We start from the raw sequence: 57671 nt of genomic DNA, 5'->3' as shown, positions 1-57671 counted from the left end.
GATGGCGTCCCACGCCGCCTTGTAAGACAAGGGCACCGCCTTGGCCGCCTGCGAAATCGAGCCATGCTTGGCAATGGCTTCCAGCAGGCGGATGCGGGTGTCGCCCAAAAACGTGCCCAGCTCGGTGTCCACTTCCAGCTTGCCGCGCAAGCGTGGTAAAGAAGGATGCATAACGCTCTCCGGTAAAATAAGCCCAAACCCATTTTGCCAGCTCAGACGGCCCGGAAACACCGGCCAGGCTGGCATGCTGCATGCTTGAAGGCTGTATAGTCAGTTAGTCAACCCTGCTGACAAGCAAAACCAGCGCCATGTCATCGCGCCAGCCCGACCTTGTGCGGTTTTGTGCGCGTTACTCAGCCCCGCGCCGCGCATTCAGATTCAGCTTTGCCAACCAGTCAACGTCAACCCAGGAGCCTCATCATGCAAGTCAGCGCCCGCAATGTCTTTGCCGGAACCCTCACCGCCGTGGTTTGCGGCGCCGTCAACGCCGAAGTTGAACTCACCACCGCGGGTGGCGATGTGCTGGTGGCCGTGGTCACCGCCAACAGCGTTCAGGCGCTGGGGCTGGCGGTGGGCGTCAGCGCCGTGGCCTATGTCAAAGCGCCGCTGGTGATGCTGCTGACTGGCGGCGAAGGCATGCGCTTTTCTGCGCGCAACCAGCTCGCGGGCGTGGTCAGCGCGCTGACGCGCGGCGCGGTGAATAGCGAAGTGGCGCTCACCCTGCCCGGCGGCACGGTGGTGTATGCCGTGGTCACCAACGACGCCATCAAAGAGTTGGACCTGCGCGAAGGCGCGCCGGCCACCGCGCTGATCAAGGCCAGCCATGTGGTACTGGGCGTGCCGGCCTGACCGCGACGCACCCACCGCCGCATCCCGCGCAAGCGGAAATCCAGAAGCTATCCACCGCGTGGGACAGTGGTGATTTCACCAACGCCCGCCCTAACGCGGCATTTCCGGGCTGAACACATAAAATCCGCGCGGCAGGGTGGCGCCGCCGGCGCCGATCAAACGAAACACCAGCCAGCGCTCGTCACGCAGCCGCCAGGCGGCCAGCATTTCTGAATACGCCACCGCCGCGCCCGCGCTGGCATCCTGCGCCGGCAGCGCGTAATGGTGGGCGGTGTAGCACGGCTGCTCGTCGGCGTCGTAGCCCACCCAGCGCTGGGCGTCCAGTTGGTATTCCTGGAACTCTTCTACCCACAATGGCGCTTCCACCCGATCGGCCCAGGCGTCGGGCAAATAGCCGCGCCAGTTGTGCGCGCCCTCCACGGCTGCCGCGCTCGCGCGTATGGTGTCTGCCCAGCTTTGTTGTCCTTGCTGCCTGTCCAGTCTCATCGCGCGCCTCCTGCTTGCTGTTTTTGCCATCCGCCTGGCCGGTGGCCTGTCTTTCATGCCCAGCAGATGCCATGCCAGTTTATTTATTCATTTAAATCAGCCAATTACACCAACACCACCACGAGCAGCTGTTCGATGTATAACAAAATATACAACGATTGTCGCACACATGCCATACGCCATCCGGCAGACAAGACAACGCCCCGCACCGGCAAACCGGGCGGGGCGTGTCAACCAGGGAGAACCACTCACAGCACTCAGCGAAGCGGCCCTGGCCAGGCGTGTGACCGCAAACCGTACACGCCGTATGGCAAGGCCGCGAACAACCTCAAGGGGGTTTTCAGCGGCGCTTAGCCGACCAGCAATCAGCCTTGCAGGCGGGCGCGATGGCGGGCGATTTGCGCGCGCACTTGTGCCGGGGCAGTGCCGCCGATGTGGTTGCGCTGGGCCAGCGAGCCTTCCGGGGTCAGCACGGCGTACACGTCGTCGTCAATCAGCGCGCTGAACTGGCGCAGCACGTCCAGCGACAAGTCGGCGATGTCCACGCCCTGCACTTCGGCGTGGCGCACGGCGCGGGCCACCACTTCGTGGCTGTCGCGGAAGGGCACGCCCTTTTTCACCAGGTAGTCGGCCAGGTCGGTGGCGGTGGCAAAGCCTTGCAGCACGGCGGCGCGCATGGCTTCGGGTTTGACGGTGACGCCGCGCATCATGTCGGCGTAGATGCGCAGGGTGTCGATCAGGGTGTCCACCGTGTCGAACAGCGGTTCTTTATCTTCCTGATTGTCCTTGTTGTAGGCCAGCGGCTGCGACTTCATCAGCATCAGCAGGGCCAGCAGATGGCCGGTGACGCGGCCGCTCTTGCCGCGCACCAGCTCGGGCACGTCCGGGTTTTTCTTTTGCGGCATGATCGAGCTGCCGGTGCAAAAGCGGTCGGCAATATCAATAAAGCCCACGCGCGGGCTCATCCACAGGATCAGCTCTTCCGACAGGCGGCTCAAATGCACCATCACCAGCGAGGCGGCGGCGGTGAATTCGATGGCAAAGTCACGGTCGGACACCGCGTCCAGCGAGTTGTGACAGACGTCGTCAAACCCCAGCAGCTGGGCGGTGTAAAAACGATCCACCGGGAAGGTGGTGCCGGCCAGCGCGGCGGCGCCCAGCGGCAGGCGGTTAACCCGCTTGCGGCAATCCACCATGCGCTCGCCGTCGCGGCCGAGCATTTCCACATAGGCCAGCATATGGTGGCCAAAGGTCACCGGCTGCGCCACCTGTAAGTGGGTGAAGCCCGGCATCACCGTGTCGGCGTGCTGTTCGGCCAGATCCAGCAGGCTGGTTTGCAGCGCGGCAATCAGGGTAACGATATGGTCGATGGCGTCGCGCAGATACAGGCGGATGTCGGTGGCCACCTGGTCGTTGCGGCTGCGGCCGGTGTGCAGGCGCTTGCCGGCGTCACCGATTTTGTCGGTCAGGCGCTTTTCCACGTTCATGTGCACATCTTCCAGGTCCACGCTCCATTCAAAGCGGCCTTCCTGGATGTCTTGCAGAATCTCGGCCATGCCGGCTTCGATGGCGCTCAAGTCGGCTTCGGACAGCACGCCGGCGCGGGTGAGCATGGCGGCGTGGGCCAGCGAGCCCTGGATGTCGAACGCGGCCATGCGTTTATCGAAATCAACCGAGGCGGTGTATTTTTTGACCAGTTCGGAAACCGGCTCGGAAAAGCGGCCGGACCAGGCGTGCGCGTCTTGCATGGCGAAGTGTCCTGAAAAGATGGGCGTCGCCGGCCTGCGGCAGGCGACGAAATCGGGGTAAAAACGCGATTATATCAGCCGCGCGGCTCAGGGCTGGGCGCTGCGCTGCTGCTTGACGCCCCAGGTGGCGTCCAGCCGCTGGCGAGCCAGGCCCAGATCGGTGACCGCATCGCGCTCAGCCGCCTCGGCGCGCGCCTGCTCGGCCTGCGCGGCATCCAGCGCGCGCTGGGCGGTCACCAGCTGGCCTTCGGCGTTCTGCCGGTTTTGGCGAGCCAGATCGGCCTCTTGCCGGGCTTTTTCAGCAAAGCGGGTGGCGCGCTGGTAATTCATCTGCGCGGCCAGCAAATCATCGTCAATGGTCTGGGCGGCGGCAACAGCGGCCAGCAGCGCGCCAGCCAGCGCCAGAGAGCGCGTCAGCAGCAACATGGCGAACCTCGGGGTGTAGAGTGGGATGGCGGGATGATACCCGAAGCGGGCAACAAGCGTTTATCATCAAGCGCTTTACACCTGCTTGCAGAGGATGAGGCCATGGCCGCTGGCGAACTCGACCCCGGTCTGATGATCTGGCACGGCAACCAGCTGGAAGACCTGCGCGATGTGCTGGCCGCCTGGCTGCGCCGCCAGCCCTTGGCGCCGCTGGAAAACGAAATCATCCTGGTGCAAAGCCAGGGCATGGGCCAGTGGCTGAAGCTGGCGCTGGCCGGCGGCGATGGCGTCAGCGCGGCGGTGAGCATGCAGCTGCCGTCGCAGTTTTTGTGGCGCGCTTACCGCGATGTGCTGGGGCCGGATGCCGTGCCGGCCGATTCGCCGCTGGAGCGGCGCACCCTGGTGTGGCGTTTGATGCGGCTGTTGCCAGCCTTAAGCGCCGGGCCGGAGTTTGCCGTGCTGCGGGGGTTTCTGGCCGGCGACGACGACGGCCGCAAGCTGTTTCAGCTGGCCGGCAAGCTGGCGGAACTGTTTGACCAATACCAGGTGTACCGCGCCGACTGGCTGGCTGACTGGCAAGCCGGGCGCGATGGCCTGGCGCAGGCGGACGGGCAGTGGCGGGCGCTGACGGACGACGACCGCTGGCAGCCGGCGCTGTGGCGCGCGCTGCTGGCCGATATTGCCGCCGACGGCCATCAGGACATCGGCCGCGCGCAGATTCACCAGCAGTTTTTGCAGGCGCTGGCCGCCGCCCCGAGCCGCCCGCCGGCCTTGCCGCGCCGGGTGGTGGTGTTTGGCATTTCCGCCCTGCCGCAGCAGGCGCTGGCCGCGCTGGCGGCGCTGGGCCGCCATTGCCAGGTGATTCTGGCGGTGCACAACCCCTGCCAGCATTATTGGGGCGATCTGGACGACCCGAAAACCATCGCCCGCCGCCTGGCGCGGCGCGGCGCTGGCGCGCTGCCCAGCCGCGACAGCCTGTACGCCGACAACCAGCCGCTGCTGGCCGCCTGGGGCCGGCATGGCCGGGATTTTCTGGCGCTGCTGGACCAATACGACCAGCCCGAGCGCTATCAGCCGCAACTGGCCAGCCAGGGCCAGCGCATTGATTTATTCACCGAGCCAGACGCCAGCCGGCTGCTGGGCCAGCTGCAACACGGTATTTTTGATCTTACCCCGCCGCCGGCCTCGCCCGAGGCGCGCCAGCCGGTGGCGGCGGACGATGACTCGCTGTGTTTTCACCTTGCCCACAGTCGCCAGCGCGAAGTGGAAATCCTGCACGACCAATTGCTGGCCTATTGCGAGGCGGCGCAGGCTGCCGGCGCGCCGCTGGCGCCGCGCGATATTGTGGTGATGACGCCGGATGTGGCCGCCTACGCGCCGCATGTGCGCGCGGTGTTTGGCCGCATTCCGCCCGGCGACCCGCGCCATTTGCCGTTCACCCTGGCCGACCGGCGCGCGCGCGACAGCTCGCCGCTATTGCGCGCGCTGGATGCGCTGCTGGCCAGCCCGCACGCGCGCTTTACCGTCAGCGAGGTGTTTGACCTGCTGGACGCGCCAGCGCTGGCGCGCCGCTTTGGCCTGCAAGCCAGCCAGCTGCCGGCCTTGCGCCAGTGGGCGGAACAGGCCGGCGTGCGCTGGGGGCTGGACGCCGACCAGCGCGCCCAACTGAACCTGCCCGACGGCCTGAACCAAAACAGCTGGGCGTTTGGCCTGGAGCGGCTGCTGTTGGGCTATGCGGTGGGCGATGGCGACGCCTGGGATGGCCGCATCCAGCCCTGCGACGAGGCCGCCGGCCTGGAAGTGGCCGCGCTGGGACCGCTGGCGCAACTGGTGGACGCCTTGCGCCGCTGGTCGCGCGTGCTGGCCGAGCCCGCCGCGCCTGCGCAATGGGGCGAGCGCCTGCGCCAGCTGATGGCGGATTTTTTGCTGCCGGACGACGACCACGAGCGGCGCATGCTGCTGCGGCTGGACAGCGCGCTGGAAGACTGGCTGAGCGCCTGCGCCGACGCCGGGCTGCACGCCGCGCTGCCGCTGGCGGTGGCGCGCGAAGGCTGGCTGGCCGGGGTGGACGAAGCCGCGCCGTCGCAGCAGTTTTTGGCGGGCGCGGTGAATATCTGCACGCTGATGCCGATGCGGGCGATTCCGTTTCGCGTGGTGTGTTTATTGGGCATGAACGACGGCGATTATCCGCGTCGCCAGCCGCCCAGCGACTTTGACCTGATGGCGCGCCCGTATGGCCAGCGCCCCGGCGACCGCGCCCGCCGCGACGACGACCGCTATCTGCTGCTGGAAGCGCTGCTGTCGGCGCGCGAACGCCTGCATATCAGCTGGGTGGGGCGCAGCGTGCGCGACAACAGCCCGCTGCCGCCGTCGATGCTGATTGGTCAGCTGCGCGACGCGCTGGCCGCCGGCTGGCGGCTGGCCGACGACCCCGAGGCCAGCGGCGAGCGCCTGCTGGCGGCGCTCAGCTGCGAACACCCGCTGCAACCGTTCAGCCCGCGCTATTTCAGCGGCGAAGACCCCCGGCTGTTCACCTACGCCAGCGAATGGCGCGCCGCCCACGACCGCGCCGATGCCGCCCCCACGGCGCTGCCGCCCGCTGCGCCGGCCGTCACCCTGGTGGGCGTCACCGAGCTGGCGCGGCTGCTGCGCCGGCCGACCGCGCATTTTTTTCAGCGCCGGCTGCGGGTGAACTTTGCCAACGCCGACGACAGCCTGCTGGAGCACGAGCCCTTCGAGCTGTCTGGCCTGGATGGCTACGCGCTGCGCGAGCGGCTGTTTGCCGCGCTGCGGCGCGGCGCGCGCGATGGCCTGTCGGCCGAGGCGGTGTGCGCCGCCGAGCTGGCGCGCTGGCAACGCGAAGGCGTGCTGCCGCTGCAAGCCGCCGAGGCGCGCTTTGCCGCGCTGGCCGAGCAAGTCACCCCGGTGTGGCAAGCCTGGCAGGCGCAGGCCGCGCACTGCCCGGCGCGGCCTGCGCGCGAAATCAGCCTGAGCCTGGCGCACGGCCTGCAACTGGAGGACTGGGTGCGCGAGCTGCACGACAGCGAGGCCGGCCTGTTGCGGCTATTGGCCCTGCCGCACCCGCTGCGCCACAGCGGCGGCTGGCGCGCCGAGCGCCTGCTGGCGCCGTGGCTGGCCCACCTGGCAGTGAACGCCGACCACACCCCGCTGCGCACCTGCCTGCTGGCCAGCGACGACGGCGACAATGGCCCGCTGTGCTGGCCGGCCATGCCCGCAGAACAGGCGCTAAGCCTGCTGGACAGCGTCGCCGAGGCCTGGCGCACCGGGCTGGATGCGCCGCTGCCGCTGGCCTGCAAAACCACGCTGGCCTATCTGCAATACCGATTGCGCCACGCCGACGACGAGCCGGCCGAGGTTGAAGCCGCCGCCTGGCAGGCCGCCAGCCAGACCTTTATCGGCGGCTGGAATCTGCGCGGCGAAGTGGACGACGACCCCTATCTGGCCCGCGCCTACCCCGACTGGCCGGCGCTGCTGGCCGGCGGCGAGCGCGCCCGCGACTGGGCCGAGCGCCTGTATCTGCCCCTGCTGCACGCCACCCTGTCGCCCAAGGAATGTTTGTGATGAGCCAGCCGCTGAACCCCTTGACCCTGCCGCTGTCCGGCAGCTGGCTGATTGAGGCCAGCGCCGGCACCGGCAAAACCTATACCCTGGCCGCGCTGTATGTGCGGCTGGCGCTGGGCCACGGCCCCGACGATGGCGCGCGGCTGCCGGCGCTGAGCCCCAGCCAGATTCTGGTGATGACCTTTACCGAAGCCGCCGCCGGCGAGCTGCGCGACCGCATCCGTCAGCGGCTCACCGGCCTGGCCGACTGGCTGCGCCGCGACGCCCCGGCCGCCGAAGCCGACGCCTTCAGCCTGGGTTTGCTGGGCGAGTTGGACGCAGCCGACGGCATGGGCCGCGAACAAGCGGCGCGGCGGCTGGCGCTGGCGGCCGATTTGCTGGACGACGCGGCGATTTCCACCATCCACAGCTGGTGTTTGCGCATGCTGCGCGAGCACGCGCTGTACAGCGGCAATCTGTTTGACGAAAGCCTGGACAGCGACGACGGCGCGCGCTACGCCGACAGCGTGCGCGACTACTGGCGCACCTTTGTCTATCCGCTGTCCGACGCCGACTTTGCCGCCGTGGCCGTGCACTGGGCCACCCCGGACCAACTGGCCGACGCCCTGCGCCCACTGCTGGGCGAACTGCCCGCGCCGCCCGCCGTCTGGCGCGGGCCGCTGGCGCTGGCGCACGGGCGTCAGCACAGCCTGCAAGAAGCCGCCGCGCTCAAAACCGGCTGGCCTGAGCGGGTGGCGGAACTGCGCGCGCGCTTTGCCGACTGGCAAGCGGCCAAGGCGTATAACGGCAACCGCCTGCGCGCCGCCACCCTGGCCAAACTGCTGGACGCGCTGGACGCCTGGGCCAGCCAGCCGCATCTGGCGCAGCTGGACGACAGCCTGGACTGGAGCCGCTTGTCGCCAGACTTCTTGGCGGAGATCTGGAAAGGCGACGGCCCGCCGCTGTGCGAGCCGCTGCGCGCGCTGGCGACGCTGCACAGCCAGCTGGCGGCGCTGACGCCGTTTCACCATGGCGTGCTGGCGCACGCCAGCCAGTGGCTGGGCCGCGTGCTGGACGCGCACAAGCGCCGCGAAGCGGTGATGGATTTTGACGACCTGCTGATTCGCCTGGACCAGGCCTTGCAGACCGACGCCAGCCACCCCGACCCCGAGCAGCGCGGCCGGCTGGCGGCGGCCATTCGCCAGCAGTTTCCGGCGGCGCTGGTGGATGAGTTTCAGGACACCGACCCGCGCCAGTACCGCATCCTCGATGCGCTGTATCGGGTGGCCGCGCCGCACCCCGGCACGCTGCTGGCGATGATTGGCGACCCGAAACAGGCGATTTACGCCTTTCGCGGCGGCGATATTTTTACCTACCTCACCGCCCGCGCCGCCGCCCACGGCCGCCATGTCACCCTGGACACCAATTTCCGCTCCACCGAGGCCATGGTGGCGCGGGTGAACGCCATGTTCGCCCGCGCCGAGGCCCGCCCTGGCGGCGCATTTGCCTTTGCCGACGACGCGGGCGCGCCGCTATTGCCATTTCAGCCGGTGCGCGCCGCCGGCCGGCGGGAAACCCTGCACCACCAGGGCGCGCCGCTGGCGGCCTTGCAGGTGTGGCTGGACGCCGAACCGCTGAACGCCGCCAGCTACCGCGAGCGCATGGCCGAGCGCTGCGCCGCCCAGGTGTGCGCGCTGCTGGCTGGCGCGCAAGCCGGCGACACCGGCTTTGCCGACGCCGACGGCGGCTGGCGCGCGCTCACCGCCGCCGACATCGCCATCCTGGTGCGCGACGGCGGCGAGGCAAAAAGCGTGCGCGCGGCGCTGACTCGACGCGGCATCCAGAGCGTGTATCTGTCCGACCGCGATTCGGTGTTTGCCAGCCGCGAAGCCGCCGACCTCTTGCACTGGCTGCGCGCCTGCGCCGAACCCACGCAAGAGCGCTGGGTGCGCGCCGCGCTGGCCACCGCCACGCTGGACCTGCCCTATGCCCGGCTGGACGCGCAAAGCGAGGCCGGCGCGCGCGACTGGGACGCCGAAGTCGAGCGCTTTGTCGCGCTGAACGCCTGTTGGCGGCGGCAAGGCGTGCTGCCCATGCTGCGCCAGCTGCTGCACCGCTTTGATGTGCCGGCGCGCTGCCTGGCGCGCGACGGCGGCGAACGCGCGCTGACCAACCTCTTGCACCTGGCTGAGCTTTTGCACGCCGACGCCGAACTGCTGGACGGCGAACACGCGCTGATCCGCCGCCTGGCCGAGCGCATCGCCCGGCCCGATCGCGGCGGCGACGAGCGCATTGTCCGCCTGGAAAGCGACGCCGGCCTGGTGCGGGTGGTGACCATCCACAAATCCAAAGGCCTGGAATATCCGCTGGCCATGCTGCCGTTTGCCGCCAGCTACCGGCCGGTGGACGGCGCGCGGCTGCCGGCCTATCGCTATCACCAAAAAGACGGCGACGCCTATCGGCCGGCGCTGTCGCTGTTCAAGCGCGAAGACGAGCGCCTGGCGCAAGACCGCGAGCGCCTGCAAGAAGACCTGCGGCTGTTTTATGTGGCGGTCACCCGCGCCCGCCACGCGCTGTGGCTGGGCATCGCCCCGCTCAGGCGCGGGCGCGGCAAGAGCAACACCTTGCACGAAAGCGCGCTGGGCCACCTGCTCAACGGCGGCGCGCCCATCGACGATGCCGCGGTGCCGGCACTGTGCCGCGACTGGCTGGACGCCGAACACGCCGCCGCCAGCGAGCTGGCCTGGGCTGAGCTTGACCCCAGCCTGGCCCCGGCGCGCTTGCCGCCGCCCGCCGACGCCCCGGCGCTGGCCGCCGCCCGCGCCTGCTGGCTGCGCCCGCCCGCGCCCTGGCGCATCAGCAGCTATAGCGGGCTGACCCTGCGCCTGGACGCCGAGGCCGCGCCGCTGGCTGAATCCGCCCATGACGACGTGGCCCAGGAAGCCCAGGCCGACGCCGAGCGCGAGCCGGCCAGCGCCGTGGGCGGCCTGCCGGCGCTGCTGGATGCGCTGCCGCCCGGCGCCGCCAGCGGCGTGTTTGTGCACAGCCTGCTGGAATGGATGGCGCACACCGGCTTTGCCGCCGTGGCCGCCAACCCGTCGGCGCTGCGCGACCGCGTGGCGCGCGGCTGCGCGCTGCGCCAATGGCCGCAACTGATCGACCCGCTGACCGAACAACTGCTGGCCTGGCTGCACACCCCGCTGGGCCTGCCCGGCGCGCCGGCCACCCTGGCCGGGCTGGGCGCCTATCAGGCCGAACTGGAATTCTGGTTTGCCGCCCAACAGCTGCCGCTGCCGGCGCTGGACGCCCACACCCGCGCCATGCTGCTGCCCGGCCTGCCGCGCCCGGCGCTGGCCGCCGACACGCTCAACGGCATGCTCAAAGGCTTTGCCGACCTGGTGCTGTGTCACGACGGCCGCTATTACGTGGTGGATTACAAAACCAACTGGCTGGGCCCGCTGCGCGCCGACTACGCCCCGGCCGCGCTGGCCGCGCCGCTGGCCGAGTCGCGCTACGACCTGCAAGCGGCGATTTATCTGCTGGCGCTGCACCGCCACCTGCGCGAACGCCTGCCCGACTACCAGTGCGAACGCCACCTGGGCGGCGCGCTGTATCTGTTTTTGCGCGGCTGGGACGGCCACGGCCACGGCGTGTGGCATGCCTGCCCCAGCGCCGCCGAGATGGACGCGCTGGACCAGCTGTTTGCCGGGGGCCGCGCATGAGTCCCCGCCGTATTTGCCCGCCTGCCGCCAAGGATGCGCCATGACCCACCCCGCCCCGCTGCTGGACATCCAGCCCCTGCTCGACGACTGGCTGGCGCGCCGCTGGCTGCGGCCGCTGGACGTGCGCTTTGCCGCGTTTTTGGCCGAGCTTGACCCCGACGCCGACCCGCGCGTGTGGCTGGCCGGCGCCTTGGCCAGCCACCAGCTGGGGCGCGGTCATCCCTGCCTGGATTTGCGCGCGCTGGGCCAGCACGCCTCGCTGGAAGACGCGCTGGGCCTGCCGCCAGAAGGCGCTCCGCGCGCCGCGAATGCGCTCATGCCGCCCGCGCTGTGGCCGTGGCCAGCCGCCGCCACGCCCTTGCTGGCCGAGGCGGACGCCGACGCCGGCCGCGCCTCGCCGCTGGTGCGCGACGGCGCGCGGCTGTATCTGCGCCGCTATTGGCAATACGAACAAGACGTGGCTGCCGCGCTGTGCGCCCGCGCCGCGCCACTGAGCGCCGCCGCGCAACCCACGCTGCCCGACTGGCTGCGCGCCAGCGGCGCCAAGCCCGACTGGCAAACCCTGGCCTGCGCGCTGGCGCTGCGCGGCCGGCTGACCTTGATCACCGGCGGCCCCGGCACCGGTAAAACCACCACTGTGGTGCGCGTGCTGGCGCTGCTGCAACACCAGGCCATCGCCGCTGGCGCGCCGCCGTTGCGCCTGCGCCTGGCCGCGCCCACCGGCAAGGCCGCCGCCCGGCTGAGCGAATCGCTGGAATCCGCCCGCCAGCGCTTGGTGGGCCTGGCCCCGGACGAGGTGCTCACGCACATCCCGCTGACCGTCAGCACCGTGCACCGCCTGCTGGGCAGCCGCCCGGACAGCCGGCATTTTCGCCATCACCGCGAAGCGCCGCTGCACGCCGACGTGGTGGTGGTGGACGAAGCCTCGATGATTGATCTGGAAATGATGGCCGCGCTGCTGGATGCGCTGCCGGAACACGCCCGGCTGATTCTGCTGGGCGACAAAGACCAGTTGGCCTCTGTCGAAGCCGGCGCCGTGCTGGGCCAGCTGTGCGCCCACGCCGACGCTGGCGGCTACCGCCCCGACACCCTGAACTGGCTGGCCGCCGCCGCCGACGGCGCGGATCTGGGCCCCTACGCCGCCCGCCCCGAACTGGCCGCGCCGCCCTTGGCCGACTGCACGGTGATGCTGCGCCACTCGCACCGCTTTGACGCCAGCAGCGGCATCGGCCAATTGGCGCAAGCCGTGCGCCAGGGCGCCGAGCTGGGCGCGCTGTGGGGCCGCTACGCCGACATCCGCGCTCTGCGCCTGCACGGCGAACACGACGCCCAGCTGGATCAACTTTTGCGCAACGGCTATCAAACCATGCTGCACGCCGTGCGCCAACGCCCAGCCGCCGACGCCGCCCCAGCCGATTGGGACGCCTGGGCGCAACACGCCCTGCGGGTGTTTGCCGGTTTTCAGCTGCTCACCCCACTGCGCCGTGGCCCCTGGGGCGTGGCCGGCCTGAACACCCGCGCCGAACAGGTGCTGGCCGCCGCCGGCCTGATCCAGCCCGAACGCGAATGGTATCCCGGCCGCCCGGTGATGCTCACCCGCAACGACCCCACCCTGGGCCTGATGAACGGCGACGTCGGCCTGACCGTGCTGGACGCCCGCCAGCAACTGCGGGTGATCTTCGCCCAAGCCGGCGCCGTGCGCTGGATCTCGCCGCTGCGGCTGCCCGACGTGGACACCGTATTCGCCATGACCGTGCACAAATCACAAGGCTCGGAATTCACCCACGCCGCCCTGATCCTGCCCGACCACCCCAGCCCCCTGCTCACCCGCGAACTCGCCTACACGGCGATTACCCGCGCCAAGGCGGAATTTACTTTACTGGAGGCAAGGGAAGGGATGCTGGCGCTGGCGGCGGGGACGGAGACGAGGCGGCAGAGTGGGTTGGGGGAGAGGGTAGCGGGGTTGAGGGGGTTTTATACTGGTCGTGTTTTTTCAAACACCCTGTAGGTTCAAGTTTGAACCGGTATTTCCCTGCTTTGCCGATGCTGTACGGTGTCGACATGTTCGAAAAACCGAGGCCATGCACGTATCCCTTTGATACAATGCGAAAAGCCCGCCAAAAAGGCGGGCTTTTCTAAACTACATCGTATATCCCTGAGGGCGGTTTCCCACAATCCCCAGTGGCTAGCTCCATCATGGTAGCTCAACACGATAATGGCTTCAAACGCGCCGCCGACATCAACAATCACCCCCGACTGCACAAGAAGTCGCAGTTAAAAACGCCTTTCGCCATCCTCGAATCAGCACTTACGAGGCGGCGACAACCGCGCTCCCTCCGGTGCGCGGGGCGCTTGAGCTGTATGACTGGAATGCTCAGGTTTCAGCTGCATTTCTCGCGCCCCTTCACCTTTGTGAAGTCGTCATCAGAAACGCGGTTGCGGGTGCCATTGCCGCCGTATACCGTCCCCTGTAGCCATGGCACGCTGACGTCACCGCATGGTTTCTCCCGTTCTGACAGCACCGGATTGTCAAATTAAATCTGAACTTCTACACATGGCGACGTCGAGCCTATTCAAACATCTCCAGCATCACCCCATGCCACACCTTGGGCTCAATCTCACCCAAGCGCCCAAGCAAGCGCGCTTTGTCCACACAACGCAGTTGATCTAGCAAAATGCGCGCGGGACGGCCATTGAACAGCACTTCGGGCCGACAGCCCAAGGGCTGTCCTTTGCTGGTGAGCGGCGCCACAATCACCCGTGGCAGCATGGCGTTCATGTCATCAGGCGACACCACCAAGGCGGGACGGGTTTTCTGGATTTCACTGCCCACGGTAGGGTCCAGATTCACCCAAAACACGTCACCACGCCGGATCAAGGCGCTGGTTTTCACCATTCCCATGCCTCGCTGTCTGCATCTGGGGGCAATTGCTGCCAGACATCCACATCGTCTTCGGCACGGTAGCCGTCAAACCAACCTGCTCGGGGTTGCTGAACAGGCTCGATCACAATTTTTTTGCCTTCCAGATGCAGTTCGATTTCATCCTGGATGCCACATTCTGCCAATAAGGGAGCAGGAATCAACACCCCTTGTGAGTTACCGATACGTCTGAGTGTCGTGCGCATGTCTGCCTCCTGAGGGCCCGCAAGTAATAACTTTGTTAGTACACCACAACTTCACCACAAAACCAAGCACACGCCAGCATCAAACATCGCATGAATAGATTCTTTTAGCAGAATCTTATTATATATCAACAGCTTGGCGGTTTTTAGCCGCCGGACGTGAATAGATACTCCACCCCCGCCTCAGCCTGGCCGCCTAGCCCGCCACCCGCCCATACAAAGCCAGCCAGGCGTCTTCCAGTTGGCGGGCAAAGCCGGCCGGGTCCATCAGTGGCGAGGCTTGCATGCGCACGCGCAGGCTGTGGCGCAGGGTGTTCAGGTGTTCGGGCTGGCTGGCCAGTTGTTGGGCGATGCGCAGGTAGTCGTGTTCGTCGCGGGCGGCCAGTTCGGGCAGGCCGATGGCGGCCAGCAGCGCCCAGGTTTGCCGGCTGACCGGGGTGGCGCCGGGCCAGGTGAGCACCGGCACGCCCATCCACAGCGCTTCGCAGCTAGTCAGCCCGCCGGTGAAGGGAAAAGGATCCAGAGCGATGTCGATGTCGGCGTATTCATGCAGCAGGTCGGCATGAAACGACGCGCCCCGGCAGCTTATCCGCGCCGGGTCGATGCCGTGTTCGGCAAAGGTGTTGACCACGCGCTGGCGCAGGCCGGCGTCGATCAGCGTGCGCCATTTCAGCAGCAGGCGGGCGTGGGGGATGGCGTGCAGCAGGCGCGCCCACAACGCCAAGACGGCCGGGTTGAGTTTGGAGGTGTTGTTAAAGCAGCCAAAGGTGATATGGCCTTGGCTCAGACAGGGTGGCGGGGCCACCGTGGCCGGCGCCCACGGCGCGGGCTGGTAGCAAAACTTGCCGCGCGGCAGCCGCCACACGGGCTCGATGCACTGCGCTGCCACCTCGGGCGGAGCGTGCCAGTCGTCCAGCAGCAGCGCGTCGATATCGCTCAGGCCGGTGGTGGCAAAGTAGCCCAGCCAGGAGGCTTGCACCGGGGCCGGGCGCAGGGCAAAGGCGGTCAGCCGCGAGCCGGCGGTGTGGCCAGACAAATCCACCAGCACATCAATGCCGTCGGCGCGCACCTGGGCGGCCAGCGCGGCGTCGTCCAGCGCGGCCACATCGCGCCACTGGCTACAGGCGGCGATATTGCGGCTGACCCAGTCCGACACGCCGCCAGCGCTGTAGGCAAATACGCTCACCCGCGCCGGGTTGTGCGCGCGCAAGACGTCCTGCACCAACAGGCCGACGGTGTGCTGACAAAAATCCGCCGATACATAGCCCACTCGCAGCGGCCGGCCATTCAGCGCCGGGGCCGGCGGGCGCGGCTGGCGGCCGCCCACCCGCGCCTGCGCCCATTCACCCCAAAGCTGCGCCATGGTGCGACGCACCGCCGGGCTGGCGTCCGGGTCGTATTCCAGGCTGACCAGGGCATTGCGGCGGATCAGCGGGTGATCTGGCAGCACATGCACCAATTGCTGATACAACTGGCGCGAGGCGCGATGTTCGCCGATTTCCCGATACAGATTGGCCAGGTTGACATGGGCGCGATAGTCTTGCGGCGCCAGGCGGATGGCCTGCTGCAAACAGGCTTGCGCCGGGCTGACATGCCCGCTGCCCAGCAGCAGCGCGGCCACGTCCAGCAGGGCGTTGACGTCCTGACTGTGAGTGGCGTCCAGAATGCGCTGACAGGTGGCCAGCAGGGCATCGTGCTGGCCGGTGCTGGCGTGGGCTTGCGCCTGGGCAAGCAAGGTGGCGGTGGTCATGGCGGGCAATCGGCACAACAGGCAAGAAAGCCCGATGATACCCGAGGCAGGTTCGGTTCTCCGGATGCATCAGCTGGCACAGATTCGGTTTTCCGGACGCCGGAATAGGGCGTCAGCGCAATATTCTTTTAAAAACATCATGTTGAAAAACACAATCTGCTGTTGTGCCGCTGGCGCGCTATCTGCTGGAGAAACACCAGTCACCCCCGGACTGGAGCCCCACCATGTTAAAGCCGCCGCGCCGCCTCAGCGTTGCCCTGAAAATCTCCCTGTCGGTCACTTTGCTGTCGCTGCTGGGCTTTGCCTTGATCGTCGGCTATGGCGCGTTTGAACATATCCGCCAGGCGCGCGCGCAGGGCATGCGCGAAGCGGAATTGCAGGCCGAGCTGAAAGCCCGCTGGGTGGAAGAGCGCCTGCGCGCCGCGCTGGACACCTCGCGCGAGCTGGCCACCACTTATGAATCGCTCAAGCGCAGCCAGGTCAGCGACCGCGACATGCTGGCGCGGCTGCTGCTCAATGCGCTGGAGCAACGCACCGCGTTTCAGGGCATCTGGTCGGTGTGGGAGCCCAACGCCCTGGACGGCCGCGACGCCAGTTGGAAAGACAAACCCATGCACGATGGCTCGGGCCGCTTTGCCCCCTACTGGCGGCGTCAGGGCGGCGAGGTGCTCAGCACCGCCATGGCCGGCTACAGCGAGCCTTCCAGCCCCTATCAAACCCTGCTGACACGGCCCGAGCCGCTGCTGAGCGAATCCTACCGCGAGAGCTCGGGCAACCAGAGCCTGACCCTGATCAGCGCCGCCACGCCGGTGATGATTGGCGGCCAGTTTCTGGGTGCGGTGGGGGTGACGCTGGATTTGTCGCGCATCCAGGCCGACCTGGCGGCGGTGAAGCTGTACGACACCGGTTATCTGGGCCTGCTGTCCAGCCAGGGGCGCTGGCTGGCGCATCCGCAGCCTGACCGGGTGGGCCAGTCGGCGGCGGAGCTGCCGCAGGCGGCGCGCGCGGCGCTGGGCAAGGGCGAGCGCTACCGCTGGCGCAGCGACGACGGCCGCTGGATGGTGCTGGCGCCGATTCAACTGGGCGAAACCGTAGCGCCGTGGGCGGTGGCGGTGTCGGTGGATGCCGACGAGCTGGCCGCCGACGCGCTGACCGTGGTGCGCAACACCCTGATCACCAGCGCGCTGGGCTTTGTCGCCATGCTGGCGCTGACCACCTGGATTGTGCGCCGCACCCTCCATCCGCTGCGGCGCATGGCCGACGCCATGGACGAGCTGTCGCGCGGCCAGGGCGACCTCACCCGCCGCCTGCCGGTCAGCGGCCATGACGAAATCAGCCGCACCGCCGCCGCGTTCAACCGCTTTGTCGACTGCCTGCGCGATATGTTCGCCGAGGTCAAACAACACAGCCAGGCGCTGGACGCCCACCTGCTGCACCTGGTGGACAACACCGCCAGCGTGGCGCAAACCTCGGAGCAACAAGCGCAGGCCGCGCAGCGGGTGAACAGCAGCGTGGCCGACACCTCGGCCAGCATGGCGCGCATCGCCGCCGCCGCGCAAAGCGGGCGCGACGAAGCGCGGCGCACTGGCGATTTGTCGGGCGAGCTGGCCGGCGGCGTGGAAGCCACCGCCCAAGCCATCGCCCGCGCCGCCGACACCGTGGGCCAACTGGCCGGCGCGCTCAACGGCCTGGGCGCACGCTCCAGCCAGATCGGCCAGATTGTGGCGGTGATCAACGACATTGCCGAGCAAACCAATCTCTTGGCGCTGAACGCGGCCATCGAAGCCGCCCGCGCCGGCGAGCAAGGCCGGGGCTTTGCCGTGGTGGCCGACGAGGTGCGCAAACTGGCCGAACGCACCGCCAGCGCCACCCAGGAAATCGGCGGCATGATCAGCGCCATCCAGCGCGAAATGGCCGACGCCAGCCACACCATGCGCGATACCCAGGCGCGCATGGACGACGGCGTCAGCCAGGCCGAACACACTGCCCAGGCCATCAGCGGCATTCAGGACAGCATGTGCGCCCTGCTGGCCTCCAGCCAGGCCATCGCCCAAGCCACCCAGGACCACGCCCAGGCCAGTGAAACCGTGGCCAGCCACGTGCGCGACATCCACGACATGACCCGCGCCACCGACGACGCCATCCGCCACACCTCGCGCGCCAGCCACGAGCTGCAAGCGCTGGCGGCGCAGCTGGATGGGCTGGTGGGGCGGTTCAGGACGTGAGGGGGTAAGCGCAACCGCCACCGTCAGCACGCGGGGGTGATTTGCCTGGGTCTGGGCGGACGCAGCACGGTGAAGCGCATGAATCGGGTAGCGGCGCACCGCCCGGCGCCCGTGCTCAACTTGCAGTATTCGGCGTGCTGGCTGGTTTATTGCCTGCCCCGCGCAGGTGGGTAGCTTTTTGCAGCAGATCAAACCAGAACGGCGCGCCAAACAAGGTGGTCAGCGCGGTCACGCCCCAGCCCAGCGCCATCAGCAAGAAATCACTCAGGCCATAATTCCAGTGCGGGCCATCCGCCCCCCAGGAGAAAGGCGGCTTCTCCCAGCCTATCGGCAGACTGGTGACGCTCAGTTGATCCATGGCCACTTGCGCGTTGGCAAATTGATCGGCGCTGATATTGGCCGCCAGTGTCGGGTGCAACCACAGCACCTTGAACAAATGAAAAGTATCAATATTGAACACCATGGCCAGCACCAGGCCAAACACCACGGTCCACACCTGAATGGTGCGTTTGTACGCCCCGGCCAGTCTTTGCATGGATTGATCAAACCAGTAGGCCACTTCCGCCTCGAACTGCGACAGATCATTGCCGGCCCGCTCGTACATGCTGGACAGTGCCTGGCGCAGTTGCGGGTTGGGGATGTTCTGGATGGCGCTGCCCATATCGCCCGGCAGGGTTTGCAAGGTGGTCAGCGTGTCGGTCAGCGCGGTGGCAAACTGGCGCGGCGAGGCATACGAGGGCAGGCTCTCCAGGTCTTTGGCATTCACGGCCTGGCCATTGCCGGCCGGGTGAAACTGGGCGTTGTTGTACACCGCCTGCGCCATGTGGTTAAAGTCCGGGTCGTTGAGCAGTTTTTGAATGCCCTGCAACAAATACTTGCCGCGCAATTGCAGCATGGACGACACGCCTTCGTTGATCGAGCTGACAATCAGGCTGACAGCGCAATAGCAGGAAATCATGCCGATGGCGACTTCCAGAACCGTACTGTTGAACATGGGGGAGCCTTTCTGAGGGGGTTAAGTTTGCGTCACTTGCCGTCGTCCAACCCGGCAGGCCGTCGGGGGCACAACGCGCGGGCGGACGGTTTGTGAACCGAACTACAGATACACCAGCCATTCCAGCTCGCTGCTGGCGTCTGGCGCGCGCGCCTCGGGGGGCGGGCAGGGCAGCGGGATGTCCAGCGTGCCATTGGCGGCGCGCAGGCGCGGCTGATAGCGCGCGCCGGCCTGCTGGGCCAGGGTCAGCGGCGCGGGTGAGCGCCACAGCCGCCCGCTGCGGCCTGCCGTCTGCACCGGGCCCTGATCGCTAAAAGTGAGCGTCTGGCCGCTGACGCTGTCTTGCACGGTGAGCTGACAGTCGGCCAGCGTGGCGGCGTCGCCCAGCACCTGATAGCGCCAGTGGCGGCTGGCGGCCGACAGTTGCAACTGATACACCTTGCCTGGCTGGCGCGCCGAGGGTGGGCGTGGCGCATCCACGGTGAGCACGCCCCAGGCGTCGGCCGGGCAGGGGCCAAACCAGGCATCCAGCGCCTGCGCGTCATTCACCAGCAGCTGGTAACGCCCTTCCGCCACGCCGCTGATGCGCAAGGGCAGCCGCGCCAGCCGGGCAGCAGGGCTGAGCGCCTGCCAGACAGGGGGCGCGCCGCGCGCCGCCAGCGGGTCGATCAGGCTCAGCACGGCGGCCTGCACGGGCGGGTTCACCGGCCAGTCAAACGCCCAAGGCATGGCCGGCAGGCAGGGCGCGGCCAGCGGGCCGGCGGCGTTCAGCGCGCCACTGTTGCGCGGCCGGCATTGCCGGCTGTCAAAACACCACAGGCCCAGCGTGGCCGGCTGCGCCAGCGCGGTGTAATACAGCCAGTCGCCGCCCACCCCACTTAACCAAAAATGCAGCCGCGCCTGTTCGGCATCGGCCGCCCAGCTGTCGTCACCCTCTGGCGCCCACAGCACGCCGCCGTCGGCATTGGGCTGAAAGCGCAGCCCGCGCGCGGCCAGCCAGGCGGCGCTGGCGGCCGACGGCTGCACGCGCAGGCCCGGCCAGCGGCGGTCGGCAAAATACTCGTGCTGGCAATGCAGCGAAAACCACGCGCGCCAGCCGTTCATGTTTGTCTCCCCACTTGCGGCGCGGGCTGCGACACCGCCGGCAGCAGCTGGCGTGGGCCGCTGTGCAGGCTGAGCATGCGCACGCGAAACACCACTGCCGGCTGGTGCTTGGCGCCGAGCATGCCCCACAGCGTATTCATGGTGTTCAAGTCCAGGCTGCGCAGCTCGACGCTGAGTTTGCCCAGGCCAGGCGGAAAGCCCGGCATGTCGGCAGTGAACAGCGGCTGCGCCTGAAAAAACCCCAAGGTCAGGCTGAGCAGGCGCAGGGCGTCTTCGTAGCGGGCGCACAGGGCGGTGCACAGCATGTCCAGGTTCAGATGCAGGCTGGGCGCGGCCTGCGCCGGGCTGTAGCCGGGCGGCAGCATGGGCGCAGCGCTTTCGCGCTCGACATTCAATAAAGACATCACCAGACAATTGCCCAGCCCGGCGGTGGGCTGGCCGTCTGGCTGCACCAGGCTGGCCAGACGCGCCAGCGGCTGGGCGCTGGCCAGTTGCTGTTGCAGGGCGGCGTTGAGTTGTTGTTGCAGAAATTGCAGGGTGACATCCAGCATGGCGGGGCCTTTTGGGGGTCAGCGGCGGCCTAGATGCGGCCGTCCTTGCGCACTTCGCGGGCAATGCCGCGGGTGAGGTCGTTAAGGGTGATTTCGGCCGGCTGGCGGCGCACGGCCTGGAGGGCGGCGTAGCGCAGCACATTGCTGATCGAGCCGCCGCTGAGCGCGGCTTCGCTCGCCAGGCGGGGCAGGTCGCAATCGCCGGCCAGCGGGCAGGGCAGCGCCGCCAGGCCGTCGCGCCACAGTTGCAGGCGCTCGTCCGGGCCAGGCAGCGGGAAATACAGCATGGATTGAAAACGACGAGCAAAGGCTTCGTCGATATTGTCTTTCAGGTTGCTGGCCAGGATGGCGATGCCAGGAAAATCCTCGATGCGTTGCAGCAGATAGGCCACTTCCTGGTTGGCGTAGCGGTCGTTGGCGCTGCTGGCGCTGCTGCGCTTGCCAAACAGCGCGTCGGCCTCGTCAAAAAACAGAATCCAGTCTTGCCGCTGGGCCTGATCAAACAGCCGCGACAGGTTTTTTTCGGTTTCGCCAATGTATTTGGACACCACCTGCGACAAATCCACCCGGTACACCGGCAGGCCGGTGGCCTTGCCCAGCAGGGTGGCGGTCAGCGTCTTGCCCGAGCCGGGCGGGCCGTAAAACAGGCAGCGATAGCCGGCCTTGATGCGCCGCGACAGCCCCCAGTCGTCCAGCAGGGTGTGCCGGTGCTGCACCCAGGCCAGTAAATCTTCCACCTCGGCGCGCACGCTGGCCGGCAACACCAGATCAACCCATTCCAGCCCGGTGACCAGCCGCTGCGCCGGAAAATCCGCGCTGTGCTGCGGCTGGTGCGGGCGGTCGCGCAGCAAGAGGCTGAGCGCCTCGTCGCTGACGCGCAGCGGCATGTCCAGCCAGGCGCCGGGCTGGCTGCGGTCGCTGGGCGGCGGGCCATCCAGCACGCCATGGCAGCGCAGCGGCGCGTCGGCGTCAAACAGCTGCTGGGCGTGCAGCCGGCGGGCCATATCGTCGCCGGCCAGCAAAAACACCGCGGTTTCGGCGCTGGGCCAAAAGCCGCGCCGCTGGCTGGAGACATGGCCGCCAAAGGCGGTGAAGGGCTGATTGAGCTGGCTGTTTTGCAAGAGCAGCGCATCCAACGCCGCCGGGCGCAGATGCGGGGCCAAGGCCAGCGCCAGCACCAGGCGGGCATCGTCGTCCAGCCCCCAGCGCGCCAGCCACTGGGCATAAGGGCCATCGGCGGCCAGGGTGGGCGGCGGCGGGCCGGCCAGCGGCGCATCCTGAAAATACGCTTCCAGCGCGGCGGTGATCCACGCTTGCAGCCAGTCCAGTTCTTGACCCAGGGCTTGAGCGCGCAAGGCGTCGGCGTTCATGGTGTGTGTCTCCAGCGCACCTGGAGCAGTTCGCTCATCCAGGGCAGTTTGATCATCGAATATCCCCACGGCAGGCTGTCCAGCAGCATGTCGTAGGCGCGCGGCGCGACTTCCAGCCACAGCCGCTCACGCTGGCGCAGCAGACGGCCATCGCGGCGCAAAAAGGTTTCTTGCAGACCGGCCACCGAGGTGTGTTTCAGCTTGTCCCAACGCTGGGTGATCATATACAGCAGGCTGTGCGCCAACTCGTGCTCCGCCGGGTCGGCCGCGCCCGGCCACGGTGGCGAGGCGGCGGCGGGCAGGCCGCACAGCAGCTTGTTCAGCGCCAGCTGGTCTTCTGGCGCTTCAGTCGGCAGGCCGGCCAGGCGGTGCAGGGCAAACACCGCGCGCCCGCGCGCCAGCTCATCGACAAATCCGCCATCGCGCAGCCAGCCCAGCCGCTCGAAATACATCGACAAAAACGGCGTCAGCAACACCAGCCCGGCATTGTTCACCACGCCCAGACACACGCTGTCGTCGGCCTCGGCGGGCGCGGCGGCGGGGGTTTCTGGCGGCCGGGCTGGCGCGGGTTCACGGGCGGCCAGCGCCAGCCGCCAGGCGGCGTCCACCCAGTCGCGGGCGGCGTCGGCGCCCAGGGCGCGGTGCATGGCGGGCAACAACGCCAGTTCGCGCAGGCCGGTGCGCGCGCGCAACTGGGCCAGCAAAGCGGTCAGCAGCGCTGCCGGATGCCGGGCGCGGCCCTCGGCGCGAGAACAGGCGGCCAGCAACCCGGCCCAAACCCACACCAAACCCTGACGCCGCCAGCCGGCCGGCAAGGCCTGGCCCAGCGCCTGGCACACCGCCAGCCAGCGCGCCGCCTGCGCGGGCGGCAGCCACAGGCACAGCAGACGGGCCAGCGCCGCCGGCGGCAGGCTGGCGGCCAAGCGCGTCAACGCCAGCGGCTCGGCCAGCCCATCGCGCAGTTGACCACGCCAGTGGCGACGCCGGGCGGCCGAGGCGTCGGCCAGGCTGTTCAGCGCCGCCAGCAGGCTGGCGCGGGCCGTGCCATGCGGCGCGCCGCCACCGCGCAGCACCGCCCACAGCGTGGCCAGCGGCGTAGGCACAGCAGGCTGACGATAGCGCCGGGTGGGCGCGGGGGCGGGTGGCGCTGGCGACGCGCTGATCGGCTGGCCGGCCAGCCACTGGTGCAGCGCGGCGTCGGCCGGGGTGTGGGCGTGCAGGGTGCGCGCCAGGGCCACGCGCAGACGGTCGGCGTCCTGCCGGCGCAGCTGGGCCAGCGTGCGGGTGGCTTCGTCCAGCCAGCGCGCCGCCGACCAACTGGCGTCGGCCTGGGCCACGGTGCGCCACAGCGCCTGCCACAGTTGGCTGCGGCGCTGGCCCTGCTGGCTGGCCGGGCCGGGCAGCAGGGCCATGCGCGCCAGCCAGCTCAGCAAGACATCGGCCTGCGCCGGCGCCGCGCGGCGCAGGGCCAGCGCCTGGCTGGCCTCGGGCAGGCAGCGCGCCAATCGGGCGCAGGCGCGAGGGGTGTGCAAGGCCGGCCGCAGGCTGGCCAGCGCGTCGGGCGCGCGCCACAGCTGCGCCCAGGCCTGCGCGGGCGAGGCGCTGGCCAGCGGCCAATCGCCCTCGGCCAACCAGTGCGCCAACGCCGGGCGAGCAGTCGCCTGCTCCAGCGGCGCACGGCTGGCGTGCCGCCAGCTTGGGGCCGCCTCCCACTCGCGCCACCACGCCAGCGCGGCGGACGGCGCGCCACGCCAAGCCGGGCGGGCAGACCGCACAGGCAGGGCCGGCGGCGCGGGGGTGGCGGGTGGCGCGTGTCGATCCAGCGCCGCCGCCACCGCGTCAGCGTCGGCCTGCCAGGCCAGGGCCAGCTCGGCCGCCAGCACCGACAAGGGCATGGGCTGCAAAGCCTGCTGCGCCCGCCACGGCCACAAGGCCGCCACTGGCAGCCCCAACCGCGCCGCCAGCGCCGACCAGGCCAGGCTGTCGGCCGCCCCCAGCCAGCGCACCAGGCGGGCTTGCGCCTGGGCGGGCAGTTGCGGCAACGCCGACAGGCAGGCGGCCAGTACATCGCGCCAGCCCACTGGCGGCGCAGCCTCGCTGGCCAGGCTGGCGCACAGCGCCGACCAGACCGCAGGCGGCGTCGCCAGTGGCGGAGCAAGCGGTGGGCGCAGCCTGCTGGCCAGTTCGGCCAAGGCCGGCTGACTTTGCGCCCCCAGCGCCAGCGCCAACCGGCACTGCGCCAGCGACAGCCCGGCGCTGGCGGCCAGTTGGGTCAGCGCCGGGCCGAGCCAGTCGTCGGCGTCGGGCGCGGCCAGCCAGCTGGCCAACAGGGCATCGTGCCATTCGCCATCCAGCGTCTGCGCCGCCAGCGGGCCATGCCGCCAGGCGCGCAACACGCCATCCACGCGACGCAGCCAGCGCGGCGGGGCGGCCAGCCAGCGCCACAGCGGCCGCCGGCTGGCGGCTGGCAGCGCCCGCAACAAGCGGCGGCGCACCGCCGGGGCCGCCAGTTCAGCACGCAGACGCCGGGCCAGATCCGCCGGGTCGCGCGCGGCGCGGGTGGCCAGCCAATTGGCCAACGTCGGGCTGGGCTGGGCGGCCAGGAAAGCGCGCCAGGGGTCGTCAGCAACATCGGCGGCGTGCTCGCCGGGTGAGCCGTCCAGCTCGGCCAGCGCGCTCAGGGTGTGCAACAGGCTGTTGCGCGCGCCATGCGCCGGCAGCCAGTCGCGGGCGTGCTGGCTCAGCCGCGCCAGCAGCTCGCGGTACGCCACATTGTGGCGGGCGGCCAGTTGGCGCAGGGTGGCGGCGATAAAGCGGCGGCGGTTGAATTCCGAGCCGTGCCGCACCAGTAGGTCATGCACAATCACCGCCCACACGGCGCGTGCCACCGCGCTGGGCGTGCCCGGCAGCAGCGGCGCATGGCTGGGCGGCGCGCGCAGCTGCCGGGCGTAGCCCACGATATAGTCGGCGTGGCCGGGGGCCAGCAGCTGCACCACCTCGGCCAGGCCGTCTTCGTCCAGTTGGGCGGCCAGCCGCTCGCTCAGCGCAAGGGGCGGTGCGGCCAGCAGCGCCTGGCGCAGGCGCGCCGGCTGTTGGCGGGCGGCGCGGCGCAGCACCGGGCGCGGGGCAAAGCCAGCCGGCGCCTGGCCAGCCAGCCAATCCAGCCAGGCGGTGTCGGCGGTGGCCTCGGCGTGGTCAGCCGGGGCGGGCAAGCTGGCCGGCGCGGCGTGTTCGGCCAGTTCGTGCAATAGGGTCAGCAGGCTGTCGCGCGCGCCCAGCGGCGCTTGCGCTTCGCGCAGGCTGACGGTCAGCCGGCTCAATAGCGCGTGGTAGGCCAGATTGTGGCGGGCGGCCAGCTGGCGCAGGGTGGCGGCGACAAAGCGGCGGCGGTTGAACGCCGAGCCGTGGCTGACCAATAAATCCAGCAGGATCACCGCCCACACCTCGGCGCGAAAGCCGTCGCCATCGCGCGCCACCAGCGGCGCGCGCCGCTGTTGTTCGCGCAGCCGGCTGGCGTAATGCACGATATAGCCGCCCTGGCCGGGTTGCAGCGCTTCCACCAGCTGGCCCAGGCTGGCTTCGGCCAGGTGCTGGGCCAGCCGCGCGCTGAGCGCGCCGGGCGCGCGCTGGGCCAGCAAGGCGGCCAGCAGCCAGTCGCGGCGACGGGCCAGCGCCTGGCCAAACGCCTGATCCAGCGTTGGCGGGCCAGACCACGGCGCGCCAGCCAGCCAGTGCAGCACGGCATCGTGGTTCAGGCTGGTGCGGGCATGCGCCGGGGTGGGCAGCGGCAGTTGGCTGTTCAGCGCCGCTGCCAGCGCGCGCGCCACGCGGCGTGGCAGTTCTTCGGTCAGCGCCGCGCGCTCGATCTGGCCGATGTCCAGTTCCAGCCGACCCAAGCGGGCAGGCGGCCGGCCGGCCAGCGCCTGATCCAGCGCCTCGCCCAAGGCGCCCTGGCACAGCTCGGCCAGCTGCGCGGCCAGTGCCCGCGCCGGGGCGGGGTTGTCGTCGCCGGGCAGGCGCAGCGCCAGGCGCAGGCGGCCAATGCGATGCCGGGGCGCGTTCATGCCGCAGGCAGGGCGGCCAGCCAGTCGCGCAGCGCCTGGGCGCAGGCATTCAGCGTGGCCATGGCCTCGGCGCTGCTGTCGGCGCAGGCGCGGCGGCGGGCGTCGGCCCAGTCGGCGTAGCGCTGCTCGAAAGCCTGCATGGCGGCAAAGTCCAGCCAGTGGCAGCGCAGCGCCAGATGCGCCGGGGCAAACTGGCAGGCCAGGGTGTGCACATGGCGGCGGAATTCCGGGTTGCAAAAGCGCAGCGGCCAATCGGGCAGCAGCACGCTCAGCCGCAGTGCTTCATCCGCCGGCCAGGCCGCCGCCGCCGCGCCCTGCGGGCGCAGCAGCACATGTTCCAGCACATACAAGCCTTCGTCGGCGTACACCGAGGCCCAGGCCGGGCCATCGCGGCGCAGCCACAGCAGCAGGCGTTCGCGGGCGTCGATCATCTCGGCTTCGCTGTGGCCGCGCAGGATTTCCAGCTGGGCGCCATCCGGGGTGTCGAAATACAGCATGTGATGACAGCCGCAGTGGCTGACGCCCAGTTGATAGCGGCCACGGTCGCCGCCGTAGCGCAGCAGCATGGCCAGCAGTTGCGGGTCTTGGCTGACAAAGCGCAGCTGCGGCCCGGCGCTGCTTGGCGGGGTGCGGCCCAGCGCCAGCGGCGGGCGCGAGCGTGGATGGCGGACAAATTTTTGCCATCCACCCAGCCCCAGCCGGCTGAACAAAATATGCTCCAGCCCCGAGCCAAACGGCATGCGCTCGGCCAGGGCCATGCCGTAATCGGCGCCGTGGCCGCGCCGGGCGCTCCACAGCGGGTAGCTGGCCAGCAGGCTGGTTTTCCAGCTGGCCAGCTCCAGCAAAAAGCCCTCGACATAGGCCGGACGCGGGTCGAAGCTGGCCAGCAAGGCATTGTCGAAGCGCTCGTCAAAGCGGGCCAGCAGGTGATCCAGAAACTGGTTGCGTCGGGCCGGATGCGGGTCGGCGGCGGCGGTTTGCCGACGCAGGGCGTCCAGGTAATGGGCGGCGGCATCGCCGCTGTCCACGGGCGGGTCGGCTTCGGGCAGCCATTGCAGCCAGTGGCCAGTGGGCTGACAGCCGCAGGCCAGCTCGCGCACCCAGTGGGCGATTTCACGGGCGCCCAGGCAGGCGGCCTGGCTGTCTGGCCAGCGGCGCGGGCACACCGCCAGCACCTCGCCGTTGGCGTCGCACAGCGCCAGCCCCCAGCCGCCGTCTGGCCAGCGCCGTTGTCGGTAGTGGTGGGCGTGGCGGCCAAAAAACAGCAGGGCGTCGGCGCGTTCGGCGCGCGCGCTGGCGTCGATGGCCCAGCAGGCGCTGAGCAGCACGCGCTGCTCGCGGTCCAGCACGCGCAGGCCCTGCGCGCCCTGGCGCTGCACATGGCTTTCCAGCGGGCCGGCGGACAGACGGTTGCACAGCGCCTGGGCGGCGGCCTCGCTGGCCAGGGTGGCCACGCCGCTGGCCAGCAAGCGGCCACGGGCGTCATACAGCGCCAGCCGCCAGCCTTCGGCCTCGCTGTGCGCGCGCCAGCCTTGCGCGGCGCAGGCGGCGCGCACCTCGGCCAGCCAATCCTCGGCGCGGGCGTGGTTGGGCAGGCGCGGGCTGCGCAGGATGAGCGCGCCGACCAGATTGACGCAGACGATATAGCGCCAGTGCGGGTCGGCATTGTCTGGCGGCGGCATCAGCACGGCGGCGGTGTCCGGTGCATCCCACGGTTGCGGCGGCTTGCTGATCAGCGATTGGTAAAAATAACTCTGGCCGGGGTCACTCAGCGAAAACAGCTCGCGCGCATGCGCCAGTTGGGCAAAGGCATTGCTCAGCACTTGCTCGAACAGCAAGAGATACGCGCGCAGCTGGCGCACGCGGGCCTGGCGGTTAAGCGGGCGCAGCTGGGCGTCTTCTGGCCAGGCAAAGGCTTCGGCCAGGCCATAGCGCCCCAGGCCGTAGGCTTGCGGAAACTGGTGCTGCACCGAGACATAATCCGCCACGTTCAGCACGCGGCCGTCGGGCAGCTGGCGGTAAGCTTGTTCGTCGGTGGACAGCGTCACAGCGGTTTCCTGCGCCTGCGCCTCGGCGCGGCGCTTGAGAAAATACTGCTCGACGCGCTGGCGGTTGAGCGTCAGACGCCCGCCGGCGGCGCTGGTGACGCTGAATGGCCAGGGCTGGCCGTCGGCGGGCAAATCCACCAGCGGGGCTTCGTCGATGCCCAGGGTGAAATGGTCGCCGCCGCCGACAAAGCGCAGGGCGCGCACGCTGGCCACGCCGGCCACCGCCTGGGCAATGCGCACCACATCCTGCAAGGCGATCCGGCAGACCGGATTGGCCGGGCTGGGGTCGTCGATCCAGCCGCAGCCCAGTTCCGGGCCGTTGTAGCGCGCCTCGGGCGGCAGTTGGGCGGCCAGTTCGGCATCCATGGCGCGCGGGGAGGGGCCGGGCGACAGGCCCAGATTCAGGGCAAACAGCAGCGCGCCCATCACCGCGTCGGCGTCAGCGCCCGCGCTGAGGGTAAGCTCGCCTTGCAAGGGCAGGGCGCGCGGGGTCAGCACGGTGATGCGCCCCCAGTCCTGGCCCAACGGCCGCACCGCGCGCAGCTCGCGGCCCACATCGGCCACCAGCTGGGCATCTTTGCCCCATTTGAATTTTTCCACCCGCACATCCACCACGCCGGGGGTGTGCTCGCTGGGGCTCAGCCAGACGTTTTTCAGGCCGTGTACCCGGTCGTACAGCCATTTGCGCACGTCTTCCGGGGTGACCGGGGCGGTGGTGAGGATGCGGTTGCCGGTAAACAGCGTGTCGCGGGCGATCTTGCCGCGCGCGTCGGCCAGCAGATCGGCCACCGGATAATGGCCGCGCAGGCCCAGGTCCGTCAGCGCATAGCACAGCTGTTCCAGCATGGTCAGGCCGGGGTCGTGCTCGTTGTAGTCGCTCCATTGGTCGGACGACATGGCCTGGGTCAGCGCCACACCTTCGGCCAGCAGGGCGGCAAAGTCCATGCTGGCGGGCAGGGTGGCAGGAAAATCCGGCAGCAGCGGCGCTGAAGAGGCAGGCAGGCTCATGCGCGTCAGCCCTTGAGCGGGGTGAGCTGGCAGTCGATCTGCGTGGGCTGCCCCTGGGTGTTGACGCCAAAGTCGCAGCGGGTGCGCAGCGCCAGTTGATACAGCCCGCCGCTGGACGGCAGCCACTCAAACTGGATGGTGTGCCAGGGCAAAAAGCTGTCGCGGTCCAGATCCTGGCGCAAATGGCGCTCGCCTTGCTGGTCTACCATGGCGGTGGCGGTGTTGCTGACCCGAAAACTCGGTCGCGGGTCCAGCGTGTTGGCCAGGCAGCGCCAGTGCCCCGGCTGATCGCTGGTCACCGGCAGGGTGAACCAGTTGCCATTGGCCGGCACGGTAAAGCGGCGGGTGTCGCCGCTGGGGGCGGGGTCGGGCGCGGGGCCTGGGCTGGGGTCGGGCGTGGGCGGCGGGGCATCGCCTCCGGCGTCGGGCTGGCCGCCGCCGGGTTGATTGCCGCTGTCGGGGCTGGGCGCGGGGTTCTGGCTGCGCCACCAGGCGATGATCTCGCGCAGGGTGCGCACCTCGTCGCTGGTCAGCTCGTTGCGCGGCACAAACGAGTCGATCAGGTCGGCAAAGTCGCCACCGCTGGGGGTGGCGCCATTGGCAAAGGTTTTTTTCAGCTCATCGGGCCGTTTGATCATGGCGGGCGTCTCGCAAGGGCAGGGCGGGCAGGTCGGTCAGCGGCAAGGCCAGGGTGTATTCGGGCGGCGGCGCAGCGGCATCCAGCGCGGCGGCGCTGTCGGCCGGCGCGGTGTCAAACACCATCACGTCGGCGCCGATGGTCAGTTGGCCGATGCCATAGGGCAGGCTGTCGCGGGTCAGCGTGTGGTTGTCGGCCGGAATCAGCGCCGCCCACGGGCTGGATGGCGTCAGCGCGTCGTCGCGGCTGAGCCAGCGGGTGTGGCGCTGACCGTTCAGGGTGTAGACATGCAGGGCAAACAGCTGCTCGACGGTGTCTACATCGGGCTGGTCGGCCAGATAGACGTACAGGTCGTTCATGCTGCGGCCATCGCCGCCGATGGGCAGCGGCTGGCGCGCGTCGCTGCGCCAGGGCGCCAGCCAGGCCGATAGCGCGGTGTTCAGGGTGTGGCGCAAATAAACAAAATCACAGCTGGGGTTCACCGTGAGCTGGGCGCAAATCTTGACGGTTTCGTATTCCGGGGCAAACACCCACAAATCGCGCAGACCGGGCGGGCAGTGGGTCAGCAGGGCGTCGCGGATGCGACGCTGGCTGCTCACCGGCAAAGCCGGGCGCAGGCTGCCCACCGGGCGCGGGGCCACCACCAGGCCGACGCGACCGGCCGGCGGTGGCGGCGCCAGATACTGCTGGCGCGGGTCGTGGTTGGGGGTGATGCACTTGGCCTGACCCACTTCGGGAAACAGCTCCAGCGCCAGTTGCTCCAGGTCGCGGGCACGCTGGCAGCGCGCCTTGTGGCGCAGGCGCTGGCTGATGCGGGTGCGAAAATCCGCCAGCGATTCGCCCGCCTGACCGCCGACGGTGGCCAGCGCCTGCTGCACGCCTTGCAGGCCGCGCGGTTTGACCACCAGCGCCTGAATGCTGCCCGCCGGCAACGGGCCGGCGGCGTCTGGCTGCGCCGCGGTCAGCACCTGGGTGATGCTGGCCGCCTGGGTATCCAGCACGGTGATCTGGCTGTGCGCGTCCGGACGCTGGCTGATGGCGGCCAGCCAGTGGCAGCCGGCCGGCATCAGGGTGTTGTCGGCGGTGATGCGGCCTTCGTGGGTTTGCAGGCGCACCATGCCGCTGCCGGTCAGCGCCTCGCTGCTGTCGGAGAGAATATCGCCCGGCGCAAACGGCCACCATTGATCATGGCCCAGAAAAAACCAGCTGACGGCATCGCCCTGGCCGGGGCCCTGGCTGGCGCCCGGCCAGCCCTGACGCTGGGCGGCCTGCTGAAGCTCGGTGGGCTGCATGCCGAATAGCAGCGACACGGTCTGCCCCGCTTGCAAGCCGCTCAGGCCGATGTACAGCTGGCCCGGCGTGGCCAGGCCGGGCAGCACGGTGGCGCCGCGCACCGAGGCGGCGCGGTGGCCAAATGGCCCCAGATGATAAAAACACGCTTGCGACACGCCGCTGTCGTCGATCTGGCGCACACCATGCAGCGTGGCGCTGGCGCTGTAGTTCAGCCGCACGGCGCTGGCCTGCGGGGTGTAGGGCGCATTCGGCCACTTGGGCAAGCTGGCTGGCGGCGGCGCAGCCGGATTGGTAGCGGCTTGCAGCGCCTCGCGGCTGATGGCGGCGGCGGCGCGCAGCGACACGGTGGCCAGCACTTGCGGATAAATGGCATGGCCAAAGCCATCGGCCGGTGCGGTCAGTTGCAGGCTGACCGCACGCCATGGCTGCGCGGCGCCGCCCACGGCAGGCAAGGCAAAGCGCACGCTGGCGGCCAGCGGCGCGGCCGCGTCGGCGCTGGCGGTAAACAGCGGCACGGCATCCGCCTGGGTGCGCGAGCCATCGGCAGCGTCCACCCGCCAGGCACCCTGAAAACTGCCATTGCCCGGCGTGGGCGCCGGGTAGCCGGCGTAGTAGCTGGCCAGATCGGCCGGCAGGTTGAACCAATCCAGGTCCACGCTGGCGCGGGTGATCGGTTTGCTGGCCAGTTCGGCGTCGCTGAGGGTGAGATAGCTGCCGACGGTGGGCGCGTGGCCCAGCGGGGCAAAGGGCTGGCGGGTGTCCAGCAGGCTTTGCTGATTGGCCAGCTGCTGTGGCGCCAGGCCGCTGACCACGGTGTCCAGCCGCATGCCGGTGAGGCTGAGTTGTTGCAGATAGCCATAGGCCGGCACGGCGGCGTTGGGGTTGAGCAGCAGTTTCAGCCGGGGCCAGGGCGAATCGGCCCCGGCCTCGCCGGGGGGCAGCACGCCTGCGGCGGCCGGGGCTACTGCCGGAAAGGTTTCGGCCAGGGTCAGGCGCACTTCCACCCAGGCTTGGTCGCGGCTGGCAAAAATGGCGACATTGTCGGCCTGTCGCCAGCCGGCGGCGGTGCTCAGCCACAGGGTGCAGCTGGCGCTGATGGCGCGCAGCAGGCTGCCGGCGTCGGGGTTGCGCTGACCGTCGGCCACCAGGCTGGCGCGCACGGCGTGCAAATAGTCATCGGCCACGTCGGCAAACGGCCGCGCCGGGGCCGGATTGGGCTGGAAGGGAGAGTCGGGCAGGGTGGCCGGGCTGGGGTCGTATTGCAGGCGCAGGCGTACGCTGCGCCGGCCGCCGCGCAGGCTGAGCAGGGGCGAGGTGATCAGCAGGCCCACCTCGGCATCGGCCGCGCCTTGCGCCGAGCCGGGGCCAAACGCCGGCCAGCCCTGCGCCGGGTGCGCCAGCGGCGCGCCCTGGCCATTGGCGCTATTGGCCACGGGCGCCGCGCACAGCCGCGCCGGCAGGCCATCTGCGCCAAATTCGGCGCGCACGGCGCACAGCTGCGCCACGCGATCCTGATTGACCACCAGCGCCTGATCCAGCGCATAGCGCAGCGGCTGACCATTGGCCTGCTGGCCGGCGTCCAGCAGCAGGCCGGCCGGCGCCAGCACGCCGGGCTGGCCAGGGGCGGCCAGCAGGCTTACCCAGCCCTGGTCGGGTTGCGGCGCGCGGGCGCTCAGGCGCAGCACGGTTTGGTAATAAAAATCCAGATGGCGGCCAGTCAGCGCATTGGCGTCGGCCTGGGCGTGGCGCAGCAGGCGGGCAAAGGCAATCAGCAGCGCGGTATGCGGCTGGTGGCCAAAGGTGTCGGCCAGGCTGGCGTCAAAATAATGGCGCATCGGCGGCAGGCTTTGCCCGATGCGCTCGACAAACGACACATGCACGGCATACAGCTCGGGCGCGGCGTATAGGTCTGCGTCGCCGCTGCCGCGCCATTGCCCCAGCAGCCAGTCGGCGTCGGCGGCGGCCAGCCCGGCTTGCCAGGCAGCCTGCCAGTGGGCCCAGTGCTGCGCCCACTCCGGGTGCTCGGGGTGGTGCAGCATAGCCAGATACAGCGGCGAGAGTTGCTGGCGGATGAGGTTTTCCAGGCTCAGGCCCAGCGGCGTGCCCAGGGTGGCGCTGGCGCTGATGTCGCGCGCGGCCAGCGCCCAGTCGCTGACGCGGGTGAACAGGCCAAACAGCAGGTGCAGCAGGGCGCGGTCGCGCCGGCTGGGCTCGGCCTCGCTGTGCAGCACGCGATTGGCCTCGGCGTGGGTCAGCAGGGGGTCAAAGCACAGGATGCGCGCCAGCAAAAAGCTGATGTCGTCGCGCAAGAACACCTGCCAGTCGCCTTGGGTGACGCCGTCGTCGCCCACATCGCGCAGCTGGCGGGCAAAGTCGGCGATAAAGCACAGCAGTTGCGCCAGGTCGCGGTCGTCCACGGGCGCGCGCGCCGGGTCCAGCGCGGCTTGCGCGTCCTGGCCGCGCACGCTGCCGCGCCAGACGGCGAGTTCAGCGAGCCAGGCGGCGGACATGGGTGCCCTCGGCAAAGTAGAACGGGAACACCATATTGCTGCGGGTGTTGGTCTGGCGAATCAGGTAATCCAGCGTGATGCGCAGTTCGCCCTGCATGGCGCCGCTCAGGTCAAATATCACGTCTTCCAGCAGGATGCGCGGTTCGTAGCGCAGGATGGCGTCGGCAATCAGGCTGCGCAGCTGGGTGAGGGTATTCTGGTTCATGGCGTCGAAGACGTGCAGGTGCAGCGGGCAGCCGTAGTCGGGCAGCATCACCCGCTCGCCGGGCACGGTGGAGAACAGCACGGTGAGGCTTTGCCGGATGTCGGCTTCTGCCTCGACCATATCGGGCAGGCGGCGGCTGCGGTCAAAGCGCGGCGGAAAGCCCCAGCCCCGACCCAAAAACCCGGCGTTGTCGGCCAGCGCCATGGTCAGCCTCCAATCAGCACGGTAAAGCAGCCCAGCACCACGCTGCCGCCATGGGCGGTGGTGTCGCCCAGGCGGGCGGCCGGCCGGCTGTTGATCATCACCGTGGACGAGCCTTTGACGATGGTGTCGGGCGGGCCCACGCACACCAGGTTGTCGCCGACCACGGCGGCGGGCAGGCCGCCAATCAGCACGGTGGGCACGCACGGGCCAATCACCGGGCCGCCAACATGCGGAATCGGCGGCAGGCCGGGGGTTTGCATCGGGCAGGTGTGCATATCGGTCAGGCGGGCGGCGGGTTGTCCCATGGGGTGGCCTTTGTGCTCAGTTAATCATCACCAGCGCGCCCTTGACCGTGGTCTGGCCCGAGGCGCTGAGTTCGGCGGTGGCGCTGCCGCTGAGCTTGGCGCCAACCTGGGCGCTGGCCTCGACATTCAGGCCGGAGGCTTTCAGGTCCTGGGTGGCGGTCAGCGTGGTTTTGCCGGTGCTGGACGTCTCCAGATTGCCGGTGGCGGTGATCTTGATGTCTTTCGGGCTGCTGATCAGGATGCCGTCGCCCGAGAGTTTGATCTGGTTGCCGTGGCTGTCTTCAATCAGGATGGATTTGTCGTCGTCGCTCATCACCAGCTGATGGCCGCCAGGCGTGCTGGCGGTGAGGATTTTCTTTTCGTCGTTGAAGGTGAGCTTCAGCGTGCTGCGGGTGACGATGGATTTCAGGGTGTTTTTGTTGTCCGGCGTGGTGGGCGGCGGGCGCTTGCTGCTGTACAGGCTGCCCAGAATCACCGGAAAGCGCGGGTCGTTGTTGACAAAGCCCACCACCACTTCGTCGTCGATTTCCGGCATGAACTGCACGCCAAACTGGTTCGAGGCATACGGCGAGCCCATGCGCGCCCACACACCATTGCCGTCGGCGTCGAACAGCGGCAGCTTGATTTGCACGCGGGTCTGGTTTTGCGGGTCGCTGTCGATTTTCATCACCTTGCCGATGTGCAGGCCGCCGGTGGCCGGCAGTTGGCCGGCGGCGGGCGGCGGGGCGATGTCGGGTGTGGTTTCGGCAAAATTGCGCGCCGGCAGGCCAAAGCCCACTTCAGTCACCCAGTTGCCATCACCCGCCTGGTGAGACACGCTGGCGATGTAGGCGTCGCCATTAAAGCGCGCGCCCAGGCCGGCCAGCTCCAGCGTGGTGTTGGGCTGCGGCAGGGCATTGCCCTGAAACGCCACCGTGCCGCGAATGCGCGCCAGCCGCATGCGCAACAGGCTGGCGTCGGCCCATTGCTTGAGGTCGCCTTGCTCCAGCGGCGCATCTGATTGCAAACGCCCGGCGCCGGGGTTCAGCGCCTTGGCCAGGGTTTCGCCGCTGAGGTTGCCTTGCTGGTTAAGAGTGGGCGCGCTGCTGTTGGCGCTCAGCGCATCCTGGGTGCTGATGTCCCAGGCATTGGCCGACACCTGGCTAAGCTGCGGCCGGGCGTCGATGTCGGTGTGCAGCTCGCGCAGCGCCTCGCCGTAGCGCACCACCAGCCCGCAGGCGCTGCTGACCGCCGGCTTGGCGATGGTGAGCTTGTCGTCGTCCACCACGGCGATCAGGCCGTTGATTTCGGCACGGGTGAGCACAAAATCCCAGTCGCAGCAGTGATAGCGCACCAGCTCTTCGTAGCTGACGCTGGTGCTGTCCACCGTGGCCGACAGCCCGGCGTCGCTGATCAATTGCTGCATCACCGCCTGGTCGGTTTTGTTCAGGTAGACCGCGCTCTGGCGGGTGAGGGTGAGCTTGACCGCGCTTTCGGCGCATTCCAGCACCAGTTGCGCCACGCCGCGCTCGCTGACGCGCAGGCCATGTTTGACGATCAGGCCCTTGAATACCGTTTGGGTGTTCTGGTGATAGCCCAGGCGGATTTCCACCTTGGCGCCGGGCACAAAGGTGGCGCTTTCGCTCAGGGCAAAGGTTTCGTCGCTGGGGTCGCCATCGCTCACGGCAATGCGCGCCCAGCCGATGCGGTTGACTTCGCGCCGGGTTTCCACGCTGATCAGGTCGATATTGCTGGCCAGCGCCTTGCCGTCGATCAGCACATCAATGGTGGTCAGGTCGGTCTGGCCGGCCAGGGGAGAGACATTCATGGCGGCTCACAAAGGGGGAAAGACAATGCGCTGGCCGGGTTCCAGCTGGCGAAAGCGGGTCAGGCCGTTATGGTTGGCCACCATCAGGTAATGGCGGCTGTCGCCATAAATGCGCTGGCACATCAGTGGCAGGGTGTCGCCCGCCGCCACAGTACGAATATGGGTCATATCCGGGGAGTTCTTGCCGCTGAGCTTGGCCAGGTCGTCCGGCGACAGATATTGCTCAAAGCTGGGGGTGAGCTTGGCGCGCAAAGGGGCGCCATTGCTGTCGAACAGGGTGTAATCAATATTCAGCGAGGTCAGCCGGCATTTGAACGCCAGTCCGCCCCACACCACTTGCAAATAATTGGGGCTGTGGATCGTGCCGTTGTACTGGTACACCAGCTGTTTGAAGGCCTTGATGCTGTCGGCGACGGTCAACGTGCTGACCACGCCAGTGCCATCCAGATAAAAGCTGAACGACAGGGTTTCCGGCTCGATGCGGTGGTATTTGGTGGTGGTGCCGGCAGTGTCGGTGGTGTTGGCCGGGTTATAGCTGGCGGTGTGGCTGTGGGTGTAGCTGTCCGGGTTGATCTGCACGCTGTAGCTGCCCACCTTGCTGGTGAACTGCTCGTCGCTGTAGGCGGTGATGGTGAGTTTTTGCAGGCCCATGGCGCCGGGTCTCAGCGTTCGCGCTCGCGCTGGCGGGCCTGCGCCAGCAGCTCGCAGCATTCGGCCAGCACTTCATCGCGCCACTGCTGCAAACGTGCGTCCAGCGCCGGCTCGGCGCGCGCGCCGGGGGCGTCGGTGACGGTCACGTGGATGACCAGCTCGTCGATCTCGATGGCCATGCTCAGCTCCTGCGCAATTGTCGATAGGCAAATTCCAGGGTTTCCACGGCAATATCGTTCTGGTTGGCGTTGAACGCCCCCACGCTCCACTTTACCGGCCAGGCGTGGGCGCAGTTCCAGGTCAGCAAGGGCTGGCCGCTGGCATCCAGCAGAAAGACATTGAGATCCTGGCACTGCACCGCGCCGTTCCATTCCGATTGCAGCACCGACTGGCACCACTGGGCAAATTGCGAGCCCTTGGCCAGGATGCCGCGCTTGAGCACCAGATTGCCGTATTTCACCCGCCCGGGCAGCCGGTGGCTGAAGGCGTTTTCACCGCCTTCTTTGATTTCTTCGATTTCAATCTCGGTATCCAGGCCGGACACCTCGCTGAAGGCCGCGTCGTCGTCAGACGACGCGCCAGAAATCTGCACCTTGAAGTAAAAGCCGACGGGCGGGTAGTAGCTCATGCTCAGCTATTGGCGATGGTCAGCCCTTCATGGGCGATTTCCAGGGTTTCCACCGCCACTTCATTGCCGTCGGCCTTCAGGTCGGTGCCGGTGATCTTGGTCGGCCAGGCGTTTTGCAAGGTCCAGACCATGGTCGGGTTGCCTTTTTCGTCCAGCAGCTTGATCACCACCGGCACGCGCTTGATGGTGTTCATCGAAATTTGCGAATACCAGTCCCAGAACTTGTTGTCTTTGACGAAGATGCCTTTCTTCAGGGTGACATTGCCCACCTTCTTGATGCCGGGCATTTTCACCGTGGAGAAATCCTTGCTGTTGCCCGCACGGTATTCAATGATCTGGGTTTCTGTGTCCAGGCCGGACACTTCTTGAAACGCCAGGTTTTTCTGGTCGCCGATGTCCACCGAGAAATGGAATTTCGGCAACGGCCAAATGCTTTGATCTTGTGCTTCACCTGCCATGGTGACGTCTCCTGCTGGGATGAGGTCTCGCGCGCCCTGGCGCTGGCCTGGGCCGCGCGCGATGTCGATCTAGGGTCGTCCGGAATCAGGACGTCTGCATTTGCTGCTGGAAGGTCAGCTCGATGAATTCGGCCGGATGGACAATCGCCACCTTCACCGTCACCCGCATATAACCATCCAGAATGTCGTCGGCGGTCATCGTGCTGCCCAGGCCCACGGTCACGCTGAAGGCATCCGCCGCCTTGGCCCCGGCCAGGGCGCCGGCCTTCCACTGATTGGTGAGGAAGTTGGCAATCATGTTTTGCACCGCCACCCAGGTGGAGGCATCGTTGGGGGCGAACACATAGGTCATCACCGCCGCCTTGATGGACTGCTCCAGCATGATCAGCGTGCGGCGCACATTGATGTAGCGCCAGTCCTGGCTATTGCCGTCCAGCGTGCGCGCGCCCCACACCACCAGGCCACGGCCGGGAATGGTGCGGATGGCGTTCACCGCCTTGCCGTCCAGCGGTACGTTCAAATCCGCCTGATCTTCGGCGGTGAGGTCCACTGCCGGCGACACCGCCAGGGCAATGCTGGTATTGGCCGGCGCTTGCCACACGCCATCATTGGCGTCGATCTGCGCATACAGGCCCACCATGGCGGCGGCCGGCGGCAAGAGGTTGACCAGCTTGAGCATATCGTTGATCACGCGCTGATACAGCGGGCTGATTTGCAACAGCTGATTGTGGTTGCGCGTCACCGTGGCGGCGTCCACCGGCGCCGTAGCGGGCGTGGCGGCTTCGGCGCTGCCGTCTGCCGGCGCTTCGGCCGGGGCAGCGGGCGCGGCCGGCGCCAGGCTGCTGTACAGCGCCTTGATCTTGCTGGCCATGCTTGCTGCCGGCTGGGGGTTCATCGCCGCCAGTTCAGCATTCAAGCCCGCCACCAGCGCGGTCAGCGAGGCGCTGTCCAGCTGGGCATAGGTGATGGCGGCCGGGTCCACCACATTGAAGTTGAGCCACGGGTAATAACTGGCGCCGTAATTGAGGAAATTGGTGCCGATTTTGTCGCGAAAGCCGGCGCTGCCGGAAATCACGTCGGTTTTGTCATCGTAGTTGCGCGGCTGGTCGCCTTGCTGGATGTCGATGATGGCCATGCGGCTTTGCATGGTGTTGCAATGCGCCAGCGCGGCAGTCCACACCCCGGCCCAGTCGTCCACCTTGCCCAGCAGGGTAGTGTCCGGCGCCACCACCAGGGTAACGTCCAGCACTTTTTTCAGCGCATCAAACGGCGCCTGCTTGCCATTGCCGAGCTTGGTCGGGTCGGGCAGAAAGTCGGCCATGGCCTTGCCATTGACGGTGGCATTGGCGTAGCTGCCCACCGAAATCACATAGGCCGGGCCGCCGCCGTTGGCGAAGTACAGCATCACGCTGTGATACAGAAAGAACCGGGTCTTGGCGTCTTGCGCCACCGCCAGCGTGCTCGACAGCGAAAAGCTCGGGGTGGGCGCGCCGCCAAAGTAGCGGATGTAATCGGCCAGCGAGGCGATGTAGGTGGGGGTGTAGGATTTGTCCACCGGGCCGTCTGCGGCCTTTTCGGTGTAACCGATGAATACCGGAATGGCAGTGGCGACTTCCACCACCGAATTGGGGAACGCGTTCTTTTCGACGATGTACACGCCAGGAGTCTTGTATTGCATCATCCCTCCGATGATTGGGCGCCTCCAGCCGGGCGGTCAGGCCGTCGTGGCGGGCGGAAAAACCGACGGCGACAGGGCCGTCATACAGAAGTCGCCGGATGGCAGCCGGTTGGGTCATGCGCAAGGGATGTGTCGGCAAACGATTGTCATCCTGAGCGCGGTTGATTGTTATGGATTTTCCAGGCTATTTCAAGACTGCCAGAAACACTTAATCAAAACAGCAAATAACCTTGGCCAATCCGCTGAGATTTTGCTGCACAAAGCAAGAAACCATGTGCCAGATAGTGCACTTTCGCCATCTTCCGCCCGCCGACCATGCAAGATCAGAAAAACATATTATCTTGATGATTATAAAAATAAAATATCACTCCACCTCGGCAAGCTTATCAGCTACCCCAGGCCAGCTCACCACAACCACGCACAGGACAAAAGCAATTATGACCCAGTATTTATACGTAAAATCAATTCCAACACATTCAGCCTGAAACTTTCCAGCCCTGCGCCCGACTTCATGCAAACGTCAGGCAATGTCAGGCTTAGCCAGCCAGTAAGACAAATATCATGCATATCGTGGCAATTTGGCCAGAGATGGCGCAGTTCCCCCATGGCAACCGGCTTTTTGCCGACTTGGGCTGGCTCATGCGCAATATTCTGACCTGGATCAGCACACAGGCATCTACATACAAATAGATTGTTCGTTTGGTATGCTTGCGCCACTTGCCTGCCCAGGCACCGTCATCCCCCACTCAAGGAACAGCCCCATGCTCAAGAATCTGACCATTGGCGTTCGACTCACCCTCGGCTTTGGCCTGTTGGCGGCCTTGCTGCTGGGGGTGGCGGCGCTGGCTTATCTGCGCATCCAGGACATTGACTCTTCGGTACAAACCATCAGCCGCGTCAACCTGCCCAAAGTGGAGCAGGCACACGCCGCGATTGATCAGGTGAATGTCACCGCCCGCGCCATCCGCAACGCCATGCTGGTGAAAACAACGGACGAAGCACAAAAAGAATTTGACCGTCTCACCCAGGCACGCAAGGAAACCACCGAACTGTATGCCAAGCTGGACAAGGCGATTACCAGCGCCGAAGGGCGCAAAATGTTCGACACCGTGCTGGAAACGCGCAAGATCACCGTGGCAGACCAAGACAAGGTAATCAGCCTGTTCAAGGCCGGCCACAAAGATGAAGCAGCTGATTTTCTGATCAATCAGGTGCGCAAGAGCCAGGCCGACTACATCCGCGCACTGGAAGTCCTGATCCGCCATGAAACCGAGCTGATGGAGCAAGCCACCGAACACAGCAATGCACTGGTGGACTCCACCGCCCGCTTGCTGCTGATCATGGCTGGCGTGGCACTGGCGGTGGCTGCCATTGGCGCCATCACCGTCACCCGCAGCATCACCGGCCCGGTCAGCGAAGCAGTGGCTGCCACCAAACGGCTGGCCGAAGGCGACCTGACGCTGAATACCCGCAGCGACCGCCGCGACGAAATGGGCCATCTGATGAATGCCCTGCAAGACATGATCGACAAGCTCGCCCACATCATCGGTGAGGTCAATCAAGCCGGCGGCTCGCTCAACAGCGCCGCCCAGCAGGTGTCGGCCACCGCGCAAAGCCTGTCGCAATCGTCGTCCGAACAGGCCGCTGCCGTGGAAGAAACCACCGCCAGCATCGAAGAAATGACCGCCAGCGTGAACCAGAACAGCGACAACGCCCGCGTCACCAACGATATGGCGCTGAAATCGGCCGACGAAGCGCGCGAAGGCGGCGCCGCCGTACGTGAAACAGTGGACGCCATGAAGAAAATCGCCGACAAGATCGGCATCATCGACGACATCGCCTACCAGACCAATCTGCTGGCACTGAACGCCGCGATTGAGGCCGCCCGCGCTGGCGAACACGGCAAGGGCTTTGCCGTGGTGGCGGCAGAGGTGCGCAAGCTGGCCGAACGCAGCCAGGTGGCCGCGCAGGAAATCAGCCAGGTGGCCGGCTCGTCGGTGCGCATGGCAGAAAAAGCCGGTGAATTGCTCGACGAAATGGTGCCCAGCATCCAGCGCACCTCCGATCTGGTACAGGAAATCTCCGCCGCCTCGGGCGAGCAATCCTCGGCCACCGCGCAAATCAACAACGCCATGGGCCAACTGAACCAGGCCACCCAGCAAAATGCCTCGGCCTCGGAGCAACTGGCCGCCACCGCCGAAGAAATGAGCGCACAGGCCGACCAGCTGCAAACGCTGATGGAATTCTTCCGCCTCAGCGGGGCGCCGTCAGCGCGCCGCAGCAGCGGCAACAGCCGCACCACCCGAACCGCCAGCCGCAGCGCAGTACCGGCCACGCCTCAAGTCAAAGCCGTCCCGGCCGCCGCCCCGGTCAGCGAACAGGATTTTGAACGCTTCTGACGGCGTAGCGCCCGCCCATAAAAAAACCGCCGAGGTCTTCGGCGGTTTTTTTATGGGCGACAAGCTTAAGCAGCCCCAGGCTCAGCCCTGATTTTCTGCTTCACGGGCGGCGATTTCCGCGTGAATCTGCGCCATATCCAGCTCGGCCACTTGTTGCAACAGCGTTTCCAGCTGGCCAGCCGACAGCGCGCCGGCCTGATTGAACAGCAGCACCTGCTCGCGGAACACCATCAGCGTCGGAATCGAACGGATGTTCAGCTCGCCAGCCAGCTGCTGCTGTTCTTCGGTGTTAACCTTGGCGAACACCACATCGGCGTGCTTGGCCGCTGCGGCCTCAAACGTGGGGGCAAAGCTGCGGCAGGGACCACACCACGGCGCCCAAAAATCAATGATCACGGTTTTGTCGGCGGCGATGGCGTCGTTGAAAGTGTCAGCGGTGAGTTCGAGAACGGCCATGATGGCTTCCTTCTTGGCGGGGGCAATACCAGCAGGGTAGCGGAATCCGGCCGGGGCGGTGATGGTATTTCCCTGTCACAACGATAGTTTTACGCTATGACCGACCGGCCGGGCAAAAGCCGGCTACAATTCAGCCTGATTGTCTACACGGGCGCAGGTCGCCCACAGCCGGGATTCCATGCATACCGACCGCTTTTTTGCCCCTTGTCCGCGCGGACTGGAAGGGGTGCTTGCCGAAGAACTGGACACGCTGGGCGCGTCCGCCATCGAAACCGCCGACGGCGGCGTGGCCTTTGCCGGTGATTTCACCGTGATGATGCGCGCCAATCTGCACTCGCGCTTTGCCAGCCGTATTCTGTGGCGGTTGGGCGGCGGGCGTTGCCGCACCGAGGCCGAGCTGTACCGCGCCGCCAGCGGCATCGACTGGCCCTTGCTGTTTAATGTCGAGCGCACCATCAAGGTCAAGACCGACGCCATCCGCAGCCCGCTGAAAAGCCTGGAGTTCGCCTCGCTGAAAATCAAGGACGCGGTGTGCGATGTGTTCCGCCAGCGCACCGGCCAGCGCCCCAGCGTGGACACCCGCGCGCCGGACGTGCGCATTCACGCCTTTCTGACCGCCGACACCGCCACGCTATACCTGGACACCTCGGGCGAGGCGCTGTTCAAGCGCGGCTGGCGGCGGGAAACCCAGGAAGCCCCGCTGCGGGAAAACCTGGCCGCCGGCATTCTGCGCCTGAGCGGCTGGCAACCGGGCGAGCCCTTGCTCGACCCGATGTGCGGTAGCGGCACGTTTTTGGTGGAAGCCGCCGACATGGCGCTGAACCGCGCGCCAGGCCGCACCCGCACATTTGGTTTTGAGAAGCTCAATGGCTTTGTGCCGGCGCGCTGGCGCACGCTGCAAGACGAGGCGCACGCCGCCGAGCGGCCGGCCGCGCCGCTGCCGATCTGGGGCAGTGACCGCTACCGCCCGGCGCTGGACAGCGCCCGGCAAAATCTGGAAGCCGCCGGGCTGACCGGCTGCGTGCAGCTGGACTGCCGCGACGTGCTGGAAAGCCGCCCGCCGGCCGAGCACGGCGTGGTGGTGTGCAACCCGCCCTACGGCGTGCGGCTGGACGACCAGGACCGCCTGGCCGAGTTGTACCCGCGCCTGGGCGACTGGCTGAAACAGCATTGGTCGGGCTGGAATGCGTTTTTCTTTACCGCCGACTTGCGGCTGGCCAAGCTGATCCGCCTGTCGGCCAGCCGGCGCACGCCCTTGTTCAATGGCGCGCTGGAGTGCCGGCTGTTTGCCTACAAGATGGTGGCTGGCGGCAACCGCAAAGCGTAAGCGCCGCTCAGCCGCCCCGCTGGGGCGGGTGCGCTGTCCGGTGCCTACCGGACAGCGCCATTCACACACGCTTCAAGACGCCGCGCCATCTGTAGCGCTGAGCGCTTCGGCCATACTGGCGGCCTCGATGTCGGCAACATTGTCCACCGCGTCGTCCAGCGCCACCGGCTCGGGCGCGGCGCCGTCCAGTCGGCCCAGCACGCGGTATTCGATATCCAGGGTCAATTCGTCGATGCGCACAATCGCCAGTCGCACCTTGTCGCCGGCTTGCAGGCCGTCGGGCAGGCCGGACAGGCGGGTGGCCATTGGCAGGCCGTCGATGCGCACCAGGTCTTCCTTGACGTAGGTGGCAATCGGCTCGCTGACGCCTTCCTGGGTGAACCAGCGCAGGCACCAGAAGCGTTCCATTTGATCCTGGAACTGGTTGTAGGCGCTGTAGGCGGCGTCAAAGTCGCGCAGGATGGCGTACAGGCGGGCGTCGCCAGGCGGGAAGGCGGCCGGTTCGCCGCGAATCATCGCCACCAGCTGGCGCTGGTTGACAAAGTCCACCGCGCGGCGCAGCGGCGAGCTGGACCAGGCGTATTGCGCCACGCCCAGGCCGACGTGCGGCTGGGCGGTGGTGACCATTTTCACCTTGCCCTGGGTTTGCGCGCGGTAAATCGCCGGGAAGCCGGCGCGATCCAGCTCGCCGCCCCATTCGCAGTTGACCAGAATCATCAGCTCGGACACCAGCTTGTCCATCGGCGCGCCGCGCTTGCGGCGGGTGATGATGACCTTGCCGTCTTCGATGGCGAAGTTGTAATCCAGCTGCGGCGGCCGGGTCGGGTCGGCCTTGCCGCGCCGCACTTCCAGCGCGTTGGCGAATTCCCACAGCCAGCGCAGCTCGGCTTTATATGGGTAGTCCACGCCGGGGTCGTTGGCCAGGGTGTCTTCGTTGAACAGCGGCTCCAGCGTGTCGTGGCGCAGGTTGGCGGCGACAAACACCTGCTCGACCCGGCTTTCGTGGCTGAGCACGGTGAAATCCGGGGCGACTTCCAGATACATGCTCACCGCCGGGCAGTGCTGGCCTTCTTTCAGGGTGAAGGCATTCACCGCGTCGTCCGGCAGCATGGTGATCTTGTCGCCGGGGAAGTACACGGTGGACAGGCGGTTATACACCAGTTTTTCCAGCTCGCTGTCCACGCCAATGCCCAGCGTCGGCGCGGCGATGTGCACGCCCACGCGCCAGTTGCCGTTGTCCAGGCGGGTGAGCGAGAAGGCGTCGTCGATTTCGGTGGTGGCGGCATCGTCAATCGAAAACGCCTGCACGCCGGCATCGACCAGCTCGCCGGGGGCTTGCGCCGGCGCATAGGCCGAAAACCCCCGACCCTTGGGGAAGTGCTCCATCAGGAAACCGGCCAGCAGATAGTCCGGCACCGACGGAATGCCGCCAGCAGCGGCCACCAGGCGCAGGGGCGGCTGGTTGGCGTCGCGGCTGGCGGCGTCCAGGGCTTTCCATTCCAGGGTGTTTTTGTCCGGGCGGTGCAAGAGCGTCATCAGCTGGCTGCGCAGCGCCTCGGGGATGTTTCCGGCGCGCAGCTGGGCGGCCCATTCGTCGATTTGCAGCTGCTGCTGGCGACGTTTTTCCTGGCCGGCCAGCGCGGCCTTGAGGGTGTCTTCCGGCGCGGCTTTGTAGTGGCCACGGCCCTTGCGGTAGAAATACATCGGCGCACCATGCAGGCGCAGGGCGATGGCGGCGGCCTCGATGGCCGACGGCGCATGGCCCCAGTAATCAGCGGCCAGTGCTTCAAACTGGAATTCATCCGCGCCGCAGCATTCCCACAGGAAATCCACGTCGATGTCCGCCGCAGCGGTTTCGGCCTGCGGCAAAAAGTCCGCCAGCGGCGAAGTGAACTTCAGCAGCACATGGGCGGTTTTGATTTTGCTGCGCTTGCCGTGCGGCGCTTCGACTTGCAGGCTGGCGTCGGTGGAGGACATGACGGCGCCAACCTTGAAGCCGCCGTCTTCTTCGTAAAACACATTCATCGTGGGAGTCCCGCGCGGGAGAGTGGCTAGCCCACCAGTATACCAGCAGCGCTGTGGGGCTTAGCGCCGCTGACAAAACTCGGCGCAACGTTCCGGCCAGGCACGGTGATCCTAAACAGGACAGGACGTAGGGCAAGATCACACAACGATGCCAGGGGGGTTGGCGAGCGGCTGTGACTGAACGGGGACAGCCGCAGGCAATGTCAGCACTGGCCAGACGCGCATCTTGGCCGTTGGGGTTTTCCGGTATCATGCGCCATTCTTCCGGCCGTCTGGCTGGTGGCAATCAATTGAGTTGTCTGGAGTTTTGCAGAGTATGGCGTCTAGAAAAGCGCATCACGCCTCGGGCGTGGCCGCTGGGGTGCTGGCGGCGTTGCTGGTGGTTCGTGCTGGGGCGGGCGGGCCGTTTCAGCTGTGGGCGATCGTGGCCTTGTTTGCCGGGGCCTGGGGCGGCACCGCGCCGGATTGGCTGGAGGTTGCGTGGTGGCGCAGCCGAGGCCAGCGCGGCGCACAGCGCTTGTGGATCAAGCACCGTACGCTGACACACTGGGGCGTGCCCTGGGTGTTGCTGCTGTGCGGCTCGTATATCAGCCTGGGCAGCGCCTGGTGGGCGCCAGCGGCGTTTGGCTTTGCTGCTGGCGGAGTGATGCACCTGCTGGCCGACTGGCCCAATCCGATGGGGGTGCCGTGGCTGTTTCGCCGCCATTCGCTGGCCATGTGGACCAGCGGCAGCTTTGAGGTGCTGATTATTGTCTTGTCGTGGGCGGCGTGCGCGCTGCTGGCCGACGGCATGCTGTTTGGCGGCCAACATACCGGCAATATGTTCCGTGCCTTGTCTACCTTGATCTGAACACGTCCAAGCCACGCTAACTTATTCATTCACGCCCGGCCTGCGCCGGGCGTTTTGCATGCGCTCAGCCCTCGTTGCGCGCCAGCCGCTCCATGGCGGCGCGCAGAGCCGGGCTGGCAATTTGCGCTGCCGCGCGGCTGAGCGATTCGCGTGCGTGTGGGGTCAGCGCAATCTGCTTGGCCGGGCGCGGCGGCTCGGGCTCGTCCACATGCACCTTCACCCGCAGCGCGCCCACGTCCAGGCCGCGTTGGCGCAGGGCGTGAATCAGGTGGTCGGCCAAGAGGCGCAGCTTGGTGGCAGCGCCGCCGTTGCGGGCGTACACCAGCACTTCGCCTTGTTCGATGCGCACCACGCGAAACAGCCCGGCCAGGCCGGGCGGCAGCGCGCCCTGCATCACCGCCGTGGCGCGCTGGTTCAGCCGCACGGCGGCAAACAGGCGCTTGAGCCGGGCGTCGCGGCTGGCAATGTCGGTGAACGGGCTGGCGCTCATGAGGGGGCTTGAAAAAGGCGGGAGATGGGTCGATTTTAGCATGGCTGCGCGCGCCGGCCCGAGCTTGGCGCATGGGGCCGGCCCGGCCGCCCAGCGCTTGCCCCTTTAGACTTTGTGGTCATTCACGCCATCCCGGCTCACCCGGCTGTGCTAGAATTTTCAGAATTTTTTTTACGGTCTCTGGCCGAAAGCCTTCCATGATTTCCTCCCTGCTCAAAAAAGTGTTCGGCAGCCGCAACGACCGGCTGGTCAAGCAATATCGGCAAACCGTGGCGCGCATCAATGCGCTGGAGAGCGGCCTCACCGGCCTGAGCGACGAGGCGCTGGGCGCCAAGACGGCGGAGTTCCGCCAACGCCTGGCCAATGGCGAAACACTGGAGCAACTGCTGCCAGAGGCCTTTGCCGTTTGCCGTGAAGCCAGCCGCCGCGCCATGGGCATGCGCCATTTCGACGTGCAGCTGATTGGCGGCATGGTGCTCAACGACGGCAAGATTGCCGAAATGCGCACCGGCGAAGGCAAAACGCTGGTGGCCACCCTGCCGGCCTACCTGAATGCGCTGACCGGCAACGGCGTGCACATCGTCACCGTCAACGACTACCTGGCCAGCCGCGATGCAGCGCTGATGGCGCCCTTGTATGAGTTCCTGGGCCTGAGCGTGGGGGTGAACCTGTCGCAGATGTCGCACGAGGCCAAACAAGCGGCCTATGGCGCCGACATCACCTACGGCACCAATAATGAATTCGGCTTTGACTACCTGCGCGACAATATGGTGTTCAGCCTGGCCGAGAAGGTGCAGCGCAAACTGGCGTTTGCCGTGGTCGATGAGGTGGACTCGATCCTGATTGACGAGGCGCGCACGCCGCTGCTGATTTCTGGCCCGGCCGACGACAATGTCGAGATGTACCAGCGCATGAACGGCGTGCCGGCCATGCTGACCCGGCAAACCGAGGAAGAAGGCTCGGGCGATTACTGGGTGGACGAAAAAGCCCATACGGTAATGCTGTCGGAAGCCGGCCACGAGCGCGCCGAAGCCATCCTCACCGAGCAGGGCCTGCTGGCGGTGGGCGACAGCCTGTATTCGGCCACCAACATCACCCTGATGCACCACCTGATGGCGGCGCTGCGCGCGCATGCGCTGTACCACCGCGACCAGCACTATGTGGTGCAAAACGACGAAGTGGTGATTGTCGATGAATTCACCGGCCGGCTGATGTCCGGGCGGCGCTGGAGCGAGGGCCTGCATCAGGCGGTGGAAGCCAAGGAAGGCGTCACCATCAACCGCGAAAACCAGACGCTGGCGTCGATCACCTTCCAGAATTACTTCCGGCTGTACCGCAAGCTGTCGGGCATGACCGGCACCGCCGACACCGAAGCCTATGAGTTCCAGCAGATTTACGGCCTGGAAACCGTGGTGATCCCCACCAACAAGCCGATGATCCGCAAAGATAATCTGGACTTGGTGTACCGCACCAACCCGGAAAAATACCGCGCCATCGTCGCCGACATCCGCGACTGCCAGCAGCGCGGCCAGCCGGTGCTGGTGGGCACCACCTCGATTGAAAGCTCCGAGCTGCTGTCCAACTTCCTCAAGCAGGAAAAACTGGCGCACGAAGTGCTGAACGCCAAACAGCACGCCCGCGAGGCGGATATTGTGGCGCAGGCCGGCCGCGCCGGCGCCATCACCATCGCCACCAATATGGCCGGTCGCGGCACCGACATCGTGCTGGGCGGCAGCATCGCCAGCGAGCTGAAGGCGCTGGCGGCGGACGACAGCCTGAGCGAAGCCGAGCGCGCCAGCCGCACCGCTGCGCTGAAGGCGGAATGGCAGCAGCGCCACGACGCCGTGCTGGCCGCTGGCGGCCTGCACATCATCGGCACCGAACGCCACGAATCGCGCCGCATCGACAACCAGCTGCGCGGCCGTTCCGGCCGTCAGGGCGACCCCGGCTCCAGCCGCTTCTACCTGAGCCTGGAAGACCCGCTCTTGCGCATTTTTGCCTCGGAGCGCGTGTCCGCCATCATGGAACGGCTGAAAATGCCGGAAGGCGAGGCCATCGAGCACACCTGGGTGACCCGCGCCATCGAAAACGCCCAGCGCAAGGTGGAAGGCCGCAACTTTGACATCCGCAAGCAATTGCTGGAATACGACGACGTCGCCAACGACCAGCGCAAGGTGATTTACCAGCAGCGCAACGACATTCTGGACACCCCGGATGTGTCGGACATGGTGGCCAATATGCGCCAGGCGGCGCTGGGCGCGCTGTTTGATCTGTATCTGCCGCCGGGCTCGATTGAAGAGCAATGGGACGCCACCGGCCTGGAAAAAGCGCTGGAAGCCGAATACCAGCTGCAAGCGCCGCTCAGCGAGTGGATGAAGGCCGCGCCGGACGCCGAGCTGGACTCCCTGCGCGAACAGCTGATCGCCCTGGGCGAGGCGCACTACCAGGCCAAGGTGGATCTGGCTGGCGAAACCACCATGCGCCAGTTTGAGCATGCCGTGCTGCTGCAACATCTGGATCAGCACTGGCGCGAACACCTGGCCGCGCTGGACCACCTGCGCCAGGGCATTCACCTGCGCGGCTACGCGCAAAAGAACCCCAAGCAGGAGTACAAGCGCGAGGCATTCGAGCTGTTCTCGCACATGCTGGATTCGATCAAGCGCGATGTGGCGCAGCTGCTGTTCACCGTGCGCATTCAAAGCGCCGAAGAAGTGGCCGCCATGGAAGCCGAAGAGCAGCGCCAGCGGCCGATGCAGTTCCAGCATGCTGATTTTGACGCAGCGCTGGGTGAAGACGCCATGGAAGCGCTGGCCAGCAGTGCCAGTGACGACGATAACCCGTTCAGCCCGGAAGCGCTGGCCGCACAAGGCCTGCGTGTAGGCCGCAACGACCCGTGCCCGTGTGGCTCAGGCAAGAAGTACAAGCAGTGTCATGGCAAGCTGGGTTAATCCAGTCCGCCCACACGCATAACACCCCACACCTTGTTGGTGAGGAACGACGCCAAGGGGTAGTGAGCGGAATCACGCTTCTGAAGCACGACCCTGCACGGGGCCGGTGACCAGTCACCGGCCCCGTGCATTTTTATGCACTTGTTGCGTTTCACATACATTTCTGTTCTTTTATTTAGCCTATTTTTTTGGCGTACTGCGCCAGACAAGCAATACTGCCAAAGGCATAATCCACTGGTAAACAATCAGTTACCGCGCCGCAGAAGATAATCGTTCGCTCGGCTATACCGATATAAACTCATTCCCAGCAGCTGTTCTACGTATATTTACCAATTACGTAAAAACACCAAATCAAGATGCGATTCAAATAAATCGATGCTCGACATGTTAGAATCTGATACATGTCAGACAGAGCCATCTCCACGCAAAAAATCTGAATGGCATTTCAAATATAAGCAAACATGCCAACATCCCATGGCGATGGGAGCCTGATCCTGTGAGGGTTTGATCATGACACGCTTGCTGGATCTGGACAGCACGCCATCACACACCATTACGTCTGCACCACTTGCCTCACCGGCCTTGGATGTTCCTCAATGGCAGCAAATGGGTTATCGGGCCGAGGTAGATGGATTGCGCGCCATCGCCGTATTGAGCGTCATGCTCCACCATGCAGGCCTTGCCTTATTTGATGGTGGGTTCATCGGCGTAGATGTATTTTTTGTCATCAGCGGTTATCTGATCACCCGCATCCTGCTGACAGAATGGGCACAAGGCCGCTTCAGCCTGCTGCAATTTTATGAGCGCCGGGTAAGACGGATTCTACCCGCCTTGTTTTTTATGTTGGTCATGTGCATGTTCATGTCCATGATTTTCTTGTGGCCAGCAGATAACAAATCCTTTTCCCGCAGCCTGGCAGGCACAGCCATATCAATCTCTAATGTGATTTTTTGGCGGGAGAGCGGATATTTTGACAGCAGCGCCAGTTTCAAGCCATTACTGCATACCTGGAGCCTGAGTGTTGAAGAACAGTTTTATCTGATTTTTCCTCTGGGGCTGATGATCATCCTGCGTTGGCAACGGGCATTGACACCCTGGCTGTTGGGCCTGATTGCCTTGCTCAGTCTGGGGTTGGCGCAGTGGCTGGTGCATCGCCATCCGATGATGGCGTTTTTTCTGCTGCCAGGCCGTGCCTGGGAATTGCTGCTGGGCAGCCTGCTTGCCTGGCGACACCAGCATCAGGACGCTTCAAGCGCCCGAGAAAAACAGTTAGGCAGCCTGTTGGGTATGGGCCTGATTGCCTGGGCAATACTGACGTTTGACCAAAACACGCCTTTTCCCGGCCTGGCCGCCCTGCTGCCCACTGCGGGAGCCATCCTGATTATCCATTATGCCCAACCCGGCACCTGGGTTCATCAGCTGTTGTGCCAGCCCATTCTGGTCGGCATCGGGTTGATCAGCTATAGCGCCTACCTTTGGCATCAGCCCCTGCTGGTATTTTCACGTCATTATTTACAAGCTGAGCCTGGCCCGATTTGGATCACCGGTATTCTGCTTGCCACTTTATTGGTGGCTTATTTCAGCTGGCGCTATATTGAACGGCCTTTGCGCAAATCAGACAATATGTCCCGTTCCCATGCCCTGGGTTTGGCACTGACAGGCAGTATTCTCTTTTTTGGCGCAGGCATGCTTGGCTACCACAGCGAAGGATTTTCCCGTTTTTATCCAGCCCAGGTGCAGGCATTGCAACACATTCACCAGAATCCCAATACCCCGGATCATTGCTGGCGCAGACTGTCCCAGGATCAGAATTTTGATCATGCCTGCCACTTGGGTACGCCAGGGCAGCCACCCTCTTTTGTCCTGCTGGGCGACAGCCATGCTGGATCACTGAGTGCCGCATTGGATCAGGCCAGCCGGGCTCAACATCTGGCAGGACTGGATTTCAGTTTCAGAAGCTGCTTACCCGTGATCCACAGCACCTATCAGGCCAAAGACGCAACGGCACGCACCTGCAGTGCATTGCGCCAGTTATTTTTTGCCCCGAACCAGCTGGCATCCTGGCCAGAAACGGTGATTCTGGTTGGACGCTGGACGCTGGCCATGGAGCGACATCGACCAAACAATGGGGAAGGCGGGCAAGAGCCCGGAGGCGATTACACACTGGAAAGCCAGCGGACAGCCAGCGAAGGCTATACACGTGCCCTGGCCCAGGACTATGCGGATACCGTGCACACCCTGCTGAAATCCGGCAAAAAAGTCATCCTGGTGTACCCGATTCCGGAAATGGCCTGGGATGTTCCCCAGCGCCTGGCACAGCTTTACATGCGTCACGGCCGCCTGCAGCCTGATGATGCGTCGGTCAGCGTGCAATACATCAAACAGCGTAATCAGCGCGCAGAAGCAGCGCTGGATGCCATTGGTGAGCAACCAGGCTTGTCACGAGTCCGCCCAAGCAATATTTTGTGCCATCGTGCAATCAAGGATCGCTGCGTGGCACATACCGCTGGTGCTCCGGTTTATTTTGACAACAATCACCTGAGCATCACCGGCGCCAAACCCATCGTAGACGCCATCACCCAACAGCTTGTTGCCGAAAAACACTGATCTCGCGCAAAAAACTCAGCAAAGCGATTCTGGCCAGGATGTGGCGCCAGGCAGTACGAGAAACACAACAAGGCCACACGACAGCGCCAATGGGGGGTAATGCCCCCTCAAAACATATGTGCGGATTTCCGCACATATGTTAATACAACCCGGCGAAAATCTGCACACACCGCCCTGCCCAAAGAAAAATCTCTCATTTTATTCAATAGCTTGCCCATCCTCTGCGCATGGCACGCTTCCTGCCAAAGTAGCTGAGCACAGCAGCGCCGCTGCGCCCTGTGCAGAGCCGCTCACAAAACTCAGCGCAGCACTCCTGGCAAGGCGCATGACCGCAGACAGTACAGGTAGTACGGCAAGGTCGGGCAACGACGCCAGGCGGGTTTTGTTAGCCACTCTTACAACCAAAATCAGAGGAGAAACTCATGCGCACATCCATCCGCCTGTCCCTGCTGGCCGCCAGCCTGCTGGCCGCCCCCTTGGCGCTGGCCAACCCTGACGTGGTGCGTCTGGGCAATCTGAAGTTTGCCCATTACGGCGCGGTGTCCTACATGAAGGATTACTGCGGCAAGTACAACCTCAAGGTGGAAGAACGCATGTTCCCCAAGGGCCCGGACATCATGCCGGCGATTGTCGCCGGCGAGATCGACGTGGCCGCGCTGGCCTCGGACGGGGCGATTTCTGGCCGCGCCAATGGCGTGCCGATTTACACCGTGGCCGGTTTTGCCAAGGGCGGCGCGCGCATCGTGGCTGGGGTGGACAGCGGCATCAAGAACATTCAGGGGCTGAAGGGCAAAAAGGTGGGCGTCACCCGTGGCGGCGCGCATGAGCTCTTGCTGTACGCCGAGCTGGAAAAAGCCGGCCTGAGCTGGTCGGACAAGCCGGGCAAGGATGTGCAGATTGTTTTCCTGGCCTTTGCCGACCTGAACCAGGCGCTGGCCGCCAAGCAGATCGACGCCATGTGTCAGTCCGAGCCGCAATCCTCGCAGGCGATCAATAAAAAATTCGGCGTGGAAATCATGAAGCCGTACACCACCAAGATGGGCGAGCCGGTGCGCCTGCTGGTGATGACGGAAAAACTCTACAACGAGAAAAAAGACGTCGCCCAGCGCCTGATGAAGTGTTTTGTCGATAGTACGGCGCAGTTCAACAAAGATAGCGCCCTGGCAGAAAAATACGTGCGCGAGCAGATGTTCAAGGGCCAGATCACCCCGCAGGACTTCAAAGACGCCATGGACAATGCCGACTACACCTACGATGTGTCGCTGGAGCACGTCGACATCACCACTGATTACATGCAGAAATACGGCGTCGGCCGCATGGCCAAGCCGCCCAAGGCGGCAGAGTGGGTGAAGCTGGATCTGCTGCAAAAGGCCAAGGCCGAGCTGAAGGTGAAGTGAGACGGCCATGAACAAACTCAAATCGCTGATGCATGGCGCGCTGGCCCCGGTGCTGGTGTTGCTGGTGTGGGAGGCCTGCGCGCGCGCCGGGCTGTTTTCGGCCGTGGTGATGCCAGCGCCGTCGGCAGTGGCGGCCAAGTGGTGGGCGTATTTGCTGCCGGCGCAGCCGCAGGCCGAGGGCCAGTCGTATCTGGGCTGGCTGTTGTCGGGCGAATTGCTGCACGACGCCTATTCCAGCCTGTACCGGGTGATTGCCGGCTTTGTGATTGGCGCCGGGCTGGCGCTGCCTTTGGGGCTGGTGATGGGCGCCAACACCCGCATCCATGACTTTTTCAACCCGCTGGTGCAAATCCTGCGCCCGATCCCACCGATTGCTTATATTCCACTGGCCATCTTGTGGTTTGGCCTGGGCAACCCGCCGTCGTTCTTTTTGATCGCCATTGGCGCGTTTTTCCCGGTGCTGATGAACACCATCGCTGGCGTGCGCCACGTGGACGGCATTTATCTGCGCGCGGCGCGCAATCTGGGCGTCAACCAACTGACCCTGTTCACCCGCGTCATCCTGCCGGCGGCCACGCCGTATATCCTGGCCGGCGTGCGCATTGGCATCGGCACGGCGTTTATTGTGGTGATTGTCTCCGAGATGATCGCCGTCAACGATGGCCTGGGTTTCCGCATTCTGGAAGCGCGTGAGTTTATGTGGTCGGACAAAATCATCGCCGGCATGATCACCATCGGCCTCTTGGGCCTGGCCATCGACACCGCCGTCAGCCGCCTGAACAACCATCTGCTGCGCTGGCATCGCGGCCTGGAGCACTAAGATGAGCCAGATTCTGATCAATAATGTGCAAAAAGTGTTCACCACGCCGGGTGGCCCGGTGGTGGCGATGAAAGACATTCAGCTGACCATCCAGCCCGGCGAGTTTGTCTGCCTGCTGGGGCCGTCCGGCTGCGGCAAATCCACCCTGCTGAACGCCGTGGCCGGTTTTCAGCCGCCGTCGGCGGGCGAAATCACCATCGAGGGCAAAAAAATCCTCAGCCCCGGCCCGGATCGCGGCATGGTGTTTCAGGAATACGCGCTGTTTCCGTGGATGACCGTGGCGCAAAACATCGCCTTTGGCCTGGAGGTGCAAAAGAAATCGCGCAGCGACATCGCCCAGACGGTGAATCAGCTGCTGGATTTGCTGCACCTGAAAGACTTTCGCGACCGCTACCCAAAAGACCTCTCCGGCGGCATGCGCCAGCGGGTGGCGATTGCCCGCGTGCTGGCGCTGGATTCGCCGATCATGCTGATGGACGAACCGTTTGGCGCGCTGGACGCGCTGACCCGACGCAATCTGCAAGACGAGCTGCTGCGCATCTGGGAGAAACTGGGCAAGACCATCCTCTTCGTCACGCACTCCATCGAGGAATCGATCTACCTGGCCGACCGCATCGTGGTGATGACCTACCGCCCCGGCACGGTCAAACGCGACCAGATCGTGGACATGCCGCGCCCACGCGACCCGTCATCCGCCGCGTTCAACGCCCTCAAGCGCGAGCTGGGCGCGCTGGTGATGGAGGAGCAACAGCGCCATGCCAATGCCGAGATGAAGCTGGCGGCGGTGGATTAAGCGCCGCTCACGAAACCCGCTGGCGTTGTGGTGTGACCCGCCTGGCCAGGACCGCTTCGCTGGGTTTTGTGCGCGATGCTAAGTTCTCCCGACCTTGCTCCATATACCAGCGCCCTGTTGGCCATTGCGTCCGGCAGGGCGTTTTTACGCTTGCGCCCAAGCCAGTGGTGGCCGATGCTGCCACAGCCCCCCTCTGAAAGCCCGCGATGTCTACGAACGCTCGTCTGCCCGCGCTGGTGTTGGCCGCCGCTGTCTGCCTGTTGCTGGGAGAAACCGGCTATCAGCTGACCCTGAACGCCAATCTGGCCCGTGAGCGCCAGGCCAGTGCCCAGCAGCTGGATGGCCTGGCACTGTCGCTGGAGGCCACCCTCTCGCGGCACGAATCCCTGCCCGGCCTCTTGGCGCTGGACCCTTCCTTGCTGGCGCTGCTGCGCGAGCCGGGCAACCCGGCGCGACAAGCCGCCGCCAATGCCTATCTGGAAGCCGCCCAGCAAGGCGCGGCGGTGGCGGCGGCTTATTTGCTGACGGCCGATGGGCGCACGCTGGCGGCCAGCAATTGGCGGCAGCCGCAAAGCTTTGTGGGCCACCAGTATGCGTTTCGGCCGTATTTTCGCGAGGCGCTGGCCGGTGGGCTGGGGCGGTTTTATGGCGTGGGCGTCACCACGGGCGAGCCGGGGTATTTTCTGGCAGCGCCGGTGCGTGAGGGCAATCAGGTGCGCGGCGTGGTGGCGCTCAAGCTGAATCTGGACGCGCTGGAACAAGCGCTGGCCAGCGCGGGCGACACCCTGCTGCTGGCCGATGGCGACGGCGTGGTGTTTTTGTCGTCGGCGCGCCGCTGGCGTTATCACACGCTCACCCCACTGCCAGCCGCCACCGCCGCGCGACTGGCCAGCACCCGGCAATACGGCGGCCAGCCGATTCCGCCGCTGGCCAATCAGCCAGTGCCACTGAACCCGACAACGCCGGTGCGGCTGGCGCTGGCCGAGGCCCCCGCGCGCGACTGGCTGGTGCATAGCCGCCCAGTGGGCGGGCAAGGTTGGCGACTGGTGCAATTGGGCGACCCCAGCGAGGCGCGCGCCGCCGCCTGGGCAGTGGGCGCCGCCAGCGTGTTCGCCAGCGCCTTTGTGCTGGGTCTGGCCGCCCACCTGCGCCACCGCCAGCGCCGCCGTGAAGAACTGCGCCGGGTGTACGCCGAGCTGGAAGACCGCATCGCCGAGCGCACTGCCGACCTGACCGGGCAGATTGCCGCACTGGAGCGCACCAAGGCGATTCTGCGGGAAACCCGCGACGCCGCCGTGCAGGCCGGTAAGCTGGCCACCCTGGGGCAGATGTCGGCCGGCGTCAGCCACGAGCTGAGCCAGCCGCTGGCGGCGCTGCACACCTTTGCCGACAACGCCCAGGCGCTGCTGGCGCGCGGCCGCTACGACGACGTGGCGGAAAACTTGCAGATGATCAGCGAGCTGATCGACCGCACCGGCCGCATTGTTCGCCAGCTGAAAAGCTTTGCCCGCCAGGAGGCCGCCACCCCGCAGCCGGTGAGCGTGGCCAGCGCCATCCACCACGCGCTGATGATGCTGGAGCCGCGCCGCCGCGAATTGCAGGCGATGTTTCACGTGGAACCATGCGGCGATTTGCAGTTGCTGGCCGAAGCCGGCCGGCTGGAGCAGGTGTTGGTGAACCTGCTGCGCAATGGTCTGGACGCCATGCACGGCCAAACGGCCCCGCAGCTGCATGTGCGCGCCTGGGCCGAGGGCGCCATGGCGCATATTGCCGTGCGCGACCACGGCCCCGGCCTGAGCGCCGACGCCCAGCGCCGGTTGTTCGAGCCGTTTTACACCACCAAGCCGGCCGGCGAAGGGCTGGGCCTGGGGCTGGCGATTTCACTGACCATTGTCGAAAGCTACGGCGGTGCGCTAAACGCGCATAATATGGCCGACGGCGGCGCCGAGTTTGTGCTGAGCCTACCCACCAGTGATGCCTGATTCACGACGGTATGCAGCGACACACGGCCAGCTCGCCAACACGCAAGGTTCAGGCTAGCCCGGCGCCAGATTGCCGGCTAGTAGCCAGTCACCATGATCTGAACAGATAATAGGCACAGCCGCTGCATACAGGACAGCACAACCCCGCTGAGGAAATCACCATGCCCGCCAT

Annotated in this window: 41 protein-coding genes (1 of these 41 running past the window's edge); 15 read left to right on the top strand and 26 right to left on the bottom strand. The window is 66.4% G+C overall.

What is annotated here, in order from left to right; all coding sequences use genetic code 11:
- On the bottom strand, positions 1-171 hold the 5' portion of the coding sequence (locus DFR34_RS13550) for a TOBE domain-containing protein (RefSeq protein ID WP_110391700.1). It extends 648 nt beyond the left edge of the window; the window shows 171 of its 819 coding nt (coding positions 1-171); the start codon lies at positions 169-171; its stop codon lies off the left edge, out of view.
- A gap of 249 nt (positions 172-420) precedes the next feature.
- Between DFR34_RS13550 and DFR34_RS13545 the strand changes: the two genes are divergently transcribed.
- Positions 421-849 carry a TOBE domain-containing protein gene (locus tag DFR34_RS13545; RefSeq protein WP_110391699.1) on the top strand — a complete coding sequence of 143 codons (429 nt, stop codon included), beginning with the start codon at positions 421-423 and terminating at the stop codon, positions 847-849.
- A 90-nt stretch (positions 850-939) separates the two neighbouring features.
- Here DFR34_RS13545 and DFR34_RS13540 read toward each other — a convergent pair whose 3' ends face one another.
- The 3 genes from DFR34_RS13540 to DFR34_RS13530 all read right to left on the bottom strand — a co-directional run bounded on the left by DFR34_RS13540 (position 940) and on the right by DFR34_RS13530 (position 3509).
- Positions 940-1335 carry a hypothetical protein gene (locus DFR34_RS13540; protein ID WP_110391698.1) on the bottom strand — a complete coding sequence of 132 codons (396 nt, stop codon included), beginning with the start codon at positions 1333-1335 and terminating at the stop codon, positions 940-942.
- A gap of 365 nt (positions 1336-1700) precedes the next feature.
- Positions 1701-3083: an argininosuccinate lyase gene (gene argH, locus DFR34_RS13535; RefSeq protein ID WP_110391697.1), complete on the bottom strand. Its 1383-nt coding sequence runs from the start codon at positions 3081-3083 to the stop codon at positions 1701-1703.
- 87 nt (positions 3084-3170) lie between these two features.
- Positions 3171-3509: a hypothetical protein gene (locus tag DFR34_RS13530; protein WP_110391696.1), complete on the bottom strand. Its 339-nt coding sequence runs from the start codon at positions 3507-3509 to the stop codon at positions 3171-3173.
- A 102-nt stretch (positions 3510-3611) separates the two neighbouring features.
- Between DFR34_RS13530 and recC the strand changes: the two genes are divergently transcribed.
- From recC to recD, 3 genes are read left to right on the top strand one after another with little or no spacing between them, the layout of a single operon-like run.
- Positions 3612-7091, top strand: a complete 3480-nt coding sequence (gene recC, locus DFR34_RS13525) for an exodeoxyribonuclease V subunit gamma (protein ID WP_211309420.1) — start codon at positions 3612-3614, stop codon at positions 7089-7091.
- On the top strand, positions 7091-10792 hold the full coding sequence (recB, locus tag DFR34_RS13520) for an exodeoxyribonuclease V subunit beta (RefSeq protein ID WP_158281835.1): 3702 nt from the start codon (positions 7091-7093) through the stop codon (positions 10790-10792). Before recC ends, recB begins: the two co-directional genes overlap by 1 nt.
- 40 nt (positions 10793-10832) lie before the next feature.
- Positions 10833-12800: an exodeoxyribonuclease V subunit alpha gene (gene recD, locus DFR34_RS13515; RefSeq protein WP_110391694.1), complete on the top strand. Its 1968-nt coding sequence runs from the start codon at positions 10833-10835 to the stop codon at positions 12798-12800.
- Positions 12801-13361: 561 nt separating this feature from the next.
- Here recD and DFR34_RS13510 read toward each other — a convergent pair.
- The 3 genes from DFR34_RS13510 to DFR34_RS13505 form a co-directional block, all read right to left on the bottom strand.
- Entirely contained in the window at positions 13362-13688 is a 327-nt protein-coding gene (locus tag DFR34_RS13510) for a type II toxin-antitoxin system PemK/MazF family toxin (protein WP_211309419.1), read from the bottom strand.
- A complete protein-coding gene (locus DFR34_RS16950; protein ID WP_146215152.1) occupies positions 13682-13918 on the bottom strand; it encodes an AbrB/MazE/SpoVT family DNA-binding domain-containing protein in 237 nt (78 codons plus the stop codon). The genes DFR34_RS13510 and DFR34_RS16950 overlap by 7 nt, the downstream gene beginning before the upstream one ends.
- Before the next feature lie 193 nt (positions 13919-14111).
- Positions 14112-15665, bottom strand: a complete 1554-nt coding sequence (locus DFR34_RS13505) for an O-linked N-acetylglucosamine transferase, SPINDLY family protein (RefSeq protein WP_110391692.1) — start codon at positions 15663-15665, stop codon at positions 14112-14114.
- Between the two features lie 224 nt (positions 15666-15889).
- Between DFR34_RS13505 and DFR34_RS13500 the strand changes: the two genes are divergently transcribed.
- The gene (locus DFR34_RS13500) at positions 15890-17890 is read left to right on the top strand and encodes a methyl-accepting chemotaxis protein (RefSeq protein ID WP_146215151.1); all 2001 of its coding nucleotides are present in this window, start codon (positions 15890-15892) and stop codon (positions 17888-17890) included.
- Positions 17891-18005: 115 nt separating this feature from the next.
- Here the strand turns inward: DFR34_RS13500 and DFR34_RS13495 are convergent, their stop codons facing one another.
- From DFR34_RS13495 to DFR34_RS13425, 16 genes are all read right to left on the bottom strand, one after another.
- Positions 18006-18884 (bottom strand): hypothetical protein, encoded by an 879-nt coding sequence (locus tag DFR34_RS13495; RefSeq protein WP_110391690.1) that lies wholly within the window; start codon positions 18882-18884, stop codon positions 18006-18008.
- A 102-nt stretch (positions 18885-18986) separates the two neighbouring features.
- Entirely contained in the window at positions 18987-19988 is a 1002-nt protein-coding gene (locus DFR34_RS13490; protein ID WP_110391689.1) for a hypothetical protein, read from the bottom strand.
- Positions 19985-20539 (bottom strand): Pvc16 family protein, encoded by a 555-nt coding sequence (locus DFR34_RS13485; protein ID WP_110391688.1) that lies wholly within the window; start codon positions 20537-20539, stop codon positions 19985-19987. Before DFR34_RS13485 ends, DFR34_RS13490 begins: the two co-directional genes overlap by 4 nt.
- Positions 20540-20568: 29 nt before the next feature.
- Positions 20569-21909, bottom strand: coding sequence for an ATP-binding protein (locus tag DFR34_RS13480; protein WP_110391687.1), 1341 nt, complete (start codon positions 21907-21909; stop codon positions 20569-20571).
- Entirely contained in the window at positions 21906-25973 is a 4068-nt protein-coding gene (locus DFR34_RS13475) for a contractile injection system tape measure protein (RefSeq protein WP_110391686.1), read from the bottom strand. Before DFR34_RS13475 ends, DFR34_RS13480 begins: the two co-directional genes overlap by 4 nt.
- Positions 25970-29029, bottom strand: coding sequence for a hypothetical protein (locus DFR34_RS13470; protein WP_110391685.1), 3060 nt, complete (start codon positions 29027-29029; stop codon positions 25970-25972). The genes DFR34_RS13475 and DFR34_RS13470 overlap by 4 nt, the downstream gene beginning before the upstream one ends.
- Positions 29030-29034: 5 nt before the next feature.
- Positions 29035-29667 (bottom strand): hypothetical protein, encoded by a 633-nt coding sequence (locus DFR34_RS13465; protein ID WP_110391684.1) that lies wholly within the window; start codon positions 29665-29667, stop codon positions 29035-29037.
- Positions 29648-33469, bottom strand: coding sequence for a baseplate J/gp47 family protein (locus DFR34_RS13460; RefSeq protein WP_110391683.1), 3822 nt, complete (start codon positions 33467-33469; stop codon positions 29648-29650). The genes DFR34_RS13465 and DFR34_RS13460 overlap by 20 nt, the downstream gene beginning before the upstream one ends.
- Positions 33447-33878, bottom strand: a complete 432-nt coding sequence (locus DFR34_RS13455) for a GPW/gp25 family protein (protein ID WP_211309418.1) — start codon at positions 33876-33878, stop codon at positions 33447-33449. Before DFR34_RS13455 ends, DFR34_RS13460 begins: the two co-directional genes overlap by 23 nt.
- Before the next feature lie 2 nt (positions 33879-33880).
- The gene (locus DFR34_RS13450) at positions 33881-34183 is read right to left on the bottom strand and encodes a PAAR domain-containing protein (protein ID WP_110391682.1); all 303 of its coding nucleotides are present in this window, start codon (positions 34181-34183) and stop codon (positions 33881-33883) included.
- 16 nt (positions 34184-34199) lie between these two features.
- Positions 34200-35990 (bottom strand): type VI secretion system tip protein VgrG, encoded by a 1791-nt coding sequence (gene vgrG / locus DFR34_RS13445; protein ID WP_110391681.1) that lies wholly within the window; start codon positions 35988-35990, stop codon positions 34200-34202.
- Between the two features lie 6 nt (positions 35991-35996).
- The gene (locus DFR34_RS13440) at positions 35997-36641 is read right to left on the bottom strand and encodes a CIS tube protein (protein ID WP_110391680.1); all 645 of its coding nucleotides are present in this window, start codon (positions 36639-36641) and stop codon (positions 35997-35999) included.
- Positions 36642-36652: 11 nt separating this feature from the next.
- On the bottom strand, positions 36653-36820 hold the full coding sequence (locus DFR34_RS17195; protein WP_158281834.1) for a DUF5908 family protein: 168 nt from the start codon (positions 36818-36820) through the stop codon (positions 36653-36655).
- Positions 36821-36822: 2 nt separating this feature from the next.
- Entirely contained in the window at positions 36823-37269 is a 447-nt protein-coding gene (locus tag DFR34_RS13435; protein ID WP_110391679.1) for a phage tail protein, read from the bottom strand.
- A 2-nt stretch (positions 37270-37271) separates the two neighbouring features.
- On the bottom strand, positions 37272-37727 hold the full coding sequence (locus tag DFR34_RS13430) for a phage tail protein (protein WP_110391678.1): 456 nt from the start codon (positions 37725-37727) through the stop codon (positions 37272-37274).
- Between the two features lie 85 nt (positions 37728-37812).
- Positions 37813-39405: a phage tail sheath family protein gene (locus DFR34_RS13425; RefSeq protein ID WP_211309417.1), complete on the bottom strand. Its 1593-nt coding sequence runs from the start codon at positions 39403-39405 to the stop codon at positions 37813-37815.
- Positions 39406-39415: 10 nt separating this feature from the next.
- On the opposite strand from DFR34_RS13425, the gene DFR34_RS16945 reads away from it, so the two are divergent.
- Together DFR34_RS16945 and DFR34_RS13420 are read left to right on the top strand one after the other, a co-directional pair.
- Positions 39416-40060 carry a hypothetical protein gene (locus DFR34_RS16945; protein WP_158281833.1) on the top strand — a complete coding sequence of 215 codons (645 nt, stop codon included), beginning with the start codon at positions 39416-39418 and terminating at the stop codon, positions 40058-40060.
- 106 nt (positions 40061-40166) lie between these two features.
- Positions 40167-41804: a methyl-accepting chemotaxis protein gene (locus DFR34_RS13420; RefSeq protein WP_110391676.1), complete on the top strand. Its 1638-nt coding sequence runs from the start codon at positions 40167-40169 to the stop codon at positions 41802-41804.
- Between the two features lie 81 nt (positions 41805-41885).
- Here the strand turns inward: DFR34_RS13420 and trxA are convergent, their stop codons facing one another.
- Complete coding sequence (gene trxA, locus DFR34_RS13415) at positions 41886-42260, bottom strand: thioredoxin (protein ID WP_110391675.1); 375 nt, start codon at positions 42258-42260, stop codon at positions 41886-41888.
- A gap of 178 nt (positions 42261-42438) precedes the next feature.
- Between trxA and DFR34_RS13410 the strand changes: the two genes are divergently transcribed.
- Complete coding sequence (locus DFR34_RS13410) at positions 42439-43587, top strand: THUMP domain-containing class I SAM-dependent RNA methyltransferase (RefSeq protein ID WP_110391674.1); 1149 nt, start codon at positions 42439-42441, stop codon at positions 43585-43587.
- Between the two features lie 72 nt (positions 43588-43659).
- On the opposite strand, the gene DFR34_RS13405 is transcribed toward DFR34_RS13410, so the two are convergent.
- On the bottom strand, positions 43660-45612 hold the full coding sequence (locus DFR34_RS13405) for a ribonuclease catalytic domain-containing protein (protein ID WP_110391673.1): 1953 nt from the start codon (positions 45610-45612) through the stop codon (positions 43660-43662).
- Between the two features lie 316 nt (positions 45613-45928).
- On the opposite strand from DFR34_RS13405, the gene DFR34_RS13400 reads away from it, so the two are divergent.
- Positions 45929-46462 carry a metal-dependent hydrolase gene (locus tag DFR34_RS13400; RefSeq protein WP_110391672.1) on the top strand — a complete coding sequence of 178 codons (534 nt, stop codon included), beginning with the start codon at positions 45929-45931 and terminating at the stop codon, positions 46460-46462.
- A 64-nt stretch (positions 46463-46526) separates the two neighbouring features.
- On the opposite strand, the gene DFR34_RS13395 is transcribed toward DFR34_RS13400, so the two are convergent.
- Complete coding sequence (locus DFR34_RS13395) at positions 46527-46952, bottom strand: DciA family protein (RefSeq protein ID WP_158281832.1); 426 nt, start codon at positions 46950-46952, stop codon at positions 46527-46529.
- A gap of 197 nt (positions 46953-47149) precedes the next feature.
- Between DFR34_RS13395 and secA the strand changes: the two genes are divergently transcribed.
- From secA to DFR34_RS13365, 6 genes are all read left to right on the top strand, one after another.
- On the top strand, positions 47150-49900 hold the full coding sequence (gene secA / locus DFR34_RS13390; RefSeq protein ID WP_110391670.1) for a preprotein translocase subunit SecA: 2751 nt from the start codon (positions 47150-47152) through the stop codon (positions 49898-49900).
- Positions 49901-50410: 510 nt separating this feature from the next.
- A complete protein-coding gene (locus DFR34_RS13385; RefSeq protein ID WP_110391669.1) occupies positions 50411-52507 on the top strand; it encodes an acyltransferase family protein in 2097 nt (698 codons plus the stop codon).
- A gap of 422 nt (positions 52508-52929) precedes the next feature.
- Positions 52930-53904, top strand: coding sequence for an ABC transporter substrate-binding protein (locus tag DFR34_RS13380; protein WP_110391668.1), 975 nt, complete (start codon positions 52930-52932; stop codon positions 53902-53904).
- 7 nt (positions 53905-53911) lie between these two features.
- Positions 53912-54724 carry an ABC transporter permease gene (locus DFR34_RS13375; RefSeq protein ID WP_110391667.1) on the top strand — a complete coding sequence of 271 codons (813 nt, stop codon included), beginning with the start codon at positions 53912-53914 and terminating at the stop codon, positions 54722-54724.
- A gap of 1 nt (position 54725) precedes the next feature.
- Complete coding sequence (locus tag DFR34_RS13370; protein WP_110391666.1) at positions 54726-55517, top strand: ABC transporter ATP-binding protein; 792 nt, start codon at positions 54726-54728, stop codon at positions 55515-55517.
- 206 nt (positions 55518-55723) lie between these two features.
- On the top strand, positions 55724-57499 hold the full coding sequence (locus DFR34_RS13365; RefSeq protein WP_110391665.1) for a sensor histidine kinase: 1776 nt from the start codon (positions 55724-55726) through the stop codon (positions 57497-57499).
- Positions 57500-57671: the final 172 nt, after the last annotated feature.

This window comes from Rivihabitans pingtungensis, assembly GCF_003201855.1.
Taxonomy (GTDB): Bacteria; Pseudomonadota; Gammaproteobacteria; order Burkholderiales; family Aquaspirillaceae; genus Rivihabitans; species Rivihabitans pingtungensis.
The sequence above is the reverse complement of the archived record's forward strand: the minus strand, read 5'-3'. Positions and strand labels throughout refer to the sequence as shown.

What these genes read in the sequence shown, in the direction of transcription:
- DFR34_RS13545 (WP_110391699.1), top strand. Translation starts at nt 421, where the DNA reads ATGCAAGTCAGCGCCCGCAATGTCTTTGCCGGAACCCTCACCGCCGTG.
- DFR34_RS13540 (WP_110391698.1), bottom strand. Translation starts at nt 1,335, where the DNA reads ATGAGACTGGACAGGCAGCAAGGACAACAAAGCTGGGCAGACACCATA.
- argH (WP_110391697.1), bottom strand. Translation starts at nt 3,083, where the DNA reads ATGCAAGACGCGCACGCCTGGTCCGGCCGCTTTTCCGAGCCGGTTTCC.
- DFR34_RS13530 (WP_110391696.1), bottom strand. Translation starts at nt 3,509, where the DNA reads ATGTTGCTGCTGACGCGCTCTCTGGCGCTGGCTGGCGCGCTGCTGGCC.
- recC (WP_211309420.1), top strand. Translation starts at nt 3,612, where the DNA reads ATGGCCGCTGGCGAACTCGACCCCGGTCTGATGATCTGGCACGGCAAC.
- recB (WP_158281835.1), top strand. Translation starts at nt 7,091, where the DNA reads ATGAGCCAGCCGCTGAACCCCTTGACCCTGCCGCTGTCCGGCAGCTGG.
- recD (WP_110391694.1), top strand. Translation starts at nt 10,833, where the DNA reads ATGACCCACCCCGCCCCGCTGCTGGACATCCAGCCCCTGCTCGACGAC.
- DFR34_RS13510 (WP_211309419.1), bottom strand. Translation starts at nt 13,688, where the DNA reads ATGGTGAAAACCAGCGCCTTGATCCGGCGTGGTGACGTGTTTTGGGTG.
- DFR34_RS16950 (WP_146215152.1), bottom strand. Translation starts at nt 13,918, where the DNA reads ATGCGCACGACACTCAGACGTATCGGTAACTCACAAGGGGTGTTGATT.
- DFR34_RS13505 (WP_110391692.1), bottom strand. Translation starts at nt 15,665, where the DNA reads ATGACCACCGCCACCTTGCTTGCCCAGGCGCAAGCCCACGCCAGCACC.
- DFR34_RS13500 (WP_146215151.1), top strand. Translation starts at nt 15,890, where the DNA reads ATGTTAAAGCCGCCGCGCCGCCTCAGCGTTGCCCTGAAAATCTCCCTG.
- DFR34_RS13495 (WP_110391690.1), bottom strand. Translation starts at nt 18,884, where the DNA reads ATGTTCAACAGTACGGTTCTGGAAGTCGCCATCGGCATGATTTCCTGC.
- DFR34_RS13490 (WP_110391689.1), bottom strand. Translation starts at nt 19,988, where the DNA reads ATGAACGGCTGGCGCGCGTGGTTTTCGCTGCATTGCCAGCACGAGTAT.
- DFR34_RS13485 (WP_110391688.1), bottom strand. Translation starts at nt 20,539, where the DNA reads ATGCTGGATGTCACCCTGCAATTTCTGCAACAACAACTCAACGCCGCC.
- DFR34_RS13480 (WP_110391687.1), bottom strand. Translation starts at nt 21,909, where the DNA reads ATGAACGCCGACGCCTTGCGCGCTCAAGCCCTGGGTCAAGAACTGGAC.
- DFR34_RS13475 (WP_110391686.1), bottom strand. Translation starts at nt 25,973, where the DNA reads ATGAACGCGCCCCGGCATCGCATTGGCCGCCTGCGCCTGGCGCTGCGC.
- DFR34_RS13470 (WP_110391685.1), bottom strand. Translation starts at nt 29,029, where the DNA reads ATGAGCCTGCCTGCCTCTTCAGCGCCGCTGCTGCCGGATTTTCCTGCC.
- DFR34_RS13465 (WP_110391684.1), bottom strand. Translation starts at nt 29,667, where the DNA reads ATGATCAAACGGCCCGATGAGCTGAAAAAAACCTTTGCCAATGGCGCC.
- DFR34_RS13460 (WP_110391683.1), bottom strand. Translation starts at nt 33,469, where the DNA reads ATGTCCGCCGCCTGGCTCGCTGAACTCGCCGTCTGGCGCGGCAGCGTG.
- DFR34_RS13455 (WP_211309418.1), bottom strand. Translation starts at nt 33,878, where the DNA reads ATGGCGCTGGCCGACAACGCCGGGTTTTTGGGTCGGGGCTGGGGCTTT.
- DFR34_RS13450 (WP_110391682.1), bottom strand. Translation starts at nt 34,183, where the DNA reads ATGGGACAACCCGCCGCCCGCCTGACCGATATGCACACCTGCCCGATG.
- vgrG (WP_110391681.1), bottom strand. Translation starts at nt 35,990, where the DNA reads ATGAATGTCTCTCCCCTGGCCGGCCAGACCGACCTGACCACCATTGAT.
- DFR34_RS13440 (WP_110391680.1), bottom strand. Translation starts at nt 36,641, where the DNA reads ATGGGCCTGCAAAAACTCACCATCACCGCCTACAGCGACGAGCAGTTC.
- DFR34_RS17195 (WP_158281834.1), bottom strand. Translation starts at nt 36,820, where the DNA reads ATGGCCATCGAGATCGACGAGCTGGTCATCCACGTGACCGTCACCGAC.
- DFR34_RS13435 (WP_110391679.1), bottom strand. Translation starts at nt 37,269, where the DNA reads ATGAGCTACTACCCGCCCGTCGGCTTTTACTTCAAGGTGCAGATTTCT.
- DFR34_RS13430 (WP_110391678.1), bottom strand. Translation starts at nt 37,727, where the DNA reads ATGGCAGGTGAAGCACAAGATCAAAGCATTTGGCCGTTGCCGAAATTC.
- DFR34_RS13425 (WP_211309417.1), bottom strand. Translation starts at nt 39,405, where the DNA reads ATGCAATACAAGACTCCTGGCGTGTACATCGTCGAAAAGAACGCGTTC.
- DFR34_RS16945 (WP_158281833.1), top strand. Translation starts at nt 39,416, where the DNA reads ATGATTGGGCGCCTCCAGCCGGGCGGTCAGGCCGTCGTGGCGGGCGGA.
- DFR34_RS13420 (WP_110391676.1), top strand. Translation starts at nt 40,167, where the DNA reads ATGCTCAAGAATCTGACCATTGGCGTTCGACTCACCCTCGGCTTTGGC.
- trxA (WP_110391675.1), bottom strand. Translation starts at nt 42,260, where the DNA reads ATGGCCGTTCTCGAACTCACCGCTGACACTTTCAACGACGCCATCGCC.
- DFR34_RS13410 (WP_110391674.1), top strand. Translation starts at nt 42,439, where the DNA reads ATGCATACCGACCGCTTTTTTGCCCCTTGTCCGCGCGGACTGGAAGGG.
- DFR34_RS13405 (WP_110391673.1), bottom strand. Translation starts at nt 45,612, where the DNA reads ATGAATGTGTTTTACGAAGAAGACGGCGGCTTCAAGGTTGGCGCCGTC.
- DFR34_RS13400 (WP_110391672.1), top strand. Translation starts at nt 45,929, where the DNA reads ATGGCGTCTAGAAAAGCGCATCACGCCTCGGGCGTGGCCGCTGGGGTG.
- DFR34_RS13395 (WP_158281832.1), bottom strand. Translation starts at nt 46,952, where the DNA reads ATGAGCGCCAGCCCGTTCACCGACATTGCCAGCCGCGACGCCCGGCTC.
- secA (WP_110391670.1), top strand. Translation starts at nt 47,150, where the DNA reads ATGATTTCCTCCCTGCTCAAAAAAGTGTTCGGCAGCCGCAACGACCGG.
- DFR34_RS13385 (WP_110391669.1), top strand. Translation starts at nt 50,411, where the DNA reads ATGACACGCTTGCTGGATCTGGACAGCACGCCATCACACACCATTACG.
- DFR34_RS13380 (WP_110391668.1), top strand. Translation starts at nt 52,930, where the DNA reads ATGCGCACATCCATCCGCCTGTCCCTGCTGGCCGCCAGCCTGCTGGCC.
- DFR34_RS13375 (WP_110391667.1), top strand. Translation starts at nt 53,912, where the DNA reads ATGAACAAACTCAAATCGCTGATGCATGGCGCGCTGGCCCCGGTGCTG.
- DFR34_RS13370 (WP_110391666.1), top strand. Translation starts at nt 54,726, where the DNA reads ATGAGCCAGATTCTGATCAATAATGTGCAAAAAGTGTTCACCACGCCG.
- DFR34_RS13365 (WP_110391665.1), top strand. Translation starts at nt 55,724, where the DNA reads ATGTCTACGAACGCTCGTCTGCCCGCGCTGGTGTTGGCCGCCGCTGTC.